Here is a 56,815-nt window from a genome sequence, read left to right as displayed (position 1 = left end):
CGCGCTGGTGCGAGAAGGATGCCGCCGGCAACTCGATGGCGGGGCGCATGACCGCCCTGATCGATCCCGACACCACGGTGGCGCGCACTGGTGCCATCGAAGTTCGCGATGACCACACCGTGGTCCTGAAACTGTCGCAGCCCGACATCACCATCATCCCGGCGATGACCGACTACCCGGCATTGATCGTCCACCACACATTCAATCCGAAGGCAGCGCCACTGTCGGCCAACCCCGTTTCCACAGGTCCGTTCGAGCTTGAAAGACTCGATGTCGGCGTTGCTGCCTCGGTGCGCAAGCGGCCGGACGGGTCGTGGTGGGGCGGCGAGGTGTTCCTCGACGGCATCGACTGGACCGACTACGGCACCGACTCGGCCGCCACCGTCTCCGCCTTCGAATCCGGTGAGATCGACCTGAACGGCCAGACGCAGTCCTATGACGTCGCCATGCTCGACAGGCTGGGCCTGAAGAAAAGCGAGATCATCACCGCCGCCACCCTGGTCTCGCGCTGCAACGTCAACGCCAAACCCTATGACGACAAGCGCGTGCGCAACGCCATACAGCTTGCGGTCGACAACGAAACGGTGCTGCAACTGGGCGCCGACGGCATGGGTATCGTCGCGCAGAACGACCATGTCGGACCGATGCATCCCGAACACGCCGACCTGCCGCCGATCAAACGTGATCCGGCCCGGGCCAGGGCATTGCTCGAGGAAGCCGGCCAGCTCGATTTCGAGTTTGACCTGATCTCGGTCGAAGCCGATTACCGCAAGGAAAGCTCCGATGCCGTCGCCCAGCAGATGCGCGACGCCGGCTTCAAGGTGAAACGCACCGTCATCCCGGAATCGGCGTTCTGGAACGACTGGACGAAGTATCCCTTCGCGACGACCAATTGGAACGCCCGACCGCTGGGCATCCAGACCTATGCGCTTGCCTATCAGACCGGTTCGGCATGGAACGAGACAGGGTTCGCCGATCCCGACTTCGATGCCAAGGTCCACAAGGCCAACGCCATCGCCGATCCGAAGCAGCGCCGTGCGGTGATGAAGGAACTGCAGGTCATGCTGCAGGATTCCGGCATCATCGTTCAGCCGTACTGGCGAAAGCTGTTCTGCCATATGAAACCTGCCTTGATGGGCTACCAGATGCATCAGGCCTATGAGCAGGATTTCACACGGGCCTGGCTCGCCGCCTGATCACCGGCGACCCCTCCGACGAACGGCGCATTTCCGGCGCCGCCCTTCGCCTGCTCACCGGGAAAGTTGCGCCGAAGCGTCGGCATCAAGGGCATTCGAGGAGCAGTGCGGGCTTCGCATGGGGCATGATGCGCAGGTGCGGCCACACGCGCCATGCCTTGCAGGTCGGCCGGGATTCCGGGCCGCCGCACCGGACCGGCCGGCACATCAAGCCTGTGAAACATTCTGGTTTCTGCCTCTGTCATCATCAAGCTCCGGTTCATGGCTGGAGCTTACTTTTGACTGGGGAAGCGAAACCCGCTTTCCCGGGCAACGACCTTCCCGAAAACCGGGAGAATTCGTGCTCTTGGTGCCGATAGGGAACCGACGCGGCAAGACGACCCGCATGAGCGGTCTGCCGCACCGGGTGTTTTTGCCGGATCCCAACAGGTCTCCGCCGCTCAGTTGAAGTGAATTCGCCTGCCTATTGTGCGGAACTCCAGCCTATCTTGGACGTTAGACTCGACATCTGCAAGATATTTCCTGTTGACGCGATAGGCAATACTATGAAGCGGCTGAGACGCCCGCACATGGCGTGTCGGACATGAAGCAATTTTGAGATCGCGGGACATGCTGCGTTATTTCAATCCGATCTGGAGTTCTTAAATTGCCACCTCGAATATGCTGCGTCTTTGGCAGCTGGCAATTGCTCAGCCTGGTTGCCTCACTTCGCCAATCAACAATGGATGGAAGCTCCCAGGCGGATCAGGAGCATGAGGACTATCTCCTGCTTTATGAAACGGCCGGCGTTTCCGAGCATTTCAAGACCGGTCTTGCTGAACTTGCGTCTACAGTATGGACCTGGAAACGGATCATATGGGCATACGACCTTCTGACGTCCGAGCGTAAATATGGGCAGCTGCAAATTTTCCGGATCCATCGTCTGATCCGAGACACAATTGGTCTCGACGCGAGTTCCGAAGTTGAGATCTGGGCCTGCTTCGTTAACCGGCCATCGGAAAAAATACTGCTGGACTCATACCCAGAAGCCGAGATCGTTTTGTATGAGGATGGCTTGACGTCATACCTTCCATTCGAAATGTCGACCATGTCACGGCCGCCAGGCACCAGGTTTCGACGGCGCATCACCGGAGCCTTGATTGCAGGACTCTCTACAATTTCACCGGCGTTCCGGTTGAGGAAGGCGGCCGACAAGATAGAAAGACACCATCTGAGACGGGTGACAAAGTTTTATTCTTTGCTTCACGAAATCCCCATTCATGATGCTCTGGAGAACGTACCAAGATTCCAGGTCGGCGCTTCACTGATGCGCGATGTAATAGATGAAGCTTGCAGGGGTTCGCTTTCCGGCGGCAATGAACCTTGCCGTGTGTCAGCCAACCCACGGATACTGCTGCTAGGGCAGGCATTGTCACGAAATGGCATAATGTCGCACGCGCAGGAGGCGGCGATCTATCGGCACATTGCGGAGCAGATCGTCGAGAGGGGATACGACGTCATCTGGAAGGAACATCCCAGAATAAGCACGCCCTTCTTTCCCGAATTGCTGGATACGGTCGGCAATGTTACGGCCGACGCCGGCACCAGGATCATGGAAGCAAATCTTCCACACATATATCCGATAGAACTTGTCGTATCCCGGATGAACATCGTTGGCTGCGTCTCGGGCACATCAGCTGCCCTTCTTTACCTGAAGTGGCTTTACGGCATCAAAACATACACATTTGCGGAAACACTGGTCCCCCTGATGACTGGCGCGGATATTCTAATGAGCGAAATGGTAAAAGCCCATGCGGAGCCCTTTTCAACGCTCCAATCTTTGAACGAGACGCAGACAGGGATCCGTTGAAAGGCGGCATCCCGAACAGGCTGAACACGATCCTCTCTGAGCCCAAACTCAGACAACCCGATCTGGGGTACCATCGATGTCAAATCAGCTCTCAGTCCTTCAGCGTGCCACCAGGACCGACGTACGATCAGAGCCGTTTCCACACATCATCCTGCGCGACGCACTTCCCGAAAATCTCTACCAGAAACTAGCCGACACGTTCCCCACTCCGGAAACGCTCGGGGTCGATACCCGCAACAACAACACCAGGTGGGATTATGAGGCTCACCGAGTTCGGTCGAACGAAGCCGTGCCGCAAGTATGGCGCGATTTTATCGCGTACCATGCATCTCAGGCATTTTTCGATGAAATCGCCGACCTTTTCTACGACGATGTTCACAGGCAGTATCCGGATTATTACCCGACGTATGAACAGCTCAAGAGTCTGAAAGCGGGTGTCCGGTTTAGTGACACGTATGGCACCCATGATATCCTGATGGATGCCATGCTCAGCGGGAACACGCCGGTAACCAATGCTGGTTCGGTACGGACAAGCCACGTCGATTATGGCGACAAACTATTTTCTGGCCTGTTTTATATGAGACCGGCAGACTACGACGCCGTTGGTGGGGACCTGACAATCAGTCGTTTTAAATCCAGGTATGTCACCCTGGAAGACAAAACCGCGCTGTTTAATGATGCCTATGTCGACGATAGCCACTTGGAGTGCGTTGAAACCGTTAAGTACGACAGGAACCTGTTGGTATTGTTCATCAATTCGATTGAATCGGTCCACGGCGTCACAGTCCGCCAACCCACCAACAAATCCCGGCTTTTCGTCAACCTGGTTGGAGAAGTCGAAAAGCCATTCTACATCAAAGGAAAAAAGATACGGCCGCGCTATGTCCCGGCGCATCAAGACCAGGATGAAGCGGAACAGACCTGGCTGAAAAGGCTCAAGCAAAAACTGCGGCTTTGAAATACAACACCGTCGACCCGAGTTTCAGCCTCGACCCTCCCGGCGGCCAAGCAAAGATTGGAGCAGAATGAGATTTTATCCAGCCGCCGAACGGATCGCTTTTTTCGGCACGCTTGTCGCTGTTCTTGTCCTTGCACTGCTGCCTATACCCCGACTTAAGGAGTACGGGATCGATATCGGTTTCCGGTACGACAAGCTGAACCATGCCAGCGCCTTTGCCGTCATGACTTTCCTTGGAGGGCTCGGCTGGCCCGATCGCAAGGTGAGGCTGATCGTCTTCCTCGCCATGGTTGGAGCGGCGATCGAGGTCCTCCAGGGCACGGCGCTGATACGGCGCGATCTGGATGTGCTCGACTGGGTTGCCGATTGCGCCGGCATCGCATGCGGTCTGGCGACCGCGATATGTGTGAACTGGATCTTGCGGCACAGAGGCTGAGCCTGCTCTCAAGCCTGATGTGCACCGCGCCGATAGCCACAGGAGTTCGCCCTTGGCTCCATTGACTTGGCGAAATCGGATTGCAACGATCCGATCCGAGAGTGGGCGTTTTTTTCTGACTTGGCCGGACAGATGAAGCTTCGGGCGCGGCACCCAGGAAGCGCGCCATCAGTATTGAGGGCCGATGACGACCAAGATCAGGTTTCCGCGCGGTGTGTTGAAGGTCAAGCAACGTCATGAGTTGCGGCGGCGCGAGCACAAGGGCGAAGTCCCAGTCTGGCAGTTCGGCAAATATTTCGTCACCTGGTGGCCCAGTACAATTCCTGATTGACCCTCCAAGAGATCGAATACCGACGAGGAGCTTGAAATGAACCTCCCATCGACTGGAGAAAGCACGTAAGCTCTATGCATCATGGCTTTGCGAATCAGATTGCCGGCGGGCACACTGAAGGTGAAGACCTATCGCGAACTGCGTGATCGCGAGCGGGATCGCAGGGTGCCTGTGCTGAAACTGGGCTCCCTCTATTTCGTCTGGTCCTCGGCCAAACATCATTCGCACAAACGCAGTCCTCCGCTCTGACTTTTTGTTTGTCGAGCGGAAAACTGTCTCCACATCTTTTCTGAATTGCACACAGCAACCACTTCGCAGCCAAGCGAACCGGATCAGCTTGCCTCGCGCATCGCTTCGGCCGCCTGCAGGTCGACCGACACCAGTTGGCTGACGCCCTGTTCGGCCATGGTCACGCCGAACAGCCGGTTCATGCGCGCCATGGTGATCGGGTTGTGGGTGATGATGACGAAGCGCGTCTCGGTGGTGGCGGCCATTTCGTCCATGAGGTTGCAGAAGCGCTCGACATTGTGGTCGTCGAGCGGCGCGTCGACTTCGTCGAGCACGCAGATCGGCGCCGGGTTGGTCAGGAACACCGCGAAGATCAGCGACATCGCCGTCAACGCCTGCTCGCCGCCCGACAGCAGCGTCATGGTCTGCGGCTTCTTGCCGGGCGGGCGGGCCAGGATTTCGAGGCCGGCCTCGAGCGGATCGTCAGACTCGATCAGCTGCAATTCCGCCGTGCCGCCGCCGAACAGATGCGAGAACAGCCGCTGGAAATGGCCGTTGACGACGTCGAAGGCGGCCAGCAAACGCTCACGGCCTTCGCGGTTTAGGCTCTGGATCGCCTGCCTGAGCTTGCGGATCGCCTCGATGATGTCCTCGCGCTCGGAGACGATCGCCTCCAGCCGGTCGGATAGCTCCTTCTGCTCCTCCTCGGCGCGTAGATTGACGGCGCCGAGCCGTTCGCGCTCGATCTTCAGCCGATCCAGCTGACGCTCGATCTCGGCCATCTCAGGGATCGGGCTGTCAGCCTCAAGACCGGTATGGCGAATAACCAGATGCGGTGGTGTGTTCAGCGTCTCCTGGATGCGCGCCTCGACCTCCAGCCGGCGTTCGTCGGCCGCGGTCAGCCGCTCTTCGGCGCGAACGCGGGTCTCGCGCGCCTCGGCCAGGAACTGGATGGCGCCGGTGGCGGCCTTGTCCAGTTCGGATTGCCGGTTCTCCGCTTCCTGCAGACGGTCGGCCGCCGCCTTGCGCAAGGTCTCGGCCTCGGTGAGTTGCGACAGCAAGGCACGCCGCTTGGCGTCGATTTCATCGGGAGCATCGGCCAACCGCTCGCGTTCGGCCTCGGCTTCGGCCTTGCGTTCGCCAAGCGATGCGATCTGCGTCGAGGCGTTTTCGGCGCGCTCCAGCCAGTTGCTGCGCTCGGCGCCAATGGCATCGAGCCGGCGCGCGCGCGCCTCGGCTTCGCGCCGCAGCCCCTCGTGCACCGCACGCGCATCGGCAAGCGCGGCACGGTCGCGGGCGACATTGGCCGAGGACTGTTCGAGCTGCAATTGCAGATCGCCAAGATCGGGCGCGTCCTGCAGCAGCATTTCCGCCTCGGCCAAGGCCGCCGAGGTTTCCTCATGGCTGTCGACGATGCGCGCGCGGGCTTCGTCGAGTGCAGCCCGCCGGCTCTGCAATTCGCCGCCGGCCCTCTCGGCCTCGGCCAGCGCATTGCGGGCAGCGTCCAGCCGATGCTGTGCGTCACGACCGGCCTGACGCGTGTTGCGCTCGGCCTCGCTTGCCAGGCGAAGTGCCTGTTCGGCCTCTCCCAGCGCCTCTTCGGCCTGGCGCAGGACGAGCGTCGCCTGTATCGCCTCGGCATCGAGCTCAGCCAGCCGGTTCTTCTGCGCCAGCCTTTGTGCCGCGGCGGTCGGTGCGTCGGCGCTGGCGGTAAAGCCATCCCAGCGCCAGAGCGCGCCCTCGCGGCTGACCAGCCGCTGGCCGGGAGCAAGCAGCGGCTGCAACCGGCGGCCGTCGCCGACGACATCGACGATACCGATCTGCGCCAGGCGGCGGGCGAGCTGTGCCGGCGCGTGGACCAAGCTGGCCAGGCTTTTGACGCCCTCCGGCAAAGCCGCGTCGCCGGGCTGGATCGCGCTTTCGCCCCAATGCACCGGCGCGCTGCGGTCGAGCGGCACGTCGAGGTCTTCGCCAAGGGCCGCACCCAGCGCCGTTTCGAAACCGCGATCGACGCTGATCTGTTCCAGCACGGCCGGGAAGAGATCGCCGCTGGCGGCATTCAGGATTTTAGCCAGCGTGCGCGCTTCGGTTTCGATCCGTGCCAGCTCGGCCCTGGCATCCTGAAGCGGTGGCCGAGCAGCGCTTTCGGTAGCGCGGGCATCGATGACCGACTGCTCGGCCTCGGACACGGCAGCCTCGGCCTCCTCCAGCAGCGCCATGGCTTGTTCGACCAGCACGCGCTTCTCGGCCGGATCGGGCAGGCCAGCGACCTTGGAGAGTATCTCCGACAATTCCCGGTCGACATCGGCAAGCTGACGCGCGAAACGGTCGCGGCGCTCTGCGGTGTCGCGCAGCGTCCGCTCGATCTGGTTGCGCGAGGCGGCAGCCTCTGCCCGTTCCGCGGTCAGCGCGGCGAGTTTGGCTTCGCTTTTTGAAAGCGTCGATGCAGCCTGTTCGAAAGCAGCGCGGGTCGTGGCCTCGCGCTCGGCGGCACCAGCATTTTCCGAATTGAGGGCCGCCTCTTCGGTGCGCAGGCGCTCTAGAATGTCCGCATTGTCGCGCACCATGCGCTCTTCACGCGCGATATCGCCGTCGAGCTGTTGCAGCCGGCGCTCGAGTTCGCTCTGGCGAGCGCGGATGCGGCCGGCTTCCTCTTCGATCTGCGACTTGGCGATCGACAGGCGCTGGAAGGCAGCGGCGGCGGCTGCTTCCGCGTCGCGCAGGTCCGGCAGCCTATGAGCGCCGATGCCTTGCTCCCTGGCGGCGGCCATCTGGGCTGCGGCGCGGTCGCCGACAAGGGCTGTTGCAACCGCCAGCGCCGAACGCGCCTCGCCTTCCTGGGTCTTGGCCAGCGTCCAGCGCAGGTGCAAGAGCGTTGCTTCGGCCTTGCGGATATCGGCCGACAGGTTCTTGAAGCGCGAGGCCTGGCGCGCCTGGCGCTTCAGGCTTTCGATCTGGCTTTCCAACTCTCCGACGACGTCGTCCAGTCGTTCGAGGTTCTGCTCGGCCGCCTTCAGCCGCAGTTCTGCCTCGTGGCGGCGGGTGTGCAGGCCGGAAATGCCTGCCGCCTCTTCGAGCAGCGCGCGGCGTGCCTGCGGCTTGGCCTGGATAAGTTCGCCGATGCGGCCCTGGCCGACCATCGACGGCGAACGCGCGCCGGTCGACTGGTCGGCGAACAGAAGCTGCACGTCCTTGGCGCGCGCTTCCTTGCCGTTGATGCGGTAGAGCGAGCCTGCCTCGCGCTCGATGCGGCGCGACACCTGCAGTTCATCCGCATCGTTGAAGGCAGCGGGCGCCGAGCGGTCACTGTTGTCGAGGAAAAGCGTGACTTCGGCGGTGTTGCGGGCGGGCCGAGTGCCCGAGCCGGAAAAGATGACGTCGTCCATGCCGGACGCGCGCATGTTCTTGTAGGAGCTTTCGCCCATCACCCAGCGCAGCGCCTCGACCAGGTTCGACTTGCCGCAGCCGTTCGGCCCGACAATGCCGGTCAGGCCGCGTTCGATGACGAACTCGCCGGGCTCGACGAAGGACTTGAAACCGAGGAGGCGAAGGCGCGAAAACTTCATTCGCGCCGCCCACTAAGCGGATCTCCGTGGTTTTGCGAAAGGAATTCGCGGCACGACAAGAAGCCGCGCACGCCGAAGCGCCGCCGCCTCAGGGCTGACTGGACGTCAGAGCAGAGGGTCGATGATGGCCGACATTTCCTCAATCGACATCGCCCCCTTGTAGGTCTTACCGTTGATGAAGAAGGTCGGTGTCGAGTCGACCTTGAATTCATTGGCGCCGCGCTTTTGGACCGATCTCACATCGTCCAGAAGTTTCTGATCCGTCAAGCAGGCCTCGAACGACTCCTGTGTAAAACCGGCGAGCTTCGAGATTTGCAGCAGCGCATCCTTGGTATTCTGGACGCCAACCCAGTTCGCCTGCTGCCTGAACAGGACGTCGACCATGGGGTAATAGTTATCCTTGGCGCAGCGCGCCAGCATAAAACCGGCTTCGGCGCTCGGATCGAACGGGAATTCGCGCAGGATGTAGCGGACCTTGCCGGTGTCGATGTACTTGGTCTTCAGGTCCGGAAAGGTGGTCTCGGCGAAATGCGCGCAGTGTGGGCAGGTCATCGAGGCGTATTCGACGATGGTGACCTTGGCGTCGTCCTTGCCAAGCTGCTTGTCGGGCAGCGCACCCGGCTTCATCAGTTCCGCCACATCCACGGTGCCCTGGGCCTCAGGCACGGTAGCAGCGGCCGGCGTGGCCGGCTTCGCGGGGGCGGCCGGTGCCGCAGGCTTCACATCCGCGGCCTTCGCCTCCTCGCCAGAGTCGCTGCAGGCGGCGAGCAGGGCCACCGCAGGAATGGCGGCCAGCGAAGACAGGAGGTTTCTGCGAGACAAGCTTTGGCCAAACGGGGGACGGTTCATACGAATCACCTGACAAGGGTTGGATTTTGCAATGCAAAGGCACGAAAAGGCGAGAGTTGGCGCGAATTAAGGCATCTCGATCCCCAATCCAATCGCGAAACCTGACAAGGGCGATCACGAATGCGAGATATTGACGACGAATCCATGACTTTCTTCGAGACGTCTATGATTTTCTCTCCCCAATAATGGTCGCGCCAAGTTTCTCCAGCGAGGCGCGCAGTCCATCATTATCGACCAAGCCGACAGTTCCCGACAACTTCGTCTTCTCAGCCGCCGTCAGCGGTCTCAGGGCCGGTTTGCGCCTTCCTTTGTCGGCTGTCACCGGCTTCTGCAGGATCCTGATACGGTTGATGGCGGTGAAACCGAGGAAGGCGTTGACCCGGTTGATGATCTCGCCCGTCTCATGCTGCAGATGCAGTGCCGCCATGCCTTCGCAGGCAATGACCAGTACGGCCGGCTCGAACGGATCGTCCTCATGCATACGGCGCGGCCACTGGATTTTTTCGGGGCGCGAGTGGCTGGCCAGCCGTGGGCCGGCGATCTCGTCCCATGACTGGACGAGGCCGATCGAAATACCGGCCCGCTTGCGCAGCACCGGATCGAGAATCCTGGTCGCGAGATCGCTGACCGGGACGGGATTGCCGTAGGGCGTTCTCCCTGCCATGTACGTCCTCCAGCGACGACCCAGCAGATACCGGCCAGGCCAATACAAGATCAATGGCATCAGCAGACCAGTCCCGCAAGACCGCTTCCGAAGATAGCAGCACAGCTGCATCCAGAGATAGCAGCACAGCTGCATCCAGAGATAGCAGCACAGCTGCATCCAGAGATAGCAGCACAGCTGCATCCAGAGATAGCAGCACAGCTGCATCCAGAGATAGCAGCACAGCTGCATCCGGTGTCAGCGACGATATCGCATCCCGCCTGCTCGGCTGGTACGATGTGCATCACCGTGAGTTGCCGTGGCGCATCACACCAATTGAGCATGCGCGCGGCGTGCGACCTGATCCCTACCGCATCTGGCTCTCCGAGGTCATGCTGCAGCAGACCACCGTCGAAGCGGTGAAGGCTTATTTCCGGGTTTTCGTCGAGAAATGGCCCAATGTCGAGGCGCTGGCCGCGGCGCCCACCGAGGACGTGATGAAGGCCTGGGCCGGGCTCGGCTACTACTCCCGCGCCCGCAATCTCAAGGCCTGTGCCGATCTTGTGGCCGCGCGTGGCGGCCGGTTTCCCGACACGGAGATTGGTTTGAGAGAACTGCCCGGCATCGGCGCCTATACGTCGGCGGCCATCACGGCGATTGCCTTCGACCGTCCCGCCGCGGTTGTCGACGGCAATGTCGAACGCGTCATCTCCCGGCTGTTTTCGATCACAACCCCGCTCAGCGAAGCCAAGCCCGAGATCCGCGCCCATGTCGAGCGCATGGTGCCTGGGACAAGGCCCGGCGACTTCGCCCAGGCGATGATGGATCTCGGCGCCACCATCTGCACGCCACGCCGGCCACGCTGCATGCTGTGCCCGCTGCGCGAAGACTGCGACGCCGTCCTTTCAGGCGATCCCGAGCGCTTCCCGGTGCGCCTGCCCAAGGCCGACAAGCCGCAGCGGCACGGCGCTGCCTTTGTCGCCGTGCGGGCCGACGGCGCGATCCTTCTGCGCAAACGGGCGGAGAAGGGCTTGCTCGGCGGCATGACCGAGGTGCCGACGACGGGCTGGACCGCGCGGATCGATGGGGCAACCACGGAAGCGGCCGCGCCCTTTCCCGCCGGCTGGCGGCATGCGGGCCGCATAGCGCATGTCTTCACGCATTTCGCTCTCCAACTCGAAGTCTTTCACGCTCACATCAAAGGTGATGCGCCCGACGGGCATTTCTGGTCGCTCGCTCACGAGATTTCCGGCGAGGCGCTGCCGACTGTCATGAAAAAGGCAATCGAGGCTGCGATACCCGGCGCGACGAAAAAGCCGTCGCCACACAGTGCAAAGAGGGCCCATGACTGAAATACGCCACATCGTTTTCGACATCGGCAGAGTGCTGATCCACTACGATCCCAACATTCCGTTCAGCCGCCTCATTCCGGATGCCGAAGAGAGGAAGTGGTTCTTCGACAATGTCTGCACGCATGACTGGAACATCGAGCAGGATCGCGGCCGCACATGGGAAGAGGCTGAGGCGCTGCTGATCGCGGACCATCCCGATCACGCGGAAAACATCCGCAGTTTCCGCCGCCACTGGCACGAGATGGTGCCACATGCCTATGACGACAGCGTCGCCATCATGGTCGGTCTGATCGAGAGCGGCCACGACGTGACCATGCTGACCAATTTCGCCAGCGACACGCTGGCCGAGGCCCGCGAGCGCTTCGATTTCCTCAATCGTCCACGCGGCGTGACGGTGTCGGCCGATATCCGCCAGATCAAACCCGACCGCGCCATCTACGATCACCACGTCGCCGCATTCGGCCTCGAACCGTCGGCCACGCTGTTCATCGATGACAGCCAGAAGAATGTCGACGGCGCCAAGGCGGCGGGCTGGCAGTCGGTGCTGTTCACTGATGCGAAGACGCTTCAAGCAGACCTTGAACGCCTCGGAATCAAGGCGTGATTTGAATCGCTTCCAGCGATCCGTTGAGCTTTTGAATCAACGGAATTCGAAGCAATTGGCAGGGGTTCAGGCCCCTGCCCGCTCCATGCCAAGCCGTGCAATGCGGCGAAGCTCGTCGATCGGGGTCAGGCCGCCGCTGCGCTCATAATGCCAGAAGGTCCAGCCGTTGCAGGCATCCAGCCCCTGCACTTCGGCGCCGATCTTGTGGATCGAGCCGGCGCTGTCGCCGATCGCCACCGTGCCGTCGGCGCGCACCTTGGCCGCCCAGCGCTTCTTGGCATCGTAGAGCGTCGCGCCCGGCATCATCAGGCCGGTGTCGATCAGGCTGACAAAGGCGACGCGCGGCTCGGCGCGCTTGCCCGTGAGAACGGTCAAGTCGGCCTCTTCCAGCGGCCGCACCGCGTCGATGCGCTCGTTGGCGGCGTCGATATAGGCCTGCTCGCGTTCGATGCCGACGAAATGGCGGCCGAGACGCTTGGCCACCGCGCCGGTGGTGCCGGAGCCGAAGAAGGGGTCGAGCACGATGTCGCCCGGCTTGGTCGAGGCCATCATGATGCGGGCAAGCAGCGCTTCCGGCTTTTGCGTCGGATGCAGCTTGTCGCCATTGTCGTTCTTCAGCCGCTCGCCGCCGGTGCAGATCGGAAACAGCCAGTCTGAGCGCATCTGGATGTCGTCGTTGGACGCCTTCATCGCTTCGTAGTTGAAGGTATAACCCTTGCCCTTCTGATCGCGCGTAGCCCAGATCATCGTCTCATGCGCGTTCTGGAAGCGGCGGCCGCGGAAATTCGGCATCGGGTTGGTCTTGCGCCAGACCACGTCATTGAGGATCCAGAAGCCGAGATCCTGCATCTTGGCGCCGACCCGGAAGATGTTGTGATAGGAGCCGATGACCCAGATGGTGCCATTGGGCTTCAGCACCCGGCGCGCCGCCAGCAGCCAGGCACGCGTGAAGGCGTCATAGGCCTCGAAACTTTCGAACTGGTCCCAGTCGTCGTCGACGGCGTCGACCTTCGACTGGTCGGGGCGGTGCAGGTCGCCGTCGAGTTGCAGATTGTAGGGCGGATCGGCGAAGATGACGTCGATCGACTTTTCGGGCAGCCGGTCGAGCGCGGCGACGCAGTCGCCCTTGAGGATCGTGTCCAGCCATTCGGATTGCTGGGGAGCGTGGGATAGCTCGTCGAGAAGACGCACGGCAGACATTCTGACACCCAGGGCACGCGTTACTGTTTACTCTCCGTTATGGTTACCGATCAGCGTAAATATTCCGTGAAGGCCAAGGGACGGGCGTGGCGAATTTGCGAAGGGGGCGCTGTTGGTGTATGCCGCGCCGCCTGAGCCTTCCGAGGCCGCCTCGCCCTCCCATTGTCCGGATCACCATGCCCCAGCCAGACCTTGTCATCTTCGATTGCGACGGCGTGCTCGTCGATTCCGAAATCATCGCCGCCCGCGTCGAGGCGGAGCTGTTGACCTTGGCGGGATACGAAATATCGGCCGAGGAACTCGCGGAGACCTATGCCGGGCTGACCTTCAAGGACATCATGATGCGGGTCGAGGAGAAATCCAGCATTCCGTTCCAGGTCTCGCTCATCGACCGCGCGGAAGAGCTGGTCGACCGCAAATTGCGCAGCGACGTCCGCGCCATCGATGGGGTACGCGAGGCGGTCGCCGCGGTCACGGTGCCGCGCTGTGTCTGCTCGAATTCACGCTCCGAGCGGATCGAATTCATGCTGGAGAAGGTGCATCTTTTGCCGTTTTTCACCGACCGGATTTTTTCGGCGATGGAAACACCGACCGGGAAAACGAAACCGGCGCCGGACGTGTTCCTGTTCGCGGCGGAGAAACTCAGCGCCAACCCGGCGAACACTTTCGTTATCGAGGATTCCGTGCACGGCGTCCACGGCGCAAGGGCGGCAGGGATGCGGGTGATCGGCTTCACCGGAGCTGCCCACAGCTATCCCGGCCATGCGGACGCGCTCACCGAGGCCGGCGCCGAGACGGTGATCCGCCGCTGGGCGGAGTTGAAAAGCGTGATCGCGGCGCTGTCGGAGTGGTCGGACGCCTGAGAAGCGTGCGCCGCGACGCACGCCTCGTGCAACTGCCGAGACCTAGTTCGTCGCGGCAGCCCTCTTGCGGCGGGTCTTCTTCGGCTTGTCGACCGTTGCCTTATGTGCGGTTTCGTCATAGCCGGCAAAGGCTTGGTAGTCCTGCGCCGTCGGCTCGGGCACGACAATACTGGAATCGGTGAAGACGAACTGCGTGGCGACCGAAGGATCGGTGACCTGGACCTGATACTGGTGGAGCTGGGAATAGAGGACCTCGGTGCCATGCATCACAGCCGTGCGGATAGGCATGGTGATGGTGCCTGGAGAAAACTTCGGTCCGGGGACAATCTTGCCTGCGACCGCAATCTTCATCGTCAGCTGGCCGTTGGCACGGCTGCAGTCGCGTGTCACGTCGCTGACCGATGCCTGGTAGATGATGTTGGCCGATTCGTCGGGCGGAGTTGCAGCCGCGGCGTCAGCCTCGGCCTGGGCCGCGGCATCCTGCGCGGCGTCGCCGGTCTTCTTGATCCTGGGCTTGGGTTTCTGAGCTTCCTTGGAATAGGTGTTGAAGAAAGCCGTGCCGTCCCGCACCGTCACCCTGGGACAATAGGCCTGCAACTGGCTGGCCAGTATCTTGGGATCCTGCGGCGGCGGTGGCGCCGTTGGATCTTTCTTGCCTATGCCGAGGTTCAGGATGCCATTGTCGCCCGATTGGCAGCCGGCGGCGGCAAGCATAAAGCCGGTGAGCGCAAGACCCGCCAAAAAGCGACCACTGAATGTACGAAACGCCATGAAACTGCACTTCCCTCTCGCAAAGCTGGTGACGTATATCAACCGCGCGGCAAAAATGCGACTGAGCTAGCGCAGAAATTAACCACCTTGCGGTGGACGGAAAAAGCCAGGCAGTAACGGAATTGTGACATGCAATATGTGAGTACCCGCGGGGAAGCCCCCGTTCTTGGATTTTCCGACGCCGTGCTGGCTGGGCTGGCGCGCGACGGCGGGCTCTACGTGCCGCGCGAGTGGCCACAGTTTTCCGCCGCCGAGATTCGCGCCATGCGCGGCCTTGCCTATCCCGACCTTGCCATCCGCGTGCTGTCGCCGTTCCTTGGCGACGAGATTCCGGCCTCCGTTTTCGAGCGGCTGGTGCGCGAAGCCTATGCCACCTTCCGCCACGAGGCCGTCTGCCCGCTGGTGCAGACCGGCCCCAACACCTTCATCCTGGAACTCTTCCACGGGCCGACGCTCGCCTTCAAGGATGTGGCGATGCAGCTTCTGGCCCGGCTGATGGACCATGTGCTTACCGAACGTGACCAGCACGCCACGATCGTCGGCGCCACGTCGGGCGATACCGGCGGGGCGGCCATCGATGCCTTTGCCGGTCGCAGCCGGACCGACATCTTCATCCTTTTCCCGCATGGCCGCGTCTCGCCGGTGCAGCAGCGGCAAATGACGACGTCGACGGCTGCAAACGTCCATGCGCTGGCGATCGAAGGCAATTTCGACGATTGCCAAGGCCTGCTCAAGGACATGTTCAACGATCACGGCTTTCGCGACCGGGTGGCGCTTTCGGGCGTCAATTCGATCAACTGGGCCCGCATCATGGCCCAGATCGTCTATTATTTCTCCTCGGCGCTGTCGCTCGGCGCGCCGGACAGGCCCGTTTCCTTCACCGTGCCGACCGGCAATTTCGGCGATATCTTCGCCGGCTACGCCGCCAAGAAGATGGGCTTGCCGATCGATCGGCTGGTCATCGCCACCAATGACAACGACATCCTGGCACGGACCTTTTCGACCGGCGAATACCGCACCAAGGGCGTCTTTGCGACCACGTCGCCGTCGATGGATATCCAGGTGTCGTCGAATTTCGAACGCCTGCTGTTCGAGGCCTCCGGCCGTGACGCGGCGAACGTGCGGCGCTACATGGACGGTCTGAAGCAGTCCGGCGCCTTCACCATCGAAGCCCGGGAAATCGCCGGCATGCGGTCCGAATTCGATGCCGGCAGCGCTGGTATGGACGAGGTCGCAGCTACCATCCGCTCGACGCTCGCGGCCAGCAACTATCTGCTCGATCCGCATACCGCGGCAGCCGTGCATGTCGCTGCAGGCAAGGCGTCAGGCGCCGTGCCGATGGTGGTGCTGGGCACCGCGCACCCGGCAAAGTTTCCGGCCGCCGTCGAAGCCGCCAGCGGCGTGTCGCCCGCACTGCCCGCATGGCTAGGGGGATTGATGACATCGGAGGAAAAATACACGGTACTTCCATCCGACCTGAAAATGGTGGAAGATTACGTCGGCCGCCGCGCGCGGGCGGCGCGTTAGGGAGTAATAGCCATATGGGTGTTGAGGTAAGCCGTCTGTCGAACGGCCTGACAGTCGCCACCGAAACCCTTCAAAGCATCGAATCGGTTGCCCTTGGTGCCTGGGTCAAGTCGGGTGCCCGCAATGAACGTGACGACGAGCATGGCATGGCCCATCTGCTCGAGCACATGGCGTTCAAGGGCACGAAAAGGCGGAGCGCCTTCGAAATCGCCTCGGAGATCGAGGACGTCGGCGGCGAGATCAATGCTGCCACTAGCGTCGAGACCACCTCCTACTATGCCAGGGTGCTCTCCGACGACGTGCCGCTGGCCGTCGACATTCTTGCCGACATCCTGCAGGAGTCCGAATTCGACCCGCAGGAACTCGAGCGCGAACAGCATGTGATCCTGCAGGAGATCGGCGCCGCGCACGACACGCCCGACGACATCGTCTTCGACCGTTTCACCGAGACGGCGTTTCGCCACCAGACCATCGGCCGCTCGATTCTGGGGACGCCGGAAACCGTCAAATCCTTCACCTCGAAGCAGCTGCACGATTTCATCGAGCGGCAGTATGGCGCCGAGCGCATGGTGATCGTCGCTGCCGGCGACATCAAGCACGACAATTTCGTGCGCGAGGTAGAAAAGCAGCTCGGCAGCTTTCGCAGCAAGGCCGACAGCACCATCCCGCAATATGCGCAATATGTCGGCGGCGACTTCCGTGAGGACCGCGACCTGATGGACGCGCAGATCGTGCTGGGGTTCGAGGGGCGTGCCTATCATGTGCGCGACTTCTATGCCTCGCAGGTGCTGTCGATGATCCTCGGCGGTGGTATGTCGTCGCGTCTGTTCCAGGAGGTTCGCGAGAAGCGTGGCCTGTGTTATTCTGTCTATGCCTTCCATTGGGGCTTTTCCGACACCGGCGTCTTCGGAGTCCATGCCGCGACCGGCCAAAGCGACATCGCCGAACTGGTGCCTGTCATCATCGACGAACTGCAGAAGGCCGGCGAGAAGATCCTGCAGGAAGAACTCGACCGCGCGCGCGCCCAATATCGCGCCGGGCTGATCATGTCCGCCGAAAGCCCGGCCAGCCGGGCTTCGCAGATCGCACGGCAACTGCTTCTGTTCGGCCGGCCGATCGCCAAGGAGGAACTGATGGAACGGCTGGCGGCGCTGACGATCGAGCGGCTGACCGATCTGTCGTCGCGATTGTTCTCGACCAAGCCGACGCTCACCGCTGTCGGGCCTGTGGGCACACTGGCGCCATACGAGGCGATCCTCGAATCGCTCGCAGGCACGCAGACCACGGCCCGTAAGCTCGCCGTCTAAGCCGCTCAAAGCGCCATGTTCGCGCTCCCTTTCTTTCGCCGTGACCTGCCGGCGCTGAAGGGCGACCGCGTCACGCTGCGCGTGCCGTTCACCAACGACTATCGCGAGTGGGCAGCGGTGCGCGGGGAAAGCCGCGCCTTCCTCGAACCATGGGAGCCGCGCTGGACCCCCGATGAACTCGACCGCACCGCGTGGCGGCTGCGCATCAGCCGCTACCGCGAGGACTATGCGCAAGGAACCGCGATCGCCTTCTTCATCTTCGAGAGGAGCAGCGGCAAGCTTGCTGGCGGCATCACGCTCGGCAACATACGCCATGGCGTCTCACAGAGCGGCCATGTCGGCTACTGGATCGGCGAGCGCTTCGGCGGCCGCGGCCTGATGACCGACGCGGTCAAGGTGGTGGCCCGCTTCGCCTTCGATACGCTGAGGTTGCACCGGATCGAAGCGGCCTGTATTCCCGACAATATCCGGTCGATCCGCGTGCTTGAAAAAGCCGGATTCCGGCGCGAAGGACTTCTGCGATCCTATCTCAGGATCAACGGCATCTGGCAGGACCACTACCTCTACGCCCGGATCGCGGACGATCCACCGGGCGTTGGAACGAAGGACTGATTTTTGACGAAATTCCTGCGCAACGGGCCGCTGTTCGCCATTGTCCTCGCGACACTCCTGACGCTGTGGGCGGCATCGTCGGCCTTCGCCGTCGAGCCGATCAAGATCGCCCGCGACGACGTCGCGCTCGACCTTTCCGGCGCCGTCGAGATCTACCGCAACCAGGGCGAGAATTTCCAGGTGTCGACCGCGCCGGGTCCGGACGGCATCGTGCGGCGCATCGAGGTCGAGGCCAATGATGCCCGTTCGACCGGCGACTGGGCTGTTTTCGCGCTCGCCAACACCACCGATCAGCAGCTCGACCGGCTGATCGTCGCACCGCATTTCCGCCTGGTGAATTCCGGCATCTTCTGGCCGGATCTCGGCTCGACCCGCATCGCCGCCATCACGCCCAGCGAGGGCTTCGCGCTCGACCGCCAGACCAGCCCCGATGCCGACGTTTTCCGGGTGACGCTGAACCCCGGCACGGTGATCACCTTCATCGCCGAACTGGCCTCGCCGAAACTGCCGCAGGTCTACCTCTGGGATCCCGAATCCTACAAGGACTCGGTCAATTCCTACACGCTGTTTCGCGGCATCGTCATCGGCATCGCCGGCCTGCTGGCGCTGTTCCTGACCATCCTTTTCGTGGTCAAGGGAACCTCGATGTTCCCGGCCACCGCGGCGCTTGCCTGGGCGGTGCTGGCCTATATCTGCGTCGATTTCGGCTTCCTCAACAAGATCATCGAGATATCGCCGGGCAATGAGCAGATGTGGCGGGCGGGAACGGAGGTGGCGCTGGCGGGAACCTTCGTTGTGTTCCTGTTCGCCTATCTCAACCTTAACCGATGGCACGGCCATTTCAGCTATGGCGCGCTGGTCTGGATTCTGGGACTGGTGCTGATCGCCGGCGTCGCCATCGTCGATCCGGCGGTCGCTGCCGGCATTGCACGGCTGTCCTTCGCCGCCACCGCACTGACCGGGCTCGGCCTGATCATCTTCCTCGGCATACGCGGCTACGACCGTGCCATCATGCTGGTGCCCAGTTGGGTCATGGTGCTGTTGTGGCTATGCGGATCGTGGATGGCGATCACCGGCATGCTCGACAACGACATCGCCCAGCCGGCCCTGGGCGGCGGCCTGATCCTGATCATCCTTCTGATCGGCTTCACCGTCATGCAGCATGCTTTTGCCGGCGGCGCGCTGCATCAAGGCCTGTTCTCCGACCTCGAGCGGCAGGCGCTGGCGGTGGCCGGATCGGGCGACACGGTGTGGGACTGGGACGTGCTGCGCGACCGCGTCGTCACCAAGCCTGACGTCAGCATCCAGCTCGGACTGGCACCGAACAGCCTTGGCGGCGCGGCGCGCAACTGGCTGCCGGTGCTGCATGCCGACGACCGCGACACCTTCCGCACGACGCTCGACGTGGTGCTCGAACACCGGCGCGGCCGGGTATCGCAGAATTTTCGCCTGCGCGGCGCCGACGGCCACTATCACTGGTTTTCGCTGCGCGCGCGCCCTGTCATCGGATCCGACGGCGAGGTCATCCGCTGCGTCGGCACCATGGTCGACGTGACCGAGCAGAAAAAGTCCGAGGAAAGGCTGCTGCACGATGCCGTTCACGACAATCTGACCGGTCTGCCGAACCGCGAATTGTTGATGAACCGGCTGGAAGCGATCATCTCGATCGCCCGCACCGAAGAGAAGGTGCGGCCGACCGTCTTCGTCATCGACATCGACCGTTTCAAGCAGGTCAATGACGGGCTCGGTATCTCGGCCGGCGACACCATCCTCTTGACCATCGCGCGTCGCCTGCACCGGCTGCTCAAGCCGAAGGATTCGCTGTCGCGCTTTGCCGGCGACCAGTTCGCGCTGATGCTATTGTCCGAACAGGACCCGGCCCGCATCGCCGCCGTGGCGGATGCCATCAAGCATGCCATCAACAATCCGATCACCTTTGCCAAGCGCGAGATCGTGCTGACCGCGTCGATCGGACTGATCACCTGGAATTCGCCGCAAATGTCGGCCGAGGACATGGTCAAGGACGCCGAGCTTGCCATGCACCAGGCCAAGCGCTTCGGCGGCGACAGGATCGAGCCGTTCCGTCCGGCTTTCCGCACTGTCGGCACCGACAGGCTGCAGTTCGAATCCGACCTGCGCCGCGCCATCGAGCGGCGCGAATTCACGCTCGCCTACCAGCCGATCGTGCGGCTCGAGGATGGCAGCGTCGCCGGCTTCGAAGCGCTGCTGCGCTGGGACCATCCGCGCCGCGGCATGATCCCGCCGGCGGATTTCATCCCGGTCGCCGAAAGCTGCGGGCTGATCGTGCAGCTCGGCCTGTTTGCCATGCAGCAAGCGGCGGAAGATCTCGCCAGCTGGCAAAAGCAGATCGGCGACGCGCCGCTGTCGGTCTCGGTCAATTTGTCCAGCCGCCAGTTGATCCGCCGCGACCTGGTCAGCGACGTCCGCTCGGTCATCGCTCGGGCCAATCTGAAGCCACGCTGCTTCCGGCTCGAACTCACCGAATCGCTTGTCATGGACAATCCCGAGCAGACCGCCCATGTGCTGACCAAGCTGAAGCAGCTCGGCATCGGACTGTCGCTGGATGATTTCGGCACCGGTTATTCCTCATTGGCCTATCTGACGCGTTTCCCTTTCGACACCATCAAGATCGACAAGAGTTTCGTCGACGACAACACGCCCAAGCGCGCGGTGCTGCTGAAATCGATGGTCAACATGGCGCATGAACTCGGCCTGTCCGTCGTCGCCGAGGGCATTTCGGACGAGAGCGACGCGCTGGAACTGCGCCAGATGGGCTGCGAATATGTTCAGAGCTTCATGTTCGGCGCGCCAATGCCGGGCGACCAGGTGCTGAAGACGCTGAAGGAGCAATATCCGCTGACGCAAGCGTGATCGGGTTCACGCGCATCGTCCAGGCGAGGTGGGCTTTGGAACATACCTCAAGAATTAGCTGAAACGACCGTCGCTTCGTCATCCTGGGGCGAAGCAAGGAGCGCAGCGACGCAGCGCAGACCCCAGGATCCATGCCATGACTTCAAAGCGTTGCGACGGTGCAGAATTCTGCGCCGTTGCATCCATCTGCCAACGTCACGGATGGATCCTAGGGTCTCCGCGACGGAGCTTCGCTCCTGCTACGCCCTAGGATGACGAATTCACGCGTGCCCGGCCGCCAAGCTGAGATGCGCAAGGTCGATGCCGATCGAGGCGAGGATCCGGTCGTATTTGCGCTCGATGTCGGTGTCGAACAGAAGCTCGGCATTGGCCGGACAGGTCAGCCAGCCATTCTCGGCGATCTCGGTCTCCAGCTGGCCGGCGCCCCAGCCGGAATAGCCGAGTGCCATCAGCGCATGACGAGGCCCGCGGCCTGACGATATGGCGCGCAATATGTCGACGGTCGCGGTCAGGCAGATGTCGTCGGAAACGGTCAGCGACGATTCCACCCGATAGTCTCCCGAATGCAGCACGAAGCCTCGGCTGCGGTCCACGGGGCCGCCATTGCGCACGACGAAATCGCGGGCCTGCGCCGGCAGGCGGATTGCCTCCTGCTCGTTCATGATGCCCAGTTGCACGAGCAGGTCCGGAAACAGCATCTGCTGCGTCTGGTTGATGATCAGGCCCATGGCGCCTTCATCGGAGTGCGCGCAGACATAGATGACCGAGCGCGTGAAACGGTCGTCCTTCATGCCGGGCATGGCAATCAGGAACTGATCGTCGAGAAAGCCGCAACTGGCGACCGTCTTCTTGTGGCGCAACAAGTCCATGAAGGGAGCGTAACGCGTTTCCAAAGCGCCGAAAAGATGCGCCGTGCTGGATTCGACCAAAGCCTGTGGCGCCGGCTCGAACATTCTCCTCCCTCCAAGTCACGCAAATATGATACCGGCAAGGCCATGAAATTCATTGTGTAGCCACGAACGGACGATCAAATCACCGCCATGCGAAGCTTGAAAATCCTGCTGCTCGGCGCCGCCATCGGATCGGCAACCGCTCTTCCCGCCGGCGCCTCTTCGTCGGCGTGGTACAGCAGCGAAGGCGGCAAGGTCCGGCTGGTGACATCAGGCAAAGCCGATGATGCCGGCCGCATACAGGGCGTTCTCGACATAGCGCTCAAGCCCGGCTGGAAGACCTACTGGCGCGATCCGGGCGACGCGGGCGTGCCGCCGCAACTCGACATTTCAGCCAGCACCAACATCGCCGACGCCGCTCTGGCATTTCCTGCCCCCCAACGCCATGACGATGGCTATGGCAAATGGGCAGGCTACAACTATCCGGTTTCTCTGCCGGTGACGTTCACGCTGGCGACGCCGAACCAGCCGGCGGTGATCGATGCCGACATCTTTCTCGGCATCTGCGAAACGATCTGCATTCCGGTGCAGACGCGGCTGACGGTCGACCCCGCCTCCGATCCGGACAATGCCGAGGACGCCGCGCTGGTGAAGGCGAGTTTTACGGCACTGCCTGCGCCCGCGAGGTCCGATTTCGGCATCAATGTGCTGCCGGGCGACCACGAGACGCTGATTGTCGAGGCGAGCTTTCCCGGCGATCCGGCGGCGGCGGATTTCTTCGTTGCCGGTGAGCGGGACTACATGTTCGGCACCCCGGCCCGCAGCGAAAAGGACGGCAAGCTGATTTTCACCGTGCCGATCCTCGATCGCCCGTCGACGACGCCGACGGATGGCGGGCTTCACTACACGCTGACGAGTTCGGCGGGCGCGGTCGAAGGGGTTCTGCCTTTCCCTTGATCCAGCCTGTCCGAACGGTTGCAGGAAGCCGTTGAGTTCGCTACGCAAAGACACGTCCTTCCCGATTTTCCCAAGCGAGGAATCCATGACCATTTCCGTTGGCGACAAGCTGCCTGACGTGACCTTCAAGACGATGACCGACGACGGCGCCAAGCCGATCACCGGGACCGAGATCTTCTCTGGCAAGAAGGTCGTTCTGTTTGGGGTTCCCGGCGCCTTCACACCGACCTGCAGCAACAACCATTTGCCCGGCTATCTCGAGAACCATGACGCCATCCTGGCGCGCGGCGTCGACACCATCGCCGTCGTTTCGGTCAATGACGTCCATGTCATGGGCGCCTGGGCGCGCTTCACCGGCGGCGAGGGCAAGATCCTGTTCCTCGCCGACGGCAGTGGCGATTTCGCCAAGGCGGTGGGCCTCGACAATGACCTTTCCGCCGGCGGCATGGGGCTGCGTTCGAAGCGGTTTTCGATGATCGTCGACGACGGCAAGGTCACCGCGCTCAATGTCGAGACCAAGCCTGGTGTCGACGAGTCCGGCGCGGCTCATATTCTGGGACAGCTCTGAACTTCAGCGCGGCGTCGGGCGGGGACCGCAACCGCGATGGCGCTTGTCGTTCATGGCTTGCTTTGGGGGGATCCTGGCGATGTTTGACATCTTCTGGCGCGCTATCGCGATCGGCATCGGCGCCACCGTGCTGATGGATATCTGGGCCATCTTCCTGCACAAGGCGTTCGGCCAGCCACGGCCGAACTGGGGGCCGGTCGGTCGCTGGGTCTGGCATCTCCGTGACAAGGTCTTCCACGACGATATCGGCGATGCCACACCGTACGCGCATGAAAAGGCGCTGGGTTGGGCCTTTCACTATTTTGTCGGCATCGTCTACGGCATCATCCTGGTGGTGCTGGCCGGAGCGGGCTGGCTTGCCGCGCCGACATTCCTGCCGGCCTTCATCCTCGGCATCGTCACCGTCGGCGCCGGCTGGTTCCTGCTGGCACCCGGCATGGGCGCCGGTTGGGCCGCCTCGAAGCGGCCCAACCCGATGCTGATCCGTGCGCTGAACCTGGTGTCACATACGGTGTTCGCACTCGGGCTTTGGGGCACGGCGCTGCTGATCCGCTAGACTAGGTGCCCCGTCTGCCTGCGTTATCCAACAACAACTGCAAGCCGGGCTGGGGCTGGCCGGCGACAACCCGCGATAGGTCATGCGCGCACTCGCGTCTATGAGTCGCCAAGTCTTCCCCCGCGATGCCCCATCATCATCCGGGAAGCATACATCGTGGGTGAGCGCTTACCCGGCAGATTGGCATCGAGAACGATCTGTTCGACGAACCCCTGGTTCGTTTCGAATTCAATGCACTCATCAAGTTTGTCGACAATCCAAAGCATGTATCTATCCTCGACACTCGTATCTTGGTTATTTTTCTTGTCATAGCCGCAATCGTCGAGTGGAATTTCTTCAGGAAAGGCTGGAATCAACATAATTTTCGGTTTTGGTAGATCATAGCAATGTCCTTCATAAGAATAACTAACAATAATACCACAAGAAAGCAATTTTCCTTCCGCCATCGCCTCATCGAGAGTTATCAATGTTGATAGAGCAATTTTTCCAAACTTTCGCGTGTCGAGTGCAATTTGATACGACATTCCTATAGGCATTGGAAAAGGTGGTATAGTGATAAGTTTTTTGAAAACTTCTTCGTCAGATAATTTATCTTTTCCTTTACCCCTCAATTCTTCTACCATTTTTTTAAGTTTCGCATTTACTTCCGCATCTTTTTTTGGATCAGCCGTAGATATATTTGAAGAAATGCTTGTGTTTTTTGTGCCAACGGCCTTTGAACTTCCTGGAAACACGAGACCCCTGCTCCCGGGAATGCCGTAGAGCCTTACTTGGCTGGCGTTATATACGCCGCCGGGAAAAGTGAGAGTCGGTCGGTGAAAATCGTCGCTCATGTTGTTACTCCCTCCGTTGCAATCACCAGTTCATAAAATTTCCCGCCATCTGAAGTTCTCTTCGAAGCCTGCCGCTAGCGCCGGGCCGATGCGGTCGGACACTTCGATGATGGTGGAGGCTGCGACCGCGAATGTGAGATGATCGGCATCGAGGCGCGCCCATGCGCGCGCGAGCGCCAGCGCGACATCGTCGCGCGCCTTGATTAGCTCGGTCTTGAAAAGGAACGGACGGGCTCGGAATGCATCGCCCGTGAAGTTAGAAATGCGCCGCATGTCGGCTTCGCTAACCTGCCTGATGTCGAAACCAAGCAGGCGCTCGTCGGCCAGGCCCTGTCGCACCAGGCCGGCGTGATAGAGATCGACCAGGGTATCGAACACAGCTCCCGTGAATGGGCGAGACCTGTCATGAATCTCTTCGGTCACTTCCGACATCTTGCGCGAGTTGCTGGCGATGCGGATCTGGCTGTCGCCCGTCAGCTCGGCGATGCGGTTGAGCTCGTTGAGGACAAGCAGGTTTGCCTGGCTGTGCCGTAACAATCGATCCATCCCGCTGTCGAAATGCAGGAACGAAAGCAGCGAAATCAGATCGGCGTTGGCTTCGTGGAACGGCCCAAAGTCGCTGTCCTGCAGGCCTTCCTTGGGCACTCCGAAGAGAGAAAAGAGTACGGCGTGACCCATTTCATGCGCGATCACGTCGAAGTTCAGGGCGTACGGATGACCGCGCCCGTCGGCTCCACGCTCGCGGCCAAGCTCCAGATATCCAAACCCCGATTGTGCATTCTCCCAGTCAACCCAGGGAATGATCTCAAGCCGCTCGTATGTTTCGGCGAAGTACCAGACAATCGGCTTACCCAGGTAGCTCTCCCAGATGTCCAACACCCGGCTCGCAGCCGCGAACGCATGCGCCGCCAGGAACTGGCGCGACTGAGGAGAGAGGTTGTCGAAATGACCATCAAAGCCGGGTTCGGCTGGTGGGAAACAGGCGCCAACGAAAGGCGGCAGGTAGGGATACTCGTACGGCTGCTTGTCCAGCACGGGATCACGCACGTATATGCGATGATCTTCCGGGCCCGGATGGATCAAACCGGGCGATGTTGAAATCCAGACCGCCTCGGGTTTTTCGTACCCGGAAAGGTGAGGCGCTTGTGGGTATAGCAGGAAGCGTGTTCCGACCGACATCATCGCCCGACCGGCGACATCGAGCGCGTCCAATTGCCCGGCCCCTCTCATAGTCCGCGACACTAGCACGACGCTTGTACTTCGTAAATTGCACCAAGTATCACCAGCAACGCTGTCGTCAGATTGCCAAGCCGGCGTCCTCCAAATCTTGAAGAAACGCGATCGTCATTTTGAAATTCGTCAATTCCGCCGGCACCAAAGCATTTTCGCGTATAAGCTGCAGAGCTGACAGTGCGTCGCGTTTCTTTTGCTGAACGAAAGCTCCCGCGAGGATTTGCCGGCAGACTTCGATATCATGGTCACCGGCTTCCGGTGTTGCCTCGCGGACCATTCGCGACAGCGTACGTTCCCGAAAATTGAGGTTCCGGGCCGCATTCTCAAGCTTTCCTGACAAGTCGGCGGAGATCAGGTTCCGCCTCCAGGCGGCGCGGACTGTCATTCGCAAATCAACCAAAGCGTGGGTCAGTGGCGAAAAATTCACCACCTTCGGACCATACAGCACTGCCACTGCGTCATCAGGCAGGAAAGCAAAGCGGCGGTACCATCGGTAGATAAGGCCAACGCCGTGCATGTATGGGTAAAGCTCGGCGGCTCGCAGGGCTCCCATGCTTCCAGCACCAATCACCGGGATGGCCTGGCTGACCGCCCACAGTATCTCCTTGTGCCTCACTGCCGGCTCAGCTTGGAAGGCGCCGTCGATAATGATGATGGCAGCCGGGTCGTAGCGCTGCACGGAGGCTATGATCGATCCCTGCACGGCGGGCCCCAGGCAGATCACGTCGGCCACCTGCAGTGCCTCCGCATGCGATAGCGTGGGTCCGGCGAAAAGAAGCCAGGGCCGCATCCGGTCACTCCACCAGCGGGTACAATTGGGGGATAATTATCCTGACGGCCGACAGCCGGTTCCAAGGGCTGGTGTTAAGGCGGACTAGGTACACAGCGCAAATTCCGCTTTCCTCCAGCCTGGTGAGAAGGCTGCGCAACAAGGTCTCGCCGGCCGCCGCTCGATAGGCAGGCTGGCTGGCGAAACTCACATCCTTGCGGCCGCCGGTGATCAGTTGCCGGTGTGCCGCGATAAGCTGCCAGTCCGGATATTTCGGATAAGACGCCCGGGTAATGTCATCGCGCGCACCCGATATCGCCGCAAGCCTTGCCTGCGCCGCCTCATGGATCGCTTGGACGACAGCTGCCGCCGGATCGAATGCAGCGGCCGAACCATCGGCTGGCAGATTGAGGAGTGCCGTTTCGCGAGGATTGCTTTCCATCAGATGGCACCAGATCACTGGCAGGCCGACAGGCGACGGCGCGAGCCAAAGGCCGACGATCATGTCTTTTCGTGCAAGTTCATCCAACAGCGTCAGGACCCTTGCGTCATCGATGGTCGCCGGATCGATTCGCTCATGTTGCAGAAAGCCATGCGTCTTGAGAGCGCGGGCGATCGCATCCCGTTCAACGCATTCCAGTATGCCGTGCGTGACGGCGTCTGTTTCATCAAGCGCGGCCGCCAGTCCGGTTGTCGTTGGCGTGAAAATTCCGTCACAGGGGCTGGGCGGTACGAGATAGGCCGTGTGCACCAATTCCAGCGGAACGAACTCGCAGCTGCCGCTTAGCAGGTTCTCCGCTGAGACCCAGGCCGTTTCCTTGTCTCGCCAATCAGCAAGTGCAGGCTCTCGCAGCCAAGTTTCATATCGCCCGGAGGGTATCTCGAGCGACTTGGCCGAACCGTGGACGACGTCAAAATATTCGATGCGCTCGGCGAAAAACCCTTCAGCGGATTCCAAAATGGCCGATATCGCGGCGCGAGCTAGGCTGGCGCCCTTTCCCTGCGCAACTGCGTTTGAAAACGAGAACGGCCTCGTTGCCTGCACGACCGGGATGCCAACGCGGTCCAAGCCGGTGATATCCGCGATACGGGTGATGCCCAACGCTTGTCGCATCGACATCAGATACGCCAGCGCCTCGTCTGCAGGAGGACCAATGCGCTCATACTGTTCCACTATCGGCTGGCCCGCAGTTCCGGTTCGGGGTTCACGATCAGCGGTTCGCCAGGCTCGGCTGACTTCCTTGCCGTTTCGACACGATCGCTGTAGCGACGGAGCAGTTCGGGCGAGACATTCGATGATCTGAGCGTCTCATAGGTTCCGATCAGGATGGGTACGGCGTTTTGCTCGGCTGCAGTGGTGAGGCTCCTCTCAAAGGCGGCGGCCGCCTGGCTGGCTTCCGCCTTGACGAGGACGAGAAGTTGCGCGATTCGCCGGTGCAGCTCCGCCAGCCAGTAGCAACTGCCGCCCGCCTCGGCCTCGGCTACAGCTGAATGAAGCAGCGCGAGCGCCTGGTCGGTCTCACCCGAGCGCGCTAGAAGTTCCGCCAACATGCCGCAATAGACGGGCTCGTCCTCCGGCGTCTGCACCTTTCCATGCAGGCCGAGGCCCTCGCGCATCTTGTCCTTGCCTTGCTCGAGATGGCCAGCGTTGCCATCGCACCAGCCCTCGAAGATTTGCGCCGAGACGGCGAGCGAAGGCAGGTGATAACGCGCGGTCAGCTGTCGTAGATCCGCAATCACGTGACGCAGCGCTGCGAAGTCGCGGCGATAGCAACTGAGCATGGCGTCATTGATGCAGGCATGCGTGATGCTGCTGACATGGCCAGTCTGTTGCGCCCAGCGCCGGGCCTCGGACATGGACCGAAGAGCGCTTGTTGCACGCCCCGAGAACCACAGCGACAATGCACGATGCGCCAAGCCGCACACACGCGCGTCATGCCCCCCGAAACGGGTGGCATTCGCGTGCCCCTGGCCCACGTCATAGAGCGGCAATCCGGCATCAATCGCAGCTATGCATCCGCTATGGTCTCCGCGATTGAAATCGACCGCCCACAAGCAGTGCCTGGCCTGCAACTGGATCTCTGGGTCATTGACCTCCGTCAGGTCGCTGACAACGGCCTGCGCCCGCTCGCCATCGACGATCGAGCCGGTGAACCACCAACCCCAATAGATCGGGAACCACTTGGCGCGCTCCGCCATCGGCCGTCGCCGTGCGATCTTTACGCCGTCGTCATAGAGCTTGCGGGCGTGCTCGGAATTCGGCCCTTCGACGGCAGTCAGTATCGGCCCGAGCGCCACCATTGCCGAGAGCCGTAGCGCGTCCTGTCTGTCATGATCGGAAATCTGCTCGCAAAGTCCGATGGCGTGCTCGAGCAGTTGCCTTGCCTCGGTCATGGCCGAACGGGACGAGCTTTCCATGCCGGCATTGACGAATTCGCCGATCGCTTCCTCCAGCAGGCCTCCTCGCTCGGCATGGTCGGCAAGTGCTGCCGTCGTCAGCCATCTGGCGATGCTGCGGTTGCCGTTCACCGCCGCATAGAGACGCTGATGTAGGGTCTGCCGCCGCTTCCGCAGCGTTCCATTGTAGATCGTTTCCTGGATGAGTGCATGCCGGAACGCGTATAGCGAAACGCCTGCGTGCCTGGCGCGAACGAAGCCTGCCTCGCCCAAGGCATCGAGCGCCGCGGAGATTGTGCCCTGGTCAAATTCCGGCAAGAGCGCCGACAGTAAGTCCAGGCTGGACCTGCCGCCGGCGACGGCGGCCGCTCGCGCTACCTCGCGGGCGCGGCCGAGAGGCTCCAGCCGGGCATCCAGCACAGTTTCCAACACCGACGCGCGGCCGAGCGAAGCGCCTTGTGGCAGCTGCTCCGTGCGGTTGGCGATATCCTCCGCCATCCATTGGCAAACCTCTTCGATGAACAGTGGCACACCGCCGGTTACGCGCTCGACCAACTCTATCAGCTCAGGCTCAGGCGCGAGCGCTCGCTTGCCCTGAGGCCACATCGTCGCGATTGCCTGCAAGGTGTCCGCATGCTCCAGGGGAGCGAGCAGGACATGTTTGCTTTTTCCGTCCAACCAGTCGCCAAATCCAGGCCTTGTCGTCACGATCAAGAGCACAGGACAACTGGGAACCAGCTTTGCAAGCTCGCCGAGCAGCTGCTTCGACGTCAGGTCGATCCAGTGAATATCTTCAACGAATAAGACCAGCGGGCCACCGGCGCACATTGCTTGTAGCGCTCGGCGCGCGGCCCAGTCAGCCTTCTCCCGGATTACGTCCGGATCCATCTCCTGGAATCCGGAACTTGCGCCTTCCGCGCCCAGCAGAAAAGAAAAGATGTCGACGACTTCACCGTCGTGAACGTCATGCGCGGCGAACACCTCGGCCACAAGCGTCGAAGTCAATGCAGGCTCGCCGGCGTCGAAATTTCCCAGCATCGCCTGCCGTAGTGGATACAGCGTCGAGCGCGAGTCGCCTGGCATACATTGGAAGAGGAGCAACTTGTCGCGCTGGAAGCGCGTTCGCCGACGCACCTCGTGCAGGATGCGCGACTTGCCAATGCCGGCTTCGCCCTCGATCAGGATGACCTGGCCCCGTCCCGAAACGGCTTCGGTCCAACATTGATGTATCAGCTTGGCCTCATCCGTACGGTCGATCAAGGGGCTGGCGAGGCGTCCGAACGCGAAGAAGCGGTCTACCTTTCGCTTGTGGCTCAGCGCCTGCCAGACCTGCTCGGGTTGCGCGAAACCTTTGATCAGGTGAGCGCCACAGAAGCTGAATACGTGTGAGCGGCGTGTCAGATTGCGCGTATCGTTGGAGACGAAGACGGTGTCCGACCTGGCGATTGCCTGCAGCCTGGCTGCCAGCGCAAATGCAGGACCGGTGACAGTGTCCTGCGCTGCGGCGGTGTCGCCCTTCAGGATCAGCGCCATTGAGGTCGCCACGCCGACCCTTACATGCAGGTCGCTCCTCCCTTTCTCCGCCGCGAGGCGCTTGCACGCCTTGACGATTGCAAGTCCGGCGCTGATTGCCAGCGATGCCGAATCCTTCGCGCCCAGATCGACCGGGAACATTGCGACGCCGCCATCGCCGACCTCGACCCTCACGGTGCCGGAGCAGGATGCTATCGCTTCCTTGGCGGCCAGCTGAAACGCCAGGATCAGTTCCTCGAAATCCTCGATGCCAAGCAGTCCGAGCAACTCGGTGGAACCGACGAGATCGTAGCACAGGGCGGTCAGGACACGCCGCTCGTGACGGGCTTGAGCGCCATCGTCGATCAAGCCCGCACCGACCGGAAGGCGCAAGCCAGTGCCGGCCCTCGGAACATCAACTCGGCTCCTATCCGACATGTCACCCTCGCTGACACGGCATACTATCAAAAGTACGACAGAGCACAAATTGCAGAGCGGCGATCGCCGAAACGTGCGACGGCTGCCCAGGACCTCTCGCCTGTGGGTTGGCGGGGGAGCCGGATCATGGGAGTGCAGACAACAACCATGCGCGTCGTCTTCACACTCGACGACATCCCCTGTCTGGGAGATCGATGTCGCTGACGCGCATCTGGTCTGGTCTGAGCTTCACGGCTGCGCCGGCCCGTCGATCAGCCGCCATCCGCGGACGACACGGGCTGCGCCGATATCGTACGCGAAATAATTGCCGCCGCCGGCCGGCTGATCCGCTTGGCGGCTGATTTCCTTGCCACTGAGAGACAGCAACAGCAGCGTTCCGACGCCTCCATGACCTACGAAAGCAATGTCGTCGGCGTCATTGCTGCGGAGCACGACTTCGACTTCGCTCACGGTGCGATGCTGGGCATCGATGGCGCGCTCCCACCCGCGAACGCTCTCGTGTGGATTGGCGAAGAACTGGTCCGCGACAGCCTCGAACTCCGGCGGCGGCAGAAAGCCCGTTGCCGATCGATCGTTCTCATGCATCCGTTCCCTCACCTCGATGGCAAGACGCAGATGCGTTGCGAGGATCTCGGTGGTTTCCATCGCCTTGCGTTCAGCCGACGACACGATACGCCGGATCGACCCGACAGGGTTGATCGAGCATTGCGACCGCTCTCGCCCGTCCGATGTCGGACAGCCCCCATTCCGGCACGGGAACTTTGGCATCGACCTGAACCTGGGGATGCGTGACGTAGTAGAGGAGCGGCACGATAGAAATCCCCTGCCCGAGACCCGTCCAGCGCTCGGAATCAATAGCTCTGGGTCGAGCGCCGCACTTTCGCGATTGCCGGTTGTTTGGCCGGCGCAGCAGGCTTTGGCGCAGCTGCAGGCCTGAACGGGCCTTTCTTGAACGGCGCCATGCCTTCGCGCGCGAGTTCGTCGGCGCGCTCGTTCTCGACATGGCCGTCATGGCCCTTGACCCAGTTCCAGGTGACCTTGTGACGCTTGTTGGCCTCGTCGAGCGCCTGCCAGAGTTCACCGTTCTTCACAGGCTTCTTGTCGGCGGTCTTCCAGCCGTTCTTCTTCCAGCCGTGGATCCACTTGGAAATACCGTCCATGACATATTTGCTGTCGGTGTGAAGGTCGACAACGCAAGGTTCCTTCAGCGCATTCAGCGCCGAAATAGCGGCCAACAATTCCATGCGGTTGTTGGTCGTCTCGGCCTCACCGCCGGAAAGCTCCTTGGTGGTGCCGTTGAAGCGCAGGATTGCGCCCCAGCCGCCGGGGCCGGGATTGCCCGAGCAGGCGCCGTCGGTGAAGATCTCAACCAGTTTGCTCATGATACCCCATATCAGGCCAGTCCATATTCCGAAGGAGATTTGATCGCCCGGTGGAACCGCATCCTTCTGATGTATTCGGTCGGATCGCGTTTCATCACCAGCCCGCCATCGGGAACGGTCAGCCAGTCGTACAGCCGGGTCAGCATGAAGCGCAACGCCGAACCGCGCGCCAGCATCGGCAGCGCAGCCTTTTCCTGGCCGCTCAGGGGCCGGAGGCTCTGGTAGCCGGCGAGCAGCGCCTTGCCCTTGGTTAGGTTGAAGGAAAAATCCTTCTCGAAGCACCAAGCGTTGAGACAGGTGGCGATATCGTAGGCATAGAGGTCGTCGCAGGCGAAATAGAAGTCGATCAGACCGGAGAGCCTTTCGCCGAGGAAGAAGACGTTGTCCGGGAAAAGATCGGCGTGAATGATACCTTTGGGAAGGTCCTTCGGCCAGTCGCGCTCGAAATCGGCGAAGTCGGCATCGACCTCGGCCGCCAGCCCCGGCTCGACCTCGTCGGCGCGGTCGCGGGCTGCGTCCCAGAGCTTGCGCCAGCCGTCGATGGCCAGTGCATTCGGACGCGTCATCGAAAAATCGGCGCCGGCCAGATGCAACTGCGCCAACGCCTTGCCGACCTCGGCACAATGCGTCGCCGTTGGTCGCCGCAACGAAAGCCCTTCCAGGAAGGTGATGATGACCGCCGGCCGGCCGGCGAGCGTGCCGATGACGCTGCCGTCATGCGCGGTCACCGGCAGCGGGCAGGACACGCCTTTGTTGGCGAGATGGCCCATCAGCCCGAGGAAAAACGGCAGATCCGCCTTCTCGACGCGCTTCTCATAGAGCGTCAGGATGTAGGAGCCGCTCGAGGTGTGCAGCAGAAAGTTCGAGTTCTCGGTGCCTTCGGCGATGCCCTTGTAGGACAGGAGATCGCCGACCGGATAGTGCTTCAGGAATGCGCCGAGTTCGCCTTCCGCAACGTCGGTGTAGACCGCCATGTGCCTTACGCGGCTCCATTGACGAAGGCCATGTCGGCCCGCGTCAGTTCGACATCGCGCAATACCCGCATGACCGGAAAATCCTCGGTTTCCGTGGCCGTGATGGCCAGGTCGATCGTGACATCGAAGCGCTGCCGGAACGCGTCGATGATCTCGTCGACGATGATCTCGGGCGCCGACGCGCCGGCCGACAGGCCGAGCGTCGAAATGTTGCCGATGTCATTCCACGGAATCTCGGCGGCGCGCTGCACGAGAAGCGACATGGTAGCGCCTGCACGCTCCGCCACTTCGACAAGGCGTCGCGAATTGGAGGAATTCGGCGCGCCGACGATCAGATAGAGATCAGCGCCCGGCGCGGTGTCCTTGACGGCCTCCTGGCGGTTGGTGGTGGCATAGCAGATCGATTCCGCCGCCGGCGCCTGCAGCGCCGGAAAGCGGTCCTGCAAGGCGCGGATGATGCCGGCGGTGTCCTCGACCGACAATGTGGTCTGGGTAACGAAGCCGAGCGCCTGCGGATCGGCGGGCGAGAGCTTTGCGGCATCGGCTTCGGTCTCGATCAGCGTCACCGCTCCGTCCGGGAGCTGGCCCATGGTGCCGATCACCTCGGGGTGTCCGGCGTGACCAATCAACAGCACATGGCGGCCGAGCCGCTGATGGCGCATCGCCTGCTTGTGGACCTTCGACACCAGCGGGCAGGTGGCATCGAGATAGAAGAGATTGCGCGCCTTCGCATCCGCAGGCACCGATTTCGGCACGCCATGCGCCGAGAACACGACGGGCGACTGCCGATGTTTGGCCGGGATCTCGGAGAGTTCCTCGATGAAGACGGCGCCAAGGCTTTGCAGCCCCTCGACGACGTAGCGGTTGTGCACGATCTCATGACGGACATAGACCGGCGCGCCATATTTCTTCAGCGCCAGCACGACGATCTGGATGGCACGGTCGACACCGGCGCAAAAACCGCGCGGCTGGCAGAGCCGGATCGTCAGAGGTGGTTTGGTGGTTGTCTGAAGCATTAAATCCGGGCCGGTTGATCAAAGCCGAAATGAGGTGCGCACCCCTGCCCTGTCAAGGGCATCGGTAGAAAGGGGGCGTCGCCCGCGTTCATTCCTCTTTCGCAGGGCGGCGAAGCCGCAGGATGAGCACGGCGGCGAGCGCTGCGGCAAGCCCGTACCAGGTGACAGCATATTGCAGATGGCTGTTCGGCAGGTCGATGATGGTGACGCCGCCAACCGGCAATCCGCCTGGATTTGGAGTCTTGTCTGCGTCGATGAAGATCGGCACCAGCGCAGCACCCGCCGGCAGACCGGCGCTCGCAGCCATCACGTCGCGATCCTTCCAGTAGAAGATGTTCTTCGCCACGTCGTTGTCGGGAAGCATCACCGACGGCTTCGCCGGCAGGGGGTTGCGAGCGAGCCCGGTGACCGTCACCCTGCCTGTCACCTGTCCCTTGGCGCGCTTGGCGGCGTCCTTCAGATCGTAAGGCACGAAGCCGCGATTGATCAGGACGAAGCGGCCATCGTCGAGCGCCAGCGGCGTGTAGACGTTGAAGCCGGCGTCACCTTCCCAGGTCGCGTAGAAATGGCGTTCGCCTTGATGCAGGAACGTGCCGGTGACGGTGACAGGCGTATAATCGACATCCCCGGTGGCGGCGAACTCTTTCTCGACCTCAACCAACGGCAAGGGCGCCGAATGAGTGCGCTGGTCGATGGTCTGCAGAAGGCCTTCCTTCCAATACAGGCGCTGCACCTGCCAGGTGCCGAGCGTCAGCAGGATCAGGAACAGCACAAGGCCAAGGCCGAGCAGCAATGCCGATCGCGGCCGCGAACGACCGTCCGTCTTAACGGAAGCCTCGCTCATTCGCCGCGATCCAGCCGGCCCTCGGCCGCTTTGTTGCGGTATTGCAGCGTCAGCAGAACGCCCTTGATCAGCCGCAGCGCCGTCAGGCACAGCACCACAGCGAGCGGGATCCAGACCAGCAGATGCAGCCAGAGCGGCGGGCTGAGCGTGACTTCTACCCAGAGCGCCAGGCCGACAATGAGGAAGCCGATGATCAGGATCACGAACACCGCCGGCCCGTCGCCGGCGTCAGCGTAGGAATAATCGAGGCCGCAATTGACGCAGCGCTTGCCGACGGCGAGGAAGCCGGAAAACAGCCGCCCCTCGCCGCAACGCGGGCAGCGGCCGTGCAGGCCAGCTGAAATCGGGTCGATCGGAGGCCAGATCGCCCTGTCTTCACTCGTGGAAGCGTCATCGCTCATTGCTTACCGCTCGATTTCGATCGGTGTGCCATCGGCCACCAGCGTCCAGATTTCGTCCATGTCGGAGTCCGTAACCGCAATGCAGCCATCGGTCCAGTCGACCAATTGAAGCAGCCAGCCCCACCAGCCATAACCATTCGGTTGGCCATGGATCATGATCATGCCGCCCGCGTCGACGTTGCGCGCCCTGGCGGCGGCCTCATCGTCGGCATTGGGGTACGAAATATGGATCGATTTATGCGCGATGCTGTTCGGGTTGCGCCAGTCGAGGACATAGCGCCCCTCGGGCGTACGTTGATCGCCCTCCTGGTGCTTGTGCCCGATGGGATCGCCGCCGAGCGCGATGCCGTAGTTTCGCAGGACCTTGCCGTCGCCGATCAGCTCCAGCCGGCGTTCGGCCTTGTGGACACGCACCAGGTCCACCTTCTCGCCGGCAAAGGCCGGGAGTGCCGCGATCATCAATGCGCAAATGGCCCGGAAAATTGTTAGCCGCATAGGCTATGGATCGGCAATCATTGCGCCAAAAAGAAGAAGGCGGCCACGTTGCCGCGGCCGCCTCCAGAAATGAAAATCCCCTAGGGCGGATCAGTGGCCCTCGATCACCGCGCCAACCGATCCCCAGACGTAGATCGAGGCGAACAGGAACAGCCAGACCACGTCGACGAAGTGCCAGTACCAGGCGGCCGCCTCGAAGCCGAAATGCTGCTTGGGGGTGAAATCACCCTTCATCGCCCGGATCAGGCAGACCAACAGGAAGATGGTGCCGATGATGACGTGGAAACCGTGGAAGCCGGTCGCCATGAAGAAGGTGGCGCCATAGATGGAATCCTTGAAGGCGAACGGAGCGTGCATGTACTCGTAGGCCTGCACCATGGTGAACAGCATGCCGAGGCCAACGGTCAGCACCAGGCCGTTGATCAGCCCCTTGCGATCGCCATGGATGAGCGAATGGTGCGCCCAGGTCACCGTGGTGCCCGACAGCAGCAGGATGACGGTGTTGTAGAGCGGCAGATGGAAGGGATCGAGAACCTCCATGCCCTTCGGCGGCCAGACACCGCCGGTAAACGCGGTGCGGGCATATTGCTGGACTTCGCTCGGAAACAGGCTGGCATCGAAATAGGCCCAGAACCAGGCAACGAAGAACATCACCTCCGAGGCGATGAACATGATCATGCCGTAACGCAGATGCAGCGACACGACACGCGTGTGATGGCCCTCATGCGCTTCCTTGATCGTGTCCGACCACCAGGCGAACATGGTGTAGAGGATGATCACGAGACCGATGAAGAACAGCCATGGATTGGCGATGTTGAAGCCAAAGATCGGGAACGAGCCGCCCTTCAGGTACTCCATCAGGCAGACGCCGCCAAAGGCGGTGACAAGTGCGCCTACCGATCCCAGAAAAGGCCACGGGCTCGGGTCGACGAGATGATAGTCATGCTGTGGTTTTGCGTGCGCGTCTGCCATATCAACCCCCGAGATTTGCTTCGGTATTCGAAATTGTCTTGCTATTGCCATCGGCCGGCTGAGAGGAGGCGACCGGCTTGGTCTTCTCGACCGGGAACATCGTGTAGGACAGCGTGATCGTCTTCACGTCCTTGAGCTCCGGCACGTTGACGATGTCAGGGTCCACGTAGAACAGGACCGGCATGTCCAGCGTCTCGCCGGGCTTCAGCGTCGTGTCGGTGAAGCAGAAGCACTCGACCTTGTTGAAATAGGGTCCCGCCAGTTCAGGCTGCACGTTGAAGGTGGCGCGGCCGGTCACGGGACGGTCGAACTTGTTGGTCGCCTGATAGTGCGCCTGCACGGTCTCGCCGATCTTCATCGTCATCGAGCGCTGGACCGGCTGAAACTCCCACGGCACACCAGCGATGTTGGCATCGAAGCGGACGGTGATCTCGCGGTCGAGCACGCGGCCGGCATACTGCTTCTCGGCACGTTGCGTCGTGCCGCCATAGCCGGTCGCCTGGCAAAACATCTTGTAGAGCGGCACCGCGGCATAGGCCATGCCGATCATGCCGGTGAAAAAGGCGAGGCAGACAGCCGCGACGATGACGTTGCTGTTCTTGCCCGCCGTTTTTTTGGACGTCTCGACGCTCATCACATCGTGCCCAGATTGTGGCCGAACTTCACGATCGTCGCGATGTAGAAAATGACCACCAGCAGCGCCAGCGCCACGCCGATGGCGATGGAACGGCTGCGCTGCGCCTTCTTCTGACGCTCGGTCAACGTGACGGTCTCGAGCTTTTCCTCTATCATGGTCATGCTCCACCCATGGCAAGCGCGCGTTCGACAACGCTGTCGGCCAGATAGGCAGCGAAGATGGCGAAGAGATAAAGCAGCGAATAGGCGAACAGGGCCTTGGCCGGTTTCATGACGCGGTCATCGTCGGCTATGCCAAGCACTTTCCAAGCGTACCAGACAAAACCGACTCCCAGCAGCAGGGCGGCCACGCCATAGAACGGCGTGGTGTAGCCAAGCAGCCACGGCAGCACGCCGACCGGGGCAAGCACCAGCGCATAGGCGAAGATCTGGCGGCGGGTCGAAGCGTGGCCGGCGACATTCGGCATCATCGGGATGCCGGCCTTGGCGTAGTCCTCGGACTTGAACAGCGCCAGCGCCCAGAAATGCGGCGGCGTCCACAGGAAGATGATCAGGAACAGGACAATGCTCTCGAGGCTGACCGTCCCGGTCACCGCGGCCCAGCCGATCACAGGCGGAATGGCACCGGCGGCCCCGCCGATGACGATGTTCTGCGGCGTCCAGCGCTTCAGCCACATCGTGTAAACGACGGCGTAGAAAAAGATGGTGAAGGCCAGCAGCGTCGCCGCCAGCCAGTTGACCAGCACGCCGAGCGTCATCACCGACAGCACCGACAGCACCAGCCCGAAGGTCAGCGCTTCGTGCGGCTGGATGCGGCCGGCCGGGACCGGGCGGCTGGCGGTCCTGGTCATCACGGCGTCGATGTCGGCATCGTACCACATGTTGAGCGCACCGGAGGCGCCAGCACCTATCGCAATAGCCAGGATGGCGATCACCGCCAGCAGAGGGTTGATGGTCACGGGTGCGGCGACCAGGCCGACAAAGGCGGTGAACACCACCAGCGACATGACGCGCGGCTTCAGCAGCGCGAAGAAATCGCCCGCCGTCGCTTCCGACATGCGAAAGCCCGCTTCGTCAATCAATGGGTCGTCGACAAGGGCCATGCGTACTTAAGTCCATCATCCGTTGGCCAAAACCGCCGGCGGACCGGCGGTTTCGTATTCGAGCGGGCAGCCGCCTTACTTGATCTTCGGCAGCTGTTCCCACTGGTGGAAGGGCGGCGGCGAAGGCAGCTGCCATTCGAGCGTCGTTGCGCCCTCGCCCCATGGGTTGGCGCCGGCGATCCGCTTCTTCTGGAAGGCCTCGAACACGCCATAGAGGAAGATCAGGACGCCGACGGCCGAGATATAAGAGCCGATGGACGACACATAGTTCCAGCCGGCAAACGCATCGGGATAGTCGATGGTGCGGCGCGGCATGCCGGCGAGACCGAGGAAGTGCTGCGGGAAGAAGATCAGGTTCACGCCGACGAAGGTGACCCAGAAGTGGGTGTTGGCGATGACGGGCGAATACATGTAGCCGGTCATCTTCGGGAACCAGTAGTACCAGCCGGCGAAGATGGCGAAAACCGCGCCCAGCGACAGCACGTAGTGGAAGTGGGCGATGACGAAATAGGTGTCATGCAGCGAGCGGTCGAGGCCGGCATTGGCCAGCTGGACGCCGGTGACGCCGCCGATGGTGAACAGGAAGATGAAGCCCAGCGCCCACAGCATCGGCGTCTTGAACGAAATCGACCCGCCCCACATCGTCGCGATCCAGGAGAAGATCTTCACGCCTGTCGGCACCGCGATGACCATCGTGGCGAAGACGAAATAGCGCTGCGTGTCGAGCGACAGGCCGGTCGTGTACATGTGGTGCGCCCAGACGATGAAGCCGACGGCTCCGATCGCCACCATGGCATAGGCCATGCCGAGATAGCCGAACACCGGCTTCCGCGAGAAGGTCGAGATGACGTGGCTGATGATGCCGAAGCCCGGCAGGATCAGGATGTACACTTCAGGGTGGCCGAAGAACCAGAACAGGTGCTGGAACAGGATCGGGTCGCCGCCGCCATCTGGCGCAAAGAAGGTGGTGCCGAAATTGCGGTCGGTGAGCAGCATGGTGATGCCGCCGGCCAAAACCGGCAGCGACAGCAGGAGCAGGAAGGCGGTGACCAGCACCGACCAGGCAAACAGCGGCATCTTGTGCAGCGTCATGCCAGGCGCGCGCATGTTGAAGATGGTGGTGATGAAGTTGATGGCGCCGAGGATCGATGAGGCACCGGCAATGTGGATCGACAGGATCGCCAGATCCATGGCCGGCCCCGGCTGACCCGAGGTCGACAGCGGCGGATAGAGCGTCCAGCCGCCACCGACGCCGAAGGCACCGGGCGCGCTCGGCACGAACATCGAGGTGAGCAGCAGGATGAAGGCCGGCGGCAGCAGCCAGAAGGAGATGTTGTTCATGCGCGGGAACGCCATGTCGGGCGCGCCGATCATGATCGGAACCATCCAGTTGGCGAAACCGCCGATCAGCGCCGGCATGACCATGAAGAAGATCATGATCAGGGCGTGCGCGGTGGCGAAGGCATTGTACATGCTCTTGCCGCCGTCGATCGCGGCGTCACCGTTCATGCCATAGACCATCTGCGCCAGGCCGCTGAAGATCTGGATGCCGGGCTCCTGCAGCTCCATGCGAATGGCGACCGACAAGGCACCGCCGATGATGCCGGCCATGATCGCGAAGATCAGGTAGAGCGTGCCGATGTCCTTGTGATTGGTCGAATAAACCCAGCGGACCCAGCCGTGATAAGGCTTGTGGTCGTGCCCGTCGTGAGCTGCAGCGTCTGCCATGTTCCGCTCCGTTCCCTAAATCTTGCTAACCCGCGGCATCAGTTGCCGGCGGCCGCTACCTTGTTCTGGCCGTCGACCTCGGCCATCAGCGTCTTGTTGGCGCCGGGCAGATCGGTCTTGGCTGCCGCCAGCCAGGTCTTGAACTGCGCGTCGGATACGACACGGATGGCGATCGGCATGAACGCATGATCCTTGCCGCAGAGCTGCGAGCACTGACCGTAAAAGATGCCTTCCTTCTCCGCCTTGAACCAGGTCTCGTTGGTACGGCCCGGAATGGCGTCGATCTTGATGCCGAACGACGGCATGGCAAAGGAGTGGATCACGTCGGTCGCGGTGACGAGCACGCGGGTCATGGTGTTGACCGGCACCACCAGTTCGTTGTCGACGGCCAGCAGACGCGGATAGACCTTGCGGTCCTCCTTGCCGGCGCCGGCCCGATCACCGTCCTGGAGGATCGCGGAGTTGAAGGAGAGCGTGTTCTCGGTCTGGTACTCGTAGTCCCAGTTCCACTGGTTGCCGGTCGCCTTGACGGTCAGCTTGGCTTCTTCCGGCGGCGTGTACTGCGCGGTCAGCAGTTGGAACGAGGGAATTGCCAGGCAAAGCAGGATGACGACCGGACCGACAGTCCAGATCACCTCGATCAGCGTGTTGTGGCTGGTCTTGGACGGAACCGGGTTCGCGCTCGCACGGAATCTGACGATGCAATAGGCGAGAAGAAGCAGCACCAGGATGGTGATAGGGACGATGAACCACATTGTGTAGTTCCCGAACCACTCGATCTGCCGCATCATGTCGGTCGCCGGCGCCTGGAAGGTTGTCTCCCAGTTCTTGGGCTGATCGGCATGGGCGGATGCGCCGGCGAAAAACGTGATAGCGGCACAAGCACTTAGAAACTTGGCACTTGCTGGAACCTTGGCGTTTGCCAGGAAATTTCTCATCGCCCTCATCGTCTCCCAGTTCCTCGCTACGGTACCCACGAGAATAACGAACAATGCCGGGACGGGAATCCCGACAGTTTCAAGCTGGTTCAAACCATACTCTTTTTCCCTCCGCAAGAAAGGAGCGGACGAAACCGTGCGGCATTTTTGCGCGCAAGCCCGGATGTGCCTTTGAAGGCAGCGGCGGCAGCCCCGAATCGCCTACATTCAGCCCACAGCAGCATTCCCGCGGGCCGCACGTGCTTAACGTCGCAATTCGGGCGAAATTGGCAGGGAAAAGCGCCGTATTGGCTTTTTCGGGGCAGACCTGGTGCGGTCTCGTCCTTTACTTGGCTTTGGCGCAGCTTAAAGTGCCGTGATTCGCAATGGAGCCGTCATGAATTACTGGCTTTCGAGAAACTCTCGGTTTTCGAGAAACTGGGCGAAGGTCATCTTTTTCGCCGCCCTGTCTGGCATCGGCTTGTCCGCGATCGTGTCCGGCACGGCGAACGCCGCGCAGCCGAGCGGTACCGTGCGCTCGACGCATGGCGCATGGTCGATCATCTGCGACACGCCGGCCGGTGCCACCTCGGAACAATGCGTGATGATGCAGAACGTCGTCGCCGAGGACCGTCCGGAGATGGGACTGTCGGTCGTGGTGCTGCGCACCGCCGACAACAAGGCGGAGATCCTGCGCGTGCTGGCGCCGCTCGGCGTGCTTTTGCCCAACGGGCTTGGCCTCAATGTCGACGGCAAGGATATCGGCCGCGCCTATTTCGTGCGCTGCTTCCAGGACGGCTGCTATGCCGAGGTCATCCTCGAAAAGCCGCTTCTCGACACGCTGAAGACCGGCACGTCGGCCACCTTCATCGTCTTCCAGACCCCGGAAGAAGGCATCGGCATCCCGGTCGACCTCAAGGGTTTTGCCGACGGCTTCGCCGCGCTCCCCTGACAGCCCGGCGACATCACCGACTTCATCAACCAGAAGTGACATCGGCGGGCTGCTGGCAAACCGCTTTTGTCTTCACAATGCGGCAGAACGATTGTCTCGGCGCACCTTCGCGCCTACATCGTGGCAAAGACCCATTCCTCCTGTGAACGGACGCGCCATGAACAGCCTGATCGGCCAATTCGACATTTCAGACGATCGCATCAAGCAGATCGTCACTGAGACCATCAACGGCGCCGATGACGGCGAACTGTTCCTCGAATACAGCGAGAGCGAAGCGCTGATGTTCGATAATGGCCGGCTGAAGACCGCCAACTTCAACACCGACCAAGGGTTTGGCCTGCGTGCGGTTGCCGGCGAAGCCAGCGGCTATGCCCATTCCAGCGACCTGTCCGAGGCGTCGCTGCTGCGCGCGGCCGATGCCGTTTCAACCGTCAAGGGCGGTTATTCCGGCACGATTGCCGCCGCACCCGCCCGCACCAACCGCCATCTCTATGGCGAAGAGAACCCGATCCCCTCGCCTTCCTTCGAGGCCAAGGCAAAGCTCTTGCAGGAAATCGACGCCTGGCTGCGCGCCGAGGATCCGCGCGTGCGGCAGGTTTCGGCATCGCTCGCCGCGTCCTGGCAGCATGTCGAGATCGTGCGCGCCGACGGCCAGGTGGTGCGCGACATCCGCCCGCTGGTCCGCATCAACGTCTCCGTCGTTGTCGGCAATGGCGACCGCCAGGAGAGCGGCTCCTACGGCATGGGCGGCCGCAAGGCGTTTGGCGAATTCCTGGTCGAGGACAGCTGGAAGCACGCCGCCAAGGAGGCGCTCAGGCAAGCCCTGGTCAATCTCGAGGCCATACCGGCGCCGGCCGGCACCTTCGACATCGTCTTGTCCAGCGGCTGGCCGGGCGTCATGCTGCACGAAGCTGTCGGCCATGGGCTGGAAGGCGATTTCAACCGCAAGAAGACTTCGGCCTTCGCCGGCCTGCTCGGCCAGCAAGTCGCCGCCAAGGGGGTGACCGTCGTCGACGACGGCACGATGCCCGAGCGGCGCGGCTCGCTGACAGTCGACGACGAAGGCACGCCTTCGGCCCGCAATGTGCTGATCGAGGACGGCAAGCTGGTCGGCTACATGCAGGATCGCCAGAACGCCCGGCTGATGGGCATGAAGGCGACCGGCAACGGCAGGCGCGAAGGCTACGCACACCAGCCGATGCCGCGCATGACCAACACCTACATGACAGCGGGCGGCATGGAGCCGGACGAAATCATCGCCTCGGTTAAGAACGGCATCTATGCCGTCTCCTTCGGCGGCGGCCAGGTGGACATCACCTCCGGCAAATTCGTCTTCGGCTGCACCGAGGCCTACATGATCGAGAACGGCAAGGTGACGCAGCCGATCAAGGGCGCGATGCTGATCGGCAACGGGCCGGACGCCATGCACCGCGTCTCGATGATCGGCAACGACATGAAGCTCGACACCGGCATCGGCATGTGCGGCAAGGCCGGACAGGGCGTGCCCGTCGGCGTCGGCCAGCCGCATCTGCGCATGAACCAGATGACGGTGGGCGGCACCAGGGTTTGATGGCCCGGGCTCGCCTTGCATCCGATAACTTAGGCGGATGGCACAGCACGTCCGCTCCTTCGGAGCCTGGCGATTCAGCCTTGAATTCGTCACCGCCTAAGTTTATCTTACCTTTGTCTTACATCAAGGGAAGAGCCGCTATGGCTGCCTCAGACAAGCTTATCACCACTGTCTCCACAAAGGGGCAGGTCATTCTGCCAAGTTCGATCCGGAAACGGAGGGAGTGGGTCGCAGGGACTCGCCTTGTTGTCGAAGACACACCGGAAGGCGTACTGCTTAGGCCGACGCCGGCCTTCGCCGCAACACGGCCAGAGGACGTATTTGCGTCATTGCCGAGTAGAGGCAAACCTCTGACACTGGAAGAAATGGACGCCGCTGTGCTGGCGGAGGCACGCCGGCGCCATGCTCGCGATTGATACCAATTTGATCGTCCGCTACTTGACTGGCGATCATGCGGAGCAGGCTCATCGAGCCCGAGGACTGATCGATGGCCGACCTGTTTTCGTCCCCGTTACAGTAGTACTTGAGGTCGAATGGGTGTTGCGCAGTGGTTATGGCTATGCGCAGACCGATATCGTGCAAGCGCTGCGGACATTTGGCGGGCTCCCCACGGTTGAAGTCGAGGACGGAGCGGCCGTGTCGTCCGCGCTTGACCTAGCAGAGAAGGGAATGGATTTTGCTGATGCGTTGCATCTCAGCAAATCTGCCCATTGTGAAGGCTTCGCGACGTTCGACCTTAGGTTTGTCAAAGCGGCGAGAGCTGCCGGACACGACGGCGTACAGGAAGCATAGGACGCCTACCGCCGCCGCTTCGGCTTCTCCAGCAGCGCCACCGCCTCGACATGCGGCGACCACAGGAATTGGTCGATCGGCGTCACGCTTTTCAAGACGTAGCCGCCATCGAGCAGAATGCGCAAATCCCGCGCGAGCGTCACCGGATTGCAGGACACCGCGGCAACGTAGGGAACATCCGAGCGGGCGATCTGCTTCGACTGGTCTTCGGCGCCGGCGCGTGGCGGATCGAACACCAGGCCGTCGAACGCATTCAACTCCTTGAACGTCAGCGGCCGGCGGAACAGGTCGCGGCGTTCGCCCGTCACCCGCTTCAGGCCAGTGGCGAAGCGCGATCCCCGGTCGAGCGCCGAAAGGGCTGGCGCATCGCCCTCCACCGCATGGACTTCAGACTTCGCGGCCAGGCGCAGAGCAAAACTGCCGCAACCGGCGAAAAGATCCGCCACCTTCTTGGCACGCTTCAGATGTCCGCCGACGATATCGGCCATCGCCTGTTCGGCGGCCTCGGTTGCCTGCAGGAACGCGCCCGGGGGCAAGCCGACAGCGACGCTGCCGAACATGACCACCGGCTTTTTCGGCTCGATGATGATCTCGTCATCGATGGACAGCCTGGCAAAGCCCTGCGCCATGGCGAAATTGGCCGCGATACGGCGCTGGTGCTCCCCGAGCTTGCCGGATTCGTGAACCGCGACATCGAGCCCCGAACCGGTCACGGTGACCGTCATGCGGAACGATTTGGTGGTGGCGCAGACCAATTCGGCGAGCGCCTTCAGGCGATCGAGCGCGGCAACGATCTCCGGCAGCGAGATCGGACATTCCTCGATGGAGATGATCTCCGGCGACAGATGGCGATGGAAGCCGAGCAGCATGCCTGTATCGGTGCGCCTGGCGGCAAGCACGACACGGCGGCGCGTCTGCGGCGCGCAGGCGACCAGTTCGCCGATCTCGCAATCGATGCCCTTGCCTTTCAAGGCGTGCGCCACCTTTTCGCGTTTCCACTGGCGATAGGCTTCGGCTTCGAAATGCTGGAGCGCGCAACCGCCGCATTCGGTGAAATGGCGGCAGGCGGGATCGATGCGCAGCGGCGAGGCTTCCAGCACCGCCATCAGCATGGCGCGATCCCGTTCGCGCGCGGCGGTGACCGTTTCGCCGGGCAGTGTGAAGGGAATGAACAGATCGCCTGTCTCGGTCTCGGCGATGCCGTCGCCCTGGGCGCCAAGTTTCCTGATGCTGAAGCGCGCGCTCATCGGTCCTTGATCCCACCGAGCAGGAATTCGCGATTGCCGTCGCCGCCCTCGATCGGCGACAAATGCAGCCCCAGCGAGCGCCAGCCGGGAACGGAGTCCAGCCAATCCTGCAGCAGGCCGGCGACACGGGAGGCGTCGTAGGGGTCTTTCAACAGACCACCCTTGCCGATCGCATCACGGCCCGCCTCGAATTGCGGCTTGACCAGAAACATGGCCTTGGCGCCAGCCTTCGCCAGGCCAAGCGCCGGCGGCAGCGCCAATTTCAGCGAGATGAAGCTGACGTCGGAGACGATGAAATCCGGAATACGCCCGCCGAGATCGGCGAAGGCGAGGTCGCGGGCGTTCAGTCCTTCGATCACCGTAACTCGCGGGTCGCCGCCGATATCAGGATGCATCTGGCCATGCCCGACATCGATCGCGGTGACATGGGCAGCGCCACGCTCCAGCAGAACCTGGGTAAAGCCGCCGGTCGAGGCGCCGATGTCGAGCGCTTCACGACCGGCAGGATCAAGGCCGAAATGGTCGAGCCCGCCGATCAGCTTGAGTGCTGCACGCGACACATAGCCTTGCGCCGGATCATCGATGGTAACGTGGCATTGCGGCAAAACGCTCTGGCCGGGCTTGCGGGCGAGGACACCGTCAACCGTCACCGTGCCGCGTTCGACCGCGTCGCGGGCACGCGAGCGGCTGGCAAACAGCCCGCGCTGGACGAGCAGGTCGTCGAGCCGCTGGCGGGTGCTGGCTGGCAAAGGCGAATTCATCGGCCTTCATGGCGAAAGCCGACGACGATGGCAAGAGCGCCAGCCGGAAGCATTTCGTTCCCCGTTCCCATCATCACGCCCAGCATCTTGAGCGGCGACGATGGTGAGGCGTTCCGTCCCGCCGACCATCCTTATGAATATCCATGCGTTATGCCCGTTGAGACGGATGACCGCCGAAGCATGAGGTCTCGCCGCCTGCGGACAAATACCAAAAACCTAGAAAGCCTCATGATTTCTTAACCAATTTTCATCGCATTTGCTTGAGGACTTCAATGTTATGACCGCGACGACCGGAAAACCCGGATGAAGAGGCGGCAACCTTGGAAATGGCCAGCGATATTGTCTACAAGGTTCTTGACCGGATTTCCGGCGCCGGCCTGCTGGCGACCGGACTTCTGTTGTTGACTGCTTTGGTCAGCGCCTTGGTCGCCTACTGGCGCACGGTCGAGAAAAAGAGCTGGAAAGAGTTCTTCGAGTTCGCGGTCCCGCATGAGGTCATCACGCATCCTTCGGCGAAAGCCGACCTTTTGTTCTGGGTGACGCGGAAGGCGCTGATGCCATTCCTCATGATGCCCGCCGGCGTCGTCTTCGTCAGCGCCATCGGCTATGCGACGAACTGGTTGCTCTCCACACTGCTGGCAATCCAGCCGCCCCTGATTGAAGGCCCGGCAGGGCCGGTGACGGTGACGATCTTCACCATCACCATGCTGCTTGCCTACGATATCTCGTACTATCTCTATCACGTCGCCCAGCACCGCTACCCGGTGCTCTGGGAACTGCACAAGGTCCACCATTCGGCCGAGGTGATGGTCGGCATCACCAAGGATCGCGTCCACCCGCTCGACGAATTGATGAACCGGGCCTGGGACGGCGTCATTCCCGGCATCTGCTTCGGCATCTGGTCGCTGCTGTCGCTGAACCTCGTTGAGCTGACCGTCTTCGGCGTCAACGTCTACATCATACGCAACATCCTGATGATGGATTTCGTCAGGCACACGCATTTCAAGATCTCGTTTGGACCGCTGAACAATCTGATCCTGTGCCCGCACTGGCATCAGTTGCACCACAGCACCGACCCTCGCCATTACGACAAGAACTTCGGGCTGCTCTTCTCGTTTTGGGATCGGCTCTTCGGAACTCTGTGCGTTCCGAGACCCGACGAGGACTTCAAGTTCGGTTTGATCGAACGCAACGTGCGCGACTACCAGTCGCTCGCAGGCCTGTACGTCATGCCGCTGAAGCGGATGTGGCGACAGATCGCCAGACACTTCCGCACAGACAAGCCCGAGCCACAGCAATCGCCGCAAAGGGCCAAGCCATGAACGGACCCGCCGTGTTCCGGATGCCGCGAACGCACCGGATCGAAATTGCAACCTCGTCAGCGCGACTGGCAGAAATCGCGCCCGCCTGGGCAGCGCTCTGGCAACGCGCCGGCGGCCTCGTTTTCCAGCATCCCGACTGGATCTCGGCCTGGTGGCACACCACACCGCATCAGGAACGTCGCGGTCTCAGGATCGGCCTGGTCTGGAGCGGCGAGCGCCTCGAGGCCGTCATTGCGCTCGCGACCTTCTGGCGCTCGGGCATTCGTATGCTGGAATGGGCGGCGAAGGATCACTGCGACTATGGCGACGTCCTGCTTGCTCCCGATGCCGAGCCACAGATCCTGCCGCAACTCTGGCAACATATCCTCGACGATGGCGGCTTCGATCTTGCCTACCTCAATCGTCTGTTGCCCGATGCCCGATTCCGGACCCTGCTCGGTCCCGCCGCGCCAGGCCAAGGCAGCATCTTGCAGCCGAGCCACCGCAGCGAGGTCAGCTACCGAGTTTCCAGCGCCGGACAACGCGGCGTACAATGGTTTGAAAGCCAGTCGAAGAAAACCCGGCAAAACTATCGCCGAGGCTACAAATTCATGGAGGAAGGCGGCGCGCTGCGTTTCCGCTTGATGGATGCGCACGAAGCCCGCGAGCCGGTGCTGGAGCGCGTCGCGGCGCTGAAGCGGCTATGGCTTGCAAAACACGGCCGCGTTTCGGACCTCTTCGACGAAGGTTCCCCCGCGCTGGCGGCACTGATTTCCGTTCTGGCAGGGCTTGGGTTGCTGCGCATCTTCGTGCTCGAACGCGAAGACGAGATCATCGCCATCTCGATCAATTTCGAGCAGCATGGAACGATGATGGCTTTCGTCACCACCTATGACCCGGCCTTCGAACGGGCCTCGCCGGGCATGGTCTTGATGATGGATTACATCCAGTGGTCGTTTGACCGGGGCTTGACCACGATCGATTTTCTCTGCGGCGGCGAGGATTTCAAGCGCCGCTTTGCGACGCATTCGGTGATCTTGTCGTCAGTGGTGGGTGGACGAAACCTGCGCGGACGCCTTGCCGCCCTGGCAGACCGAGCCCGCCACGCGGCGCAATCCTGGCGCCCCGAGAAACCGGCGCACCAAGCGGAGCTGGTGGCGGCGGAGTAGCATTGCCGACGCTTTTTCACAGCGGCAAGCACGATGAAACGATCGGGCAATCCCGATCAAGGCTTGCTGCTCTCCGGCTCAGAATTCGCTTCGCGAAACGGGGCGCTCGACGGCTGGAGACAAGCCATCCTCGCGCCCTCCCGAAGCTTGCTCGCGTGCAGGCTCGATGGCAGGTGCGGGAACAGGGGCCGGCAGAACCACCAATTGCGGCACCTGCTTGAAGGAAAAGCCGCCGCGGATGTCGCCCATCTTGCCGGCGACGATGCCCATGGCCGCCTTTTCGAGGCTGCGATCATAGCGCGTTTCGGCTGTGGCCGGCGAGACGATGACGGTGCAAAGCACTACACCGCACAGAAGCGTTTTCATTGTTGTTATTTCCCTGCCTGATCACGATCTAGCAGGGCGCCATTGAAAAACGGCCAACAGACACGGTAAGCAAAGCGCCAAACGGCAGCGTAAACAACGCGTTAAGATCGTTGGCCGGCAAACCGATTCAAGTCATTGAGACTTTGATTCAGGCGCGCTGGGCGCGAACCGTATGCCCGAGCGCGACGAACACGGTGCGCACGATGCCGGCAGCATCGAGCCCGGCATCGGCATACATCTTTTCCGGCTTGGCGTGGTCGGTGAACGTGTCGGGCAGTACCAGCGGGCGCACCTTCAGGCCGCTTTCCAGCAGGCCTTCATGGGCGAGGAACTGCAGCACGTGGCTGGCGAAGCCGCCGACGGCGCCCTCCTCCACCGTCACCAGAACCTCATGCGAGCGGGCCAGCCGCCGGATCAGATCCTCGTCGAGCGGCTTGGCGAAACGGGCGTCGGCGACCGTGGTGGACAGCCCGGCAGCCCCCAGCTCCTCGGCGGCGATCAGGCAATCCTGCAGCCGTGTGCCGAAGGACAGCAATGCTACCTTGGTGCCCTCCCTTATGATGCGGCCCTTGCCGATTTCGAGCACAGAGCCACGCTCCGGCATGTCGACGCCAACGCCATTGCCGCGCGGATAGCGGAAGGCGATCGGGCCGTCATCATAGCTTGCCGCGGTGCGCACCATGTGGCGCAGCTCCGCCTCGTCCGCGGCCGCCATCACCACGAAACCGGGCAGTGTCGCCAGGAAGGTGGTGTCGAAGGCGCCGCAATGGGTGGCGCCATCGGCGCCGACGAAGCCGGCGCGGTCGATGGGAAAGCGCACCGGCAATTTCTGGATGGCAACGTCATGGACGACCTGGTCGTAGGCGCGCTGCAGAAAGGTGGAATAGATGGCAGCGAACGGCTTGTAGCCTTCGGTGGCAAGGCCGGCGGCGAAGGTCACCGCGTGCTGTTCGGCGATGCCGACATCGAAGGTGCGCGACGGGAACGCTTCGCCGAACAGGTCGAGACCGGTGCCGCTCGGCATGGCGGCCGTGACGGCGACGATGCGGTCGTCCTCGCGGCCCTCCTGGACCAGGCTTTCGGCGAACACCTTGGTGTAGGCCGGTGCGTTGGCCGGCGCCTTGGCCTGCGCGCCGGTGATGACGTCGAACTTGTTGACGCCATGATATTTGTCGGCCGCGGCTTCCGCCGGCGCATAGCCCTTGCCCTTCTGGGTGACGACATGGATGAGCACCGGGCCTTCGCCATTGTCACGGACATTTTTCAGGACCGGGATCAGATGCTCCAGATTGTGGCCGTCGATCGGGCCGATGTGATAGAAGCCGAGCTCCTCGAACAGCGTGCCGCCGGTGACGTAGCCGCGCGCATGCTCGACCGCCCGGGTGATCGCACGATCCGCGCGCTTGCCGAGATAGGAGGTAAGTTTCTTGCCGAAATCGCGCAGGCCGATATAGGCCTTGCCGGAGGCCAGCCGCGCCAGGTAGGCGCTCATGGCGCCGGTCGGCGGCGCGATCGACATGTCGTTGTCGTTGAGAATGACGATCAGCCGTGCATCGAGCGCGCCGGCATTGTTCATCGCCTCGTAGGCCATGCCGGCAGACATGGCGCCGTCGCCGATGACGGCGATCACATTGTTGCGGCCGCCGGAGAGATCGCGGGCGGCGGCCATGCCGAGGCCAGCCGATATCGATGTCGAGGAGTGGGCGGCGCCGAAGGGATCGTACTCGCTCTCGGCGCGGCGGGTGAAGCCGGACAGGCCGCCTTCCTGGCGCAGCGTGCGGATGCGGTCGCGGCGGCCGGTCAGGATCTTGTGTGGATAGGCCTGGTGGCCGACATCCCAGATCAGCCGGTCGTCGGGAGTGTTGAAGACATAGTGCAGCGCCACTGTCAGCTCGACCACGCCAAGCCCGGCGCCAAGATGACCACCCGTGCGCGACACGGCGTCGACCAGCTCGGCGCGAAGCTCGGACGCCAATTGCGGCAGCTCGCTTTCGGCAAGCGTGCGCAGGTCGGCCGGGATGCGGACCTTGTCGAGAAGCGGGGTATGCGGCGTTGCGTTCACGGTGCTCGGGCTTTCGGTTGATGGGCGAAATAGGCCGCCGGCTGGCGAAAGTAAATGCGTGTCAGTGACGCGGATCAGGCCGTGATCTTTTGTTTCTACGCATGTCGTTTCCCCAGAACCGGCCCACCTTGGGCGACAGGCATCAGCTTTCCGGCAGCGGAATAAACTCTTCCTCGTCTCCGGGAACGATGTCGAAGCGGCCCGTCTTCCATTCTTCCTTCGCCTGTTCGATACGCTCCTTGGATGACGAGACGAAATTCCACCAGATATAACGCTTCGAACCAAGAGAGGCGCCGCCGAACAGCATGAAATGCGCCCCGGTCTGCGACGACACGACGATCTCGTCACCGGGGCGGAACACCAACAGCCGTTCGGCTGGGAACACATCGCCCGAAATCGAGACCTCGCCCTCCAGCGTGTAAATGGCGCGCTCTTCCGCATCGGCAGGGATTTTCACGCTGGCGCCGGGCGCCACGCGCAGGTCGGCGTAGAGCGTCTCCGAGTCGGCCCTGACCGGGGACCGCAACCCCTGGAAATCGCCGATGATGAGGCGCCCGTTGACGCCTTCGGCATCGATCTCGGGAAGCCTGAGCGCTCCTGTGTTCTCGAACACAGGAGCCACCTCTTCCTTGTCGTCCGGCAGCGCCAGCCATGTCTGCAGGCCGGATACCGACATCGGCGCGCCACGCAGTTCCTCCGGCGTACGCTCCGAATGAACGATGCCGCGGCCGGCGGTCATCAAATTCACGTCGCCGGGCTGAATGACCATTTCGGTGCCGAGTGAGTCGCGGTGCCGGATCTTGCCGTCGAACAGATAGGTGACTGTCGACAGTCCGATATGCGGATGCGGACGGACGTCGAGCGCTTGGCCGGCCCGCAGGATCGCGGGACCCATGCGGTCGAAGAAGATGAAAGGCCCGACCAGCCGCCTTTTGGCTGTCGGCAGGGCGCGGCGCACCTGAAAACCACCGATGTCCTTGGCGTTCGGGATAACCATCAGCTCGATCTGGTCGCTGGCAAAGGCGTCGCCTGCCTCAGGGTCTTTCCCGGGGAAGAAGCTCATGGACTCTCCTTGTCAGCGGCCAATGGCTGCTTTGACAGCATTAGGCGAACCGGATGGCTGCCTTTGCCCGCAGCTTGGCCGCCACCTCTTCGCGATTACGCGGATGCTGATGGGTTTCCAGGGAATCGAGCAGTTCGCGCGCCGAGGCCGCGATGGCTTCGACGGCATGGTCGAAGGCGTGCTGGTTCTGCTTCGAGGGCCGCGTCGTTCCGCTCAGCTTGCGGACGAACTGAAGAGCCGCGTCGCGCACCTCGTCATTGGTTGCCGGTGGATCAAAATTGAACAGGGTCTTGATGTTTCTGCACATCGCTTCCGTATCTCCTCTTGTCCTTGAGCTGTTTCAATCGGAACGAGTTGTATCCTCGATCATGATCATGTCCAAAAACCGGTGAGGCGAGGCCATCGTTCGGACCGGCCTCAATCCGCGTCGAGTGGCTCCGTTCCAACCGGCTTGCCGTCGCGCGAAAGCCTGATCTTCTCGACCTTGTCCTCGGCGGCCTTCAGCAGCCGGTCGCAATGCGCCTTCAGCGCCTCGCCACGTTCATAGATCCTGATCGACTGGTCGAGCGGCACGTCGCCACGCTCCAGATCATCGACGATCTTCTCCAGCGCATCGAGTGCCTGCTCGAAGCTCATCGCCTTGACGTCTTCGTTGGTCTCACCAGCCATCATTCATCCTTTCATCAGTCGCCCGACATGGGCGGCGACCGAAAATGCCAATCCCTGCAGATCGTAGCCGCCCTCGAGCAGGCTGACGAGCCGGTTGCCACTGTGGCGTGCGGCGCGCTGCATCAGCTGGCCGGTCGCCCAGTCGAAATCATCCTCGGTCAGATTGATCTCGGCCAGCGGATCGCGGTGGTGCGCGTCGAACCCCGCCGAAATGATGATCAGGTCGGGCGCGAAATTGTCGAGCGCGGGCAGGATGCGCGACAGGAAGGCATCGCGAAACACCTCGCTGCCGGTCTGCGGCGCCAAAGGCGCGTTGACGATGTTGCCGGCGCCCGTTTCGTTCTTCGCTCCGGTGCCGGGATAAAGCGGCATCTGGTGTGTCGAGCAATAGAGCACCGACGGATCGTCCCAGAAAATATCCTGCGTGCCATTGCCGTGATGCACGTCCCAGTCGACGATGGCAACGCGCTCGACACCGTGTTTCTTCTGCGCATAGCGCGCAGCGATCGCCGCCGTGTTGAACAGGCAAAAGCCCATGGCCGTAGTCTTTTCGGCATGATGGCCGGGCGGCCGGGCGGCGACGAAGACGTTGTCGGCGCGGCCTGCAAAGACGTCGTCGACGGCGGCGTTGGCGGCGCCGATCGCGGTGATCGCCGCTTGCCAGCTCTTCGGACTGGCAGTGGTGTCGGCATCGATGCGGGCAATCCCCTCGTCGGGGATGGCGGCGCGCACGCGGGCGACGAAATCGGCGGGATGCGCGTAGAGGATGGTGGCCTCGTCGCCTTCCGGCGCCTGGATACGATCGAGCCCGGCAAAGGCTTCCTCATCGAGCACGCGCTCGATCGCACGCAGGCGGTCGGGCCGCTCTGGATGTCCGGGCGGCGTGAGATGCTCGAGGAAGATCGGATGGGTGTAGAGACGGGTGGTCATCGACCTAATCTAGTGACCCGGATCGACAAAGGCCATGCACGGGCGGCCGATGACTGGGGAAAATCGCGACTGCGTCCATTCGCGTCGCCGCAGGCATTGGCCTCGCCAGCGCTTCGGCGTAAGGTTCTTGGTAATGCCTGGTGCCCGCCGCAAGCGGGAGAATCGGGAACACGGTTGAATTCCGTGGCGTGCCCAACGCTGTGAGGGGGACCGCGCCGGTAAATGCCACTGTCGATGACGGGAAGGCACCGGACGCGGGTTGATCCCAAGCCAGAAGACCGGCCTGGCAGGCATCGTCATCCGCTTGGTCAGGCGGGTGACATCGGAGCGACGTGCGTCCGTTTGGACGCACAAAGTACGCTCTGACAGTTTTGCATCTGCAATCGCAAGGGGACAAGCGATGCCGGAACATATGACCGCTGCCATTGACGATGGATTTGACCAGAATGCGCGCGATGCGGTCTATCGCGCCATGTTCACGCGGCGCGACGTGCGCAGCCATTTCCTGCCCACCGCGGTCGATGACGACGTGCTGGGGCGGCTGCTGCTTGCCGCCCATCACGCGCCATCGGTCGGCTTCATGCAGCCATGGAATTTCATTGTCATTCGTGACGTCGAGCGACGCGAAAGGGTGCGCGACCTGTTCCTGGCCGCGCGCGAGCAAGAACTGCCGGCGATCGAGGCGGAAAAACAGGCGCTGTACCGCACGCTCAAGCTGGAAGGCATCTGCGAGAGCGCGCTCAACATCTGCATCACCTGCGACCGGCAGCGCTCGAAGGGTTCGCCGCTGGGACGCTGGCACAATCCGGAGATGGATCTCTACAGCACCGTCTGCGCGGTGCAGAATTTCTGGCTGGCCGCGCGTGCCGAGGGCGTTGGCGTCGGCTGGGTGAGCATCATCGAGGCTGAGGCGCTAAGGCGGCTGTTGGCCATTCCGGATCACGTAACGCCGGTCGCCTATCTCTGCGTCGGCCGTGTTTCCGAGTTCGCTCCCAAACCGGACCTTGAAACGCACGGCTGGGGACGGCGGCTGCCGCTGCCGGAGCTGATCATGAGCGAGACTTTTTCCGGGCAAGGCGAGACACAGCTCAAATCCACCGTGGCGCGCCTCAACACCGTTTCTGCCTCACCAAACACCATCCGCCCATCCGATCAGGGTGTCGCGCCGGCCGTGCCCCAGCGCGAACCGCCGAAGGAGGCCAGCGCCTTGTCCTTGAGCTCCCTGAACTTCGACGACGCCTCGGCCAGCCGGGCGTCCCAGGCCGGATCCGGCATCTGGCCCGCGATGGTCTTGAAATAGACCTGCATCAGGCAGGCGATGGCGAAGGGTTCAATGAACGCCGCCTTGAATGCCCAGGCGAAGACGATGGCGAGCACAAAAGCCCAGCCGGCGAGTTGGCCAGGCATCAGGAACAGAATCACACCGGCAGGCGCCAGCATCATCAGAAAGATGATGAACGACACGCCCCACATGATGACCGCCAGCCAGACGGCGTTCTTGACCATGACCTTGCCGTTCTGGGCATAGAGCACGACGCCTTGGCGCGCCGTCTCGAACGGCGAGGCTGAATTGATGCGGATGTTGTAGCCGAGGATGATCTCATCGACATAGGTCAGCGACAGGCGGATCACCGTATTGATGAAGGAGACCAGGCCGCTCAGGCCCGGTATCGGCAGGAAGGCGGCGATACCGCCGAGCAGGCCGGTGATGGCGCGGATGGCACCCTTGACGAGTTGGTCGACGACGAAAAGGATGTTGGCCTCGGCAAAACGCTGGGTCACGATGTCCCTGGCATAGGCGATCTGGTCCTGACCGCCGGGAATGTCGCGGCCGTCGATCAGATGAACCATGACGGCGATGTGGCCGGCCTTGACGACATAGAGGATGTATTCGCGGATCCAGTAGACGGCGATCGAGACGATACCGAAACCGACCACCCCGCCCCACAGGGCAAAGGACATGGGCCCGTCGGGATCGGTGGAGATATGGCCGACGCCATAGCCAACCGAAGCACCGGTGCCGGTCGCCATGATGTAGGCCAGCGTGATGCCGAAATAGACGATCATGCGAAAGACGATGAAAGGCCAGGTCCGCATCATGATGGACACCGACCGGCCGATCTCAAAA

The 56,815-nt window shown here is 62.1% G+C and carries 53 protein-coding genes, 2 pseudogenes and 1 riboswitch (2 of these 56 cut by a window edge); of the genes and pseudogenes, 22 read left to right on the top strand and 33 right to left on the bottom strand.

Translation table 11 applies throughout. From position 1 onward, the window contains the following. From EOA16_RS08550 to EOA16_RS32560, 5 genes are all read left to right on the top strand, one after another. Positions 1-1,196, top strand: partial view of an ABC transporter substrate-binding protein gene (locus EOA16_RS08550; RefSeq protein WP_127257131.1) — the 3' portion only. 442 nt of this gene lie to the left of the window's left edge; only the last 1,196 of its 1,638 coding nucleotides appear in the window; the start codon falls outside the window, past its left edge; its stop codon occupies positions 1,194-1,196. Positions 1,197-1,842: 646 nt separating this feature from the next. Next, positions 1,843-3,045, top strand: a complete 1,203-nt coding sequence (locus tag EOA16_RS08545; protein WP_281035830.1) for a polysialyltransferase family glycosyltransferase — start codon at positions 1,843-1,845, stop codon at positions 3,043-3,045. Positions 3,046-3,121: 76 nt separating this feature from the next. Beyond that, on the top strand, positions 3,122-4,003 hold the full coding sequence (locus EOA16_RS08540; protein WP_127257129.1) for a hypothetical protein: 882 nt from the start codon (positions 3,122-3,124) through the stop codon (positions 4,001-4,003). 67 nt (positions 4,004-4,070) lie between these two features. Further along, a complete protein-coding gene (locus EOA16_RS08535; protein WP_127257128.1) occupies positions 4,071-4,439 on the top strand; it encodes a hypothetical protein in 369 nt (122 codons plus the stop codon). 184 nt (positions 4,440-4,623) lie between these two features. Next, positions 4,624-4,770, top strand: coding sequence for a hypothetical protein (locus EOA16_RS32560; RefSeq protein WP_164754169.1), 147 nt, complete (start codon positions 4,624-4,626; stop codon positions 4,768-4,770). 332 nt (positions 4,771-5,102) lie between these two features. Here the strand turns inward: EOA16_RS32560 and smc are convergent, their stop codons facing one another. The 3 genes from smc to EOA16_RS08520 form a co-directional block, all read right to left on the bottom strand. Continuing rightward, positions 5,103-8,564 (bottom strand): chromosome segregation protein SMC, encoded by a 3,462-nt coding sequence (gene smc / locus EOA16_RS08530; RefSeq protein WP_127257126.1) that lies wholly within the window; start codon positions 8,562-8,564, stop codon positions 5,103-5,105. Positions 8,565-8,669: 105 nt separating this feature from the next. Further along, entirely contained in the window at positions 8,670-9,413 is a 744-nt protein-coding gene (locus EOA16_RS08525; RefSeq protein WP_127257414.1) for a DsbA family protein, read from the bottom strand. A gap of 163 nt (positions 9,414-9,576) precedes the next feature. Further along, on the bottom strand, positions 9,577-10,077 hold the full coding sequence (locus tag EOA16_RS08520) for a DUF721 domain-containing protein (RefSeq protein WP_127257124.1): 501 nt from the start codon (positions 10,075-10,077) through the stop codon (positions 9,577-9,579). 53 nt (positions 10,078-10,130) lie between these two features. On the opposite strand from EOA16_RS08520, the gene mutY reads away from it, so the two are divergent. Both mutY and EOA16_RS08510 read left to right on the top strand, forming a co-directional pair. Then, a complete protein-coding gene (gene mutY / locus EOA16_RS08515; RefSeq protein WP_127257123.1) occupies positions 10,131-11,408 on the top strand; it encodes an A/G-specific adenine glycosylase in 1,278 nt (425 codons plus the stop codon). Beyond that, positions 11,401-12,012 (top strand): HAD family phosphatase, encoded by a 612-nt coding sequence (locus EOA16_RS08510; protein WP_127257121.1) that lies wholly within the window; start codon positions 11,401-11,403, stop codon positions 12,010-12,012. Before mutY ends, EOA16_RS08510 begins: the two co-directional genes overlap by 8 nt. A gap of 66 nt (positions 12,013-12,078) precedes the next feature. On the opposite strand, the gene EOA16_RS08505 is transcribed toward EOA16_RS08510, so the two are convergent. Beyond that, positions 12,079-13,212, bottom strand: coding sequence for a site-specific DNA-methyltransferase (locus tag EOA16_RS08505; RefSeq protein WP_023808585.1), 1,134 nt, complete (start codon positions 13,210-13,212; stop codon positions 12,079-12,081). 176 nt (positions 13,213-13,388) lie between these two features. Here EOA16_RS08505 and EOA16_RS08500 point away from each other — a divergent pair, with 176 nt between their 5' ends. Continuing rightward, positions 13,389-14,075 carry an HAD family hydrolase gene (locus EOA16_RS08500; protein WP_127257120.1) on the top strand — a complete coding sequence of 229 codons (687 nt, stop codon included), beginning with the start codon at positions 13,389-13,391 and terminating at the stop codon, positions 14,073-14,075. Between the two features lie 42 nt (positions 14,076-14,117). On the opposite strand, the gene EOA16_RS08495 is transcribed toward EOA16_RS08500, so the two are convergent. After that, positions 14,118-14,846, bottom strand: coding sequence for a hypothetical protein (locus EOA16_RS08495; protein WP_127257118.1), 729 nt, complete (start codon positions 14,844-14,846; stop codon positions 14,118-14,120). Positions 14,847-14,975: 129 nt separating this feature from the next. On the opposite strand from EOA16_RS08495, the gene thrC reads away from it, so the two are divergent. Genes thrC through EOA16_RS08475 form a run of 4 tightly spaced genes read left to right on the top strand, consistent with a single transcriptional unit; the run spans position 14,976 to position 21,184 of the window. Then, positions 14,976-16,373: a threonine synthase gene (gene thrC / locus EOA16_RS08490; RefSeq protein ID WP_127257117.1), complete on the top strand. Its 1,398-nt coding sequence runs from the start codon at positions 14,976-14,978 to the stop codon at positions 16,371-16,373. 14 nt (positions 16,374-16,387) lie between these two features. After that, positions 16,388-17,680, top strand: coding sequence for a pitrilysin family protein (locus tag EOA16_RS08485; protein ID WP_127257115.1), 1,293 nt, complete (start codon positions 16,388-16,390; stop codon positions 17,678-17,680). Between the two features lie 15 nt (positions 17,681-17,695). Beyond that, the gene (locus tag EOA16_RS08480) at positions 17,696-18,292 is read left to right on the top strand and encodes a GNAT family protein (protein WP_109662289.1); all 597 of its coding nucleotides are present in this window, start codon (positions 17,696-17,698) and stop codon (positions 18,290-18,292) included. 3 nt (positions 18,293-18,295) lie between these two features. Next, positions 18,296-21,184: an EAL domain-containing protein gene (locus tag EOA16_RS08475; protein WP_127257114.1), complete on the top strand. Its 2,889-nt coding sequence runs from the start codon at positions 18,296-18,298 to the stop codon at positions 21,182-21,184. Positions 21,185-21,444: 260 nt separating this feature from the next. Here EOA16_RS08475 and EOA16_RS08470 read toward each other — a convergent pair whose 3' ends face one another. Beyond that, on the bottom strand, positions 21,445-22,053 hold the full coding sequence (locus EOA16_RS08470; protein ID WP_127257413.1) for a YqgE/AlgH family protein: 609 nt from the start codon (positions 22,051-22,053) through the stop codon (positions 21,445-21,447). Between the two features lie 171 nt (positions 22,054-22,224). Here EOA16_RS08470 and EOA16_RS08465 point away from each other — a divergent pair, with 171 nt between their 5' ends. From EOA16_RS08465 to EOA16_RS08455, 3 genes are all read left to right on the top strand, one after another. Next, positions 22,225-23,031, top strand: a complete 807-nt coding sequence (locus EOA16_RS08465; RefSeq protein WP_127257112.1) for a protein-disulfide reductase DsbD domain-containing protein — start codon at positions 22,225-22,227, stop codon at positions 23,029-23,031. A gap of 85 nt (positions 23,032-23,116) precedes the next feature. Continuing rightward, positions 23,117-23,599: a peroxiredoxin gene (locus EOA16_RS08460; RefSeq protein WP_127257111.1), complete on the top strand. Its 483-nt coding sequence runs from the start codon at positions 23,117-23,119 to the stop codon at positions 23,597-23,599. 79 nt (positions 23,600-23,678) lie between these two features. Further along, positions 23,679-24,155: a DUF2938 domain-containing protein gene (locus EOA16_RS08455; RefSeq protein WP_127257109.1), complete on the top strand. Its 477-nt coding sequence runs from the start codon at positions 23,679-23,681 to the stop codon at positions 24,153-24,155. A gap of 98 nt (positions 24,156-24,253) precedes the next feature. Here EOA16_RS08455 and EOA16_RS08450 read toward each other — a convergent pair whose 3' ends face one another. From EOA16_RS08450 to coxB, 18 genes and pseudogenes are all read right to left on the bottom strand, one after another. Further along, the gene (locus tag EOA16_RS08450; RefSeq protein WP_127257108.1) at positions 24,254-24,988 is read right to left on the bottom strand and encodes a hypothetical protein; all 735 of its coding nucleotides are present in this window, start codon (positions 24,986-24,988) and stop codon (positions 24,254-24,256) included. Between the two features lie 30 nt (positions 24,989-25,018). Further along, complete coding sequence (locus tag EOA16_RS08445; protein ID WP_348630313.1) at positions 25,019-26,200, bottom strand: hypothetical protein; 1,182 nt, start codon at positions 26,198-26,200, stop codon at positions 25,019-25,021. Positions 26,201-26,285: 85 nt separating this feature from the next. Next, positions 26,286-26,954: a TfuA-like protein gene (locus EOA16_RS08440; RefSeq protein ID WP_245455884.1), complete on the bottom strand. Its 669-nt coding sequence runs from the start codon at positions 26,952-26,954 to the stop codon at positions 26,286-26,288. A gap of 61 nt (positions 26,955-27,015) precedes the next feature. After that, positions 27,016-28,164: a YcaO-like family protein gene (locus tag EOA16_RS08435; RefSeq protein WP_127257103.1), complete on the bottom strand. Its 1,149-nt coding sequence runs from the start codon at positions 28,162-28,164 to the stop codon at positions 27,016-27,018. Beyond that, the gene (locus EOA16_RS08430; RefSeq protein WP_164754167.1) at positions 28,164-31,268 is read right to left on the bottom strand and encodes an AAA family ATPase; all 3,105 of its coding nucleotides are present in this window, start codon (positions 31,266-31,268) and stop codon (positions 28,164-28,166) included. The genes EOA16_RS08435 and EOA16_RS08430 overlap by 1 nt, the downstream gene beginning before the upstream one ends. Before the next feature lie 297 nt (positions 31,269-31,565). Next, positions 31,566-32,148, bottom strand: a pseudogene (locus EOA16_RS08425) (histidine phosphatase family protein). A 40-nt stretch (positions 32,149-32,188) separates the two neighbouring features. After that, positions 32,189-32,719: a ribonuclease HI gene (gene rnhA, locus EOA16_RS08420; protein ID WP_127257100.1), complete on the bottom strand. Its 531-nt coding sequence runs from the start codon at positions 32,717-32,719 to the stop codon at positions 32,189-32,191. Positions 32,720-32,730: 11 nt separating this feature from the next. Continuing rightward, complete coding sequence (locus EOA16_RS08415) at positions 32,731-33,693, bottom strand: homoserine kinase (protein ID WP_127257098.1); 963 nt, start codon at positions 33,691-33,693, stop codon at positions 32,731-32,733. 5 nt (positions 33,694-33,698) lie between these two features. After that, positions 33,699-34,709 carry a 4-hydroxy-3-methylbut-2-enyl diphosphate reductase gene (ispH, locus tag EOA16_RS08410; RefSeq protein WP_127257096.1) on the bottom strand — a complete coding sequence of 337 codons (1,011 nt, stop codon included), beginning with the start codon at positions 34,707-34,709 and terminating at the stop codon, positions 33,699-33,701. A gap of 88 nt (positions 34,710-34,797) precedes the next feature. After that, the gene (locus EOA16_RS08405) at positions 34,798-35,553 is read right to left on the bottom strand and encodes an SURF1 family protein (RefSeq protein WP_164754166.1); all 756 of its coding nucleotides are present in this window, start codon (positions 35,551-35,553) and stop codon (positions 34,798-34,800) included. Continuing rightward, entirely contained in the window at positions 35,550-35,954 is a 405-nt protein-coding gene (locus EOA16_RS08400; protein ID WP_127257094.1) for a DUF983 domain-containing protein, read from the bottom strand. Before EOA16_RS08400 ends, EOA16_RS08405 begins: the two co-directional genes overlap by 4 nt. A gap of 3 nt (positions 35,955-35,957) precedes the next feature. Beyond that, positions 35,958-36,449 (bottom strand): L,D-transpeptidase family protein, encoded by a 492-nt coding sequence (locus tag EOA16_RS08395; protein WP_127257093.1) that lies wholly within the window; start codon positions 36,447-36,449, stop codon positions 35,958-35,960. A gap of 90 nt (positions 36,450-36,539) precedes the next feature. Then, entirely contained in the window at positions 36,540-37,421 is an 882-nt protein-coding gene (locus tag EOA16_RS08390) for a cytochrome c oxidase subunit 3 (protein WP_127257091.1), read from the bottom strand. 1 nt (position 37,422) lies between these two features. After that, the gene (locus tag EOA16_RS08385; RefSeq protein ID WP_127257090.1) at positions 37,423-38,055 is read right to left on the bottom strand and encodes a cytochrome c oxidase assembly protein; all 633 of its coding nucleotides are present in this window, start codon (positions 38,053-38,055) and stop codon (positions 37,423-37,425) included. Continuing rightward, positions 38,055-38,213 carry a hypothetical protein gene (locus tag EOA16_RS08380; protein ID WP_013532777.1) on the bottom strand — a complete coding sequence of 53 codons (159 nt, stop codon included), beginning with the start codon at positions 38,211-38,213 and terminating at the stop codon, positions 38,055-38,057. Before EOA16_RS08380 ends, EOA16_RS08385 begins: the two co-directional genes overlap by 1 nt. A gap of 2 nt (positions 38,214-38,215) precedes the next feature. Then, positions 38,216-39,160 carry a heme o synthase gene (locus tag EOA16_RS08375; protein WP_127257088.1) on the bottom strand — a complete coding sequence of 315 codons (945 nt, stop codon included), beginning with the start codon at positions 39,158-39,160 and terminating at the stop codon, positions 38,216-38,218. A 75-nt stretch (positions 39,161-39,235) separates the two neighbouring features. Continuing rightward, a complete protein-coding gene (ctaD, locus tag EOA16_RS08370; protein ID WP_127257087.1) occupies positions 39,236-40,888 on the bottom strand; it encodes a cytochrome c oxidase subunit I in 1,653 nt (550 codons plus the stop codon). 38 nt (positions 40,889-40,926) lie between these two features. Then, positions 40,927-41,943: a cytochrome c oxidase subunit II gene (gene coxB, locus EOA16_RS08365; RefSeq protein WP_164754165.1), complete on the bottom strand. Its 1,017-nt coding sequence runs from the start codon at positions 41,941-41,943 to the stop codon at positions 40,927-40,929. A 259-nt stretch (positions 41,944-42,202) separates the two neighbouring features. Here coxB and EOA16_RS08360 point away from each other — a divergent pair, with 259 nt between their 5' ends. From EOA16_RS08360 to EOA16_RS08345, 4 genes are all read left to right on the top strand, one after another. Continuing rightward, positions 42,203-42,757, top strand: coding sequence for an invasion associated locus B family protein (locus EOA16_RS08360; RefSeq protein ID WP_013532781.1), 555 nt, complete (start codon positions 42,203-42,205; stop codon positions 42,755-42,757). A 157-nt stretch (positions 42,758-42,914) separates the two neighbouring features. Then, positions 42,915-44,327, top strand: a complete 1,413-nt coding sequence (gene tldD, locus EOA16_RS08355) for a metalloprotease TldD (protein WP_127257083.1) — start codon at positions 42,915-42,917, stop codon at positions 44,325-44,327. Positions 44,328-44,467: 140 nt separating this feature from the next. Continuing rightward, complete coding sequence (locus EOA16_RS08350) at positions 44,468-44,743, top strand: AbrB/MazE/SpoVT family DNA-binding domain-containing protein (protein ID WP_127257082.1); 276 nt, start codon at positions 44,468-44,470, stop codon at positions 44,741-44,743. Then, positions 44,730-45,119, top strand: coding sequence for a type II toxin-antitoxin system VapC family toxin (locus EOA16_RS08345; protein ID WP_127257080.1), 390 nt, complete (start codon positions 44,730-44,732; stop codon positions 45,117-45,119). The genes EOA16_RS08350 and EOA16_RS08345 overlap by 14 nt, the downstream gene beginning before the upstream one ends. A gap of 5 nt (positions 45,120-45,124) precedes the next feature. On the opposite strand, the gene EOA16_RS08340 is transcribed toward EOA16_RS08345, so the two are convergent. Together EOA16_RS08340 and EOA16_RS08335 are read right to left on the bottom strand one after the other, a co-directional pair. After that, positions 45,125-46,366, bottom strand: coding sequence for a class I SAM-dependent RNA methyltransferase (locus tag EOA16_RS08340; RefSeq protein ID WP_127257079.1), 1,242 nt, complete (start codon positions 46,364-46,366; stop codon positions 45,125-45,127). Next, positions 46,363-47,127, bottom strand: coding sequence for a TlyA family RNA methyltransferase (locus EOA16_RS08335; protein ID WP_127257077.1), 765 nt, complete (start codon positions 47,125-47,127; stop codon positions 46,363-46,365). Before EOA16_RS08335 ends, EOA16_RS08340 begins: the two co-directional genes overlap by 4 nt. A gap of 326 nt (positions 47,128-47,453) precedes the next feature. Here EOA16_RS08335 and EOA16_RS08330 point away from each other — a divergent pair, with 326 nt between their 5' ends. Both EOA16_RS08330 and EOA16_RS08325 read left to right on the top strand, forming a co-directional pair. Then, positions 47,454-48,449, top strand: coding sequence for a sterol desaturase family protein (locus EOA16_RS08330; RefSeq protein ID WP_164754164.1), 996 nt, complete (start codon positions 47,454-47,456; stop codon positions 48,447-48,449). Continuing rightward, a complete protein-coding gene (locus EOA16_RS08325; protein WP_127257073.1) occupies positions 48,446-49,597 on the top strand; it encodes a GNAT family N-acetyltransferase in 1,152 nt (383 codons plus the stop codon). The genes EOA16_RS08330 and EOA16_RS08325 overlap by 4 nt, the downstream gene beginning before the upstream one ends. Before the next feature lie 78 nt (positions 49,598-49,675). Here the strand turns inward: EOA16_RS08325 and EOA16_RS08320 are convergent, their stop codons facing one another. From EOA16_RS08320 to EOA16_RS08295, 6 genes are all read right to left on the bottom strand, one after another. Then, positions 49,676-49,963 carry a hypothetical protein gene (locus tag EOA16_RS08320; RefSeq protein ID WP_127257071.1) on the bottom strand — a complete coding sequence of 96 codons (288 nt, stop codon included), beginning with the start codon at positions 49,961-49,963 and terminating at the stop codon, positions 49,676-49,678. A gap of 148 nt (positions 49,964-50,111) precedes the next feature. Further along, positions 50,112-52,025 (bottom strand): 1-deoxy-D-xylulose-5-phosphate synthase, encoded by a 1,914-nt coding sequence (dxs, locus tag EOA16_RS08315; protein WP_127257069.1) that lies wholly within the window; start codon positions 52,023-52,025, stop codon positions 50,112-50,114. A gap of 142 nt (positions 52,026-52,167) precedes the next feature. Continuing rightward, positions 52,168-53,088: a pirin family protein gene (locus EOA16_RS08310; RefSeq protein ID WP_127257067.1), complete on the bottom strand. Its 921-nt coding sequence runs from the start codon at positions 53,086-53,088 to the stop codon at positions 52,168-52,170. Between the two features lie 40 nt (positions 53,089-53,128). Beyond that, complete coding sequence (locus EOA16_RS08305) at positions 53,129-53,395, bottom strand: DUF2277 domain-containing protein (protein ID WP_027035955.1); 267 nt, start codon at positions 53,393-53,395, stop codon at positions 53,129-53,131. 110 nt (positions 53,396-53,505) lie between these two features. Continuing rightward, complete coding sequence (locus EOA16_RS08300) at positions 53,506-53,757, bottom strand: exodeoxyribonuclease VII small subunit (RefSeq protein WP_013532792.1); 252 nt, start codon at positions 53,755-53,757, stop codon at positions 53,506-53,508. Between the two features lie 3 nt (positions 53,758-53,760). Further along, complete coding sequence (locus tag EOA16_RS08295; protein ID WP_127257066.1) at positions 53,761-54,687, bottom strand: histone deacetylase family protein; 927 nt, start codon at positions 54,685-54,687, stop codon at positions 53,761-53,763. Positions 54,688-54,808: 121 nt separating this feature from the next. Continuing rightward, positions 54,809-54,989: riboswitch (cobalamin riboswitch) on the top strand. Between the two features lie 98 nt (positions 54,990-55,087). Between EOA16_RS08295 and bluB the strand changes: the two are divergent. Beyond that, positions 55,088-55,717: pseudogene (gene bluB / locus EOA16_RS33065) on the top strand (5,6-dimethylbenzimidazole synthase); the annotation flags it as partial. A 122-nt stretch (positions 55,718-55,839) separates the two neighbouring features. On the opposite strand, the gene EOA16_RS08285 reads toward bluB, so the two are convergent. After that, positions 55,840-56,815, bottom strand: partial view of a hypothetical protein gene (locus EOA16_RS08285; RefSeq protein ID WP_245455883.1) — the 3' portion only. The gene runs 8 nt beyond the window's last position; 976 of the gene's 984 nt are visible here — the last part of the coding sequence; its start codon lies off the right edge, out of view; it ends in the stop codon at positions 55,840-55,842.

Source organism: Mesorhizobium sp. M7A.F.Ca.US.008.03.1.1 (genome assembly GCF_003997495.1).
Lineage (GTDB): Bacteria > Pseudomonadota > Alphaproteobacteria > Rhizobiales > Rhizobiaceae > Mesorhizobium.
This window is presented reverse-complemented; position numbering and strand designations above follow the sequence as displayed.

Bases quoted from the DNA above. Each gene is read 5' to 3' on its own strand.
- EOA16_RS08540 (WP_127257129.1), top strand. From the start codon at position 3,122: ATGTCAAATCAGCTCTCAGTCCTTCAGCGTGCCACCAGGACCGACGTA.
- EOA16_RS08535 (WP_127257128.1), top strand. From the start codon at position 4,071: ATGAGATTTTATCCAGCCGCCGAACGGATCGCTTTTTTCGGCACGCTT.
- EOA16_RS32560 (WP_164754169.1), top strand. From the start codon at position 4,624: ATGACGACCAAGATCAGGTTTCCGCGCGGTGTGTTGAAGGTCAAGCAA.
- smc (WP_127257126.1), bottom strand. From the start codon at position 8,564: ATGAAGTTTTCGCGCCTTCGCCTCCTCGGTTTCAAGTCCTTCGTCGAG.
- EOA16_RS08525 (WP_127257414.1), bottom strand. From the start codon at position 9,413: ATGAACCGTCCCCCGTTTGGCCAAAGCTTGTCTCGCAGAAACCTCCTG.
- EOA16_RS08520 (WP_127257124.1), bottom strand. From the start codon at position 10,077: ATGGCAGGGAGAACGCCCTACGGCAATCCCGTCCCGGTCAGCGATCTC.
- mutY (WP_127257123.1), top strand. From the start codon at position 10,131: ATGGCATCAGCAGACCAGTCCCGCAAGACCGCTTCCGAAGATAGCAGC.
- EOA16_RS08510 (WP_127257121.1), top strand. From the start codon at position 11,401: ATGACTGAAATACGCCACATCGTTTTCGACATCGGCAGAGTGCTGATC.
- EOA16_RS08505 (WP_023808585.1), bottom strand. From the start codon at position 13,212: ATGTCTGCCGTGCGTCTTCTCGACGAGCTATCCCACGCTCCCCAGCAA.
- EOA16_RS08500 (WP_127257120.1), top strand. From the start codon at position 13,389: ATGCCCCAGCCAGACCTTGTCATCTTCGATTGCGACGGCGTGCTCGTC.
- EOA16_RS08495 (WP_127257118.1), bottom strand. From the start codon at position 14,846: ATGGCGTTTCGTACATTCAGTGGTCGCTTTTTGGCGGGTCTTGCGCTC.
- thrC (WP_127257117.1), top strand. From the start codon at position 14,976: ATGCAATATGTGAGTACCCGCGGGGAAGCCCCCGTTCTTGGATTTTCC.
- EOA16_RS08485 (WP_127257115.1), top strand. From the start codon at position 16,388: ATGGGTGTTGAGGTAAGCCGTCTGTCGAACGGCCTGACAGTCGCCACC.
- EOA16_RS08480 (WP_109662289.1), top strand. From the start codon at position 17,696: ATGTTCGCGCTCCCTTTCTTTCGCCGTGACCTGCCGGCGCTGAAGGGC.
- EOA16_RS08470 (WP_127257413.1), bottom strand. From the start codon at position 22,053: ATGGACTTGTTGCGCCACAAGAAGACGGTCGCCAGTTGCGGCTTTCTC.
- EOA16_RS08465 (WP_127257112.1), top strand. From the start codon at position 22,225: ATGCGAAGCTTGAAAATCCTGCTGCTCGGCGCCGCCATCGGATCGGCA.
- EOA16_RS08460 (WP_127257111.1), top strand. From the start codon at position 23,117: ATGACCATTTCCGTTGGCGACAAGCTGCCTGACGTGACCTTCAAGACG.
- EOA16_RS08455 (WP_127257109.1), top strand. From the start codon at position 23,679: ATGTTTGACATCTTCTGGCGCGCTATCGCGATCGGCATCGGCGCCACC.
- EOA16_RS08450 (WP_127257108.1), bottom strand. From the start codon at position 24,988: ATGAGCGACGATTTTCACCGACCGACTCTCACTTTTCCCGGCGGCGTA.
- rnhA (WP_127257100.1), bottom strand. From the start codon at position 32,719: ATGAGCAAACTGGTTGAGATCTTCACCGACGGCGCCTGCTCGGGCAAT.
- EOA16_RS08415 (WP_127257098.1), bottom strand. From the start codon at position 33,693: ATGGCGGTCTACACCGACGTTGCGGAAGGCGAACTCGGCGCATTCCTG.
- ispH (WP_127257096.1), bottom strand. From the start codon at position 34,709: ATGCTTCAGACAACCACCAAACCACCTCTGACGATCCGGCTCTGCCAG.
- EOA16_RS08405 (WP_164754166.1), bottom strand. From the start codon at position 35,553: ATGAGCGAGGCTTCCGTTAAGACGGACGGTCGTTCGCGGCCGCGATCG.
- EOA16_RS08400 (WP_127257094.1), bottom strand. From the start codon at position 35,954: ATGAGCGATGACGCTTCCACGAGTGAAGACAGGGCGATCTGGCCTCCG.
- EOA16_RS08395 (WP_127257093.1), bottom strand. From the start codon at position 36,449: ATGCGGCTAACAATTTTCCGGGCCATTTGCGCATTGATGATCGCGGCA.
- EOA16_RS08390 (WP_127257091.1), bottom strand. From the start codon at position 37,421: ATGGCAGACGCGCACGCAAAACCACAGCATGACTATCATCTCGTCGAC.
- EOA16_RS08385 (WP_127257090.1), bottom strand. From the start codon at position 38,055: ATGAGCGTCGAGACGTCCAAAAAAACGGCGGGCAAGAACAGCAACGTC.
- EOA16_RS08380 (WP_013532777.1), bottom strand. From the start codon at position 38,213: ATGATAGAGGAAAAGCTCGAGACCGTCACGTTGACCGAGCGTCAGAAG.
- EOA16_RS08375 (WP_127257088.1), bottom strand. From the start codon at position 39,160: ATGGCCCTTGTCGACGACCCATTGATTGACGAAGCGGGCTTTCGCATG.
- ctaD (WP_127257087.1), bottom strand. From the start codon at position 40,888: ATGGCAGACGCTGCAGCTCACGACGGGCACGACCACAAGCCTTATCAC.
- EOA16_RS08360 (WP_013532781.1), top strand. From the start codon at position 42,203: ATGAATTACTGGCTTTCGAGAAACTCTCGGTTTTCGAGAAACTGGGCG.
- tldD (WP_127257083.1), top strand. From the start codon at position 42,915: ATGAACAGCCTGATCGGCCAATTCGACATTTCAGACGATCGCATCAAG.
- EOA16_RS08350 (WP_127257082.1), top strand. From the start codon at position 44,468: ATGGCTGCCTCAGACAAGCTTATCACCACTGTCTCCACAAAGGGGCAG.
- EOA16_RS08345 (WP_127257080.1), top strand. From the start codon at position 44,730: ATGCTCGCGATTGATACCAATTTGATCGTCCGCTACTTGACTGGCGAT.
- EOA16_RS08340 (WP_127257079.1), bottom strand. From the start codon at position 46,366: ATGAGCGCGCGCTTCAGCATCAGGAAACTTGGCGCCCAGGGCGACGGC.
- EOA16_RS08335 (WP_127257077.1), bottom strand. From the start codon at position 47,127: ATGAATTCGCCTTTGCCAGCCAGCACCCGCCAGCGGCTCGACGACCTG.
- EOA16_RS08330 (WP_164754164.1), top strand. From the start codon at position 47,454: ATGGCCAGCGATATTGTCTACAAGGTTCTTGACCGGATTTCCGGCGCC.
- EOA16_RS08325 (WP_127257073.1), top strand. From the start codon at position 48,446: ATGAACGGACCCGCCGTGTTCCGGATGCCGCGAACGCACCGGATCGAA.
- EOA16_RS08320 (WP_127257071.1), bottom strand. From the start codon at position 49,963: ATGAAAACGCTTCTGTGCGGTGTAGTGCTTTGCACCGTCATCGTCTCG.
- EOA16_RS08310 (WP_127257067.1), bottom strand. From the start codon at position 53,088: ATGAGCTTCTTCCCCGGGAAAGACCCTGAGGCAGGCGACGCCTTTGCC.
- EOA16_RS08305 (WP_027035955.1), bottom strand. From the start codon at position 53,395: ATGTGCAGAAACATCAAGACCCTGTTCAATTTTGATCCACCGGCAACC.
- EOA16_RS08300 (WP_013532792.1), bottom strand. From the start codon at position 53,757: ATGGCTGGTGAGACCAACGAAGACGTCAAGGCGATGAGCTTCGAGCAG.
- EOA16_RS08295 (WP_127257066.1), bottom strand. From the start codon at position 54,687: ATGACCACCCGTCTCTACACCCATCCGATCTTCCTCGAGCATCTCACG.